Origin of the sequence: Flavonifractor sp. DFI.6.63 (genome assembly GCF_024462255.1) — a bacterium.
Lineage (GTDB): Bacteria > Bacillota > Clostridia > Oscillospirales > Oscillospiraceae > Lawsonibacter_A > Lawsonibacter_A hominis.
Window position 1 is genome coordinate 1 of record NZ_JANGBE010000014.1, and the last position, 55,675, is coordinate 55,675.

Below are 55,675 nucleotides of genomic sequence, written 5' to 3' on the forward strand. Positions count from 1 at the left end.
TCCTCGACCGTGTTCTGCACCACTGTACCGTCGTCAATATCAAGGGCGAGAGCTACCGGCTGAAAGAACGTAAAGAATATATGAAGCAGAAGCAGCACATTGTCAATACCCTCTTTGAGCAGGGACAAGCCTAATTTTTCTACATTCCCTCACCACTGTTTTCCTGCATTTTTTATCCGGCGAAAAACTACAATATTAAATCGGCGTTGACAGGGGTGTAAGGGCGGAAGAACTGGGGTGCCTCGTGGAGGGACAGGCCCAGGCCGTGGCCCAGGGCATAGCCCGCCACATCCAGCCAGTTCTCATATCCCCAGTACTTGGGGGACTGCGGCCAGCCCTTGACGATATCGGCGGTGGAGTTGCCCGCCTTGATCCCCTCCATGCCGTCGTACATCATCTTGCGGCAGTCCTCGTACACCTGCTTTTGGAGCGCGGTTGCCTCGCCGCAGACAAACGTGCGGTAATAGCAGGACTTATAGCCCATATACGAATTGCCGTTGATATCAATGCACACCACGTCGCCGGGGTTGATGGACCGGTCGGTGTAGTCGATGTGCAGAGGATTAGTGCGGGGACCGGAGGAGCAGACAAACTCCTGCACTTCGTCGGCGCCCAGCTCGTAGAGCTTTTTCATGCCAACGCCCACCAGATCGCACTCCCGCACGCCGGGAACCAGGGCCTTTTTGATCTCGTAGAACGCGGCGGTAGCGGAGTTACAGGCCATGCGCATGCAGGCGATCTCGTCCTCGTTCTTGATGACGCGGGCATCAAACATGGCCTCCTCGGCATGCTTGAAGCGAGTGATGCCCTTGCGCTTGAGGGCCTCGGTCATCATCAGCTCAGAGCAGCAGCCGTCAAAGCCGATGACGCCGTTCTTCTGGCCGTGCTCCTCTATGACGGGGACGATCTTGGACATGTGAGTCTCCAGCTCGTCCACGTTGCGGGCCCACTTCAGTCCTCCGGGGGGCGCCCAGATCTTGTCTTTGAGCCATGGCATCTCTTTGCGCAGCTCATAGCAGGAAAAGCTGGTGGTCAAAAAACAGTGAGGATCGCCGTTGATGGGCAGGACCACCATCTGGGCCTGGGGAAAGCGGCAGGGTACCGTGGCGTAGCCGCCGGTGATGTAACGGATGCTGTAGGCATCCCAGGTAATGAGCACGTCGATGCCGTGCTTGGCCATGACCTCCTTGGTGCGCTGGAGACGGTATTCCCGCATCCGCTCGAAGTTGATGCCGGCCAGACGGTCGTATGCCATTCTTCCGTAGGGCATGTTTCGTTCCTCCTTTTTGTCATTCGGCGCCGGCGTTGACGGCCGCCGCCAGGGTGATGCACATATATTTTGTCTCCGCCGAGGATGCACGGGAACTGAGAATGACGGGGACCTTTGTGCCTAAGATGAGTGAGCCTACCGGGATGCGGCAGGTCTGGGTGATGGCCTTGGTGGTCAGGTTGGCCGAGGTGAGTTCCGGAAAGACCAGCAGATCCGCGTCCCCGGCCACATCGCCGCCGAAGCCCTTGACCTTAGCGGCCTCCTTGTTGATCGCCACATCATAGGAGATGGGACCTTCCACCGTACAGCCGGGGATCTGGCCTTCCAGATTCATGCGCTTGAGTTCGGCGGCCTCCACGCTGTCCTGCATACGGGGATTGACGACCTCTACCGAAGCCAGTACGCCCACCTTGATGTTCTCATAGCCCATGGCTGTCATGGTCTGTACCGCGTTCTCGATGATCTGACGCTTCTCATCCAGGGTAGGATGCATACAGATGCCCGCGTCGGTGAAGGCAATGAGCTTATGATAGTGGGGCAGCTCCCGGATGGAGAGCATGGACACCAGGTTTCCGGTACGCAGCTGGTTTTCCCGCTTCAGGATGGCGTGCATGAACTGGGCTGTTTTAATGAGTCCTTTCATGATGCAGTCCGCCTGTCCCGCGTTGACCAGATCCACCGCCCTCTGGGCCGCAGCCTCATGGTTGGGCTCATGGCAGATGGTCACGTCGCTCTTATCATAGTAGTGGTCGGCCAGCAGTTCGGAGATGATCTCCTCATCCCCGATGAGGATGGGTTCGATCAGTCCTTCCCGGCCCGCCCGCAGGACGGCCTCCATCGTGTACTCGTCCTCTGCCGAGACCACTGCGCAGCGGGCCTTCTGCTTGCGCTGCATCGCCCGCTGGGTAAGCTGAGAAAATTTCGTATAAGTCATGGGGCCGCCTCCTGTTCGGATCGTCGTCTTATTTTGAATGCAGGATCTATGCCAAGTTTTTTATGGGAAGCGGTGCGGTTTTTCAGGCCTTCTTGCGCTTTTCCCGCCGCCAGTGATGCCGATCGGCATCACTGGCGTTCACTTTCCGCAACACCGTCCGGTTTGTTTCTGCGTTCAGAGCTTATGATGAAGCTTCAGGATCTCCAGCAGCATCTCGTCCCGGTAGCGGGCCAAAGATTCGTTGGTATTTCCGAGCTGCGCGGGCCGCCTGGCCATGGCCTCCTCCACCCCGGCCTGGGCCATATCCGGCCAGTCCTCGGGGTAAGTCGTCCAGCGGGCCATATCCTCCAGCCAGGACTTTTTGTTCTTGCCCCCGCCCACGTTGGCATACAGGCCCTTGATGCCCTTGGGATTGCCCAGCTGATAGAGCAGGTTCTGTCCCATAATGGCCCAGCGGATGCCAGGCCCGAAGGTAAGGGCCTTGTCCGCGTCCTCCACCGAGCACACGCCCCGTACCACCAGGTCGATGATCTCACGGGCCACCGCCGTCTGGATGCGGTTTGCGATGAAGCCGGGCACCTCCTGATGCAGCACCACCGGCTCCTTGCCCAGCTGGGTATAAAACTGCCGCGCGGTCTCCACCGCCGCTTCGCTGCCTGCGGGACCGACCAGTTCCACCAGGGGGATCAGATGGGGCGGGTTGTAGGGATGGGCGCCGATGCAGCGTTCGGGGTATTGAGACAGCTTTGCGATCTCGCTGATAAGCAGCCCGGAGGTGCTGCTGGCGTAAATGACCCGGTCTCCCGCAAATTCGTCTACCTGTGCCAGCACCGCCTGCTTAATCTCGTACCGCTCAGGCACCGACTCCTGCACCAGCTGCACGCCGCAAAGGGCCTCCTCCATGGAGGTAGTACAGCGGACCCGGTCCAAGGCCTGGCCGGCCGCCTCCCGGGTCATGCACGCTTTCTCCACCAGGAAGGCCAGGTTGTCGGCCACCTTTTGACGTCCGGATGCCAGCTGTTCGTCACTGATATCGTACAGCACCGCCTCGTAGCCCTTCATGACGAAATTGGTGCACCAGCTTGCACCGATGACCCCGGTACCCAGGCATGCGATCCTCTGGATCTCCTGCGTTTTCATAGTCTCACTCCTCCTCTGTTTTGCGGCAGTCCGCCAGGAATGCCTCCAGAGTGTCGTATCCCGGCGGGAGCCAGGTATAGCGGTTGGCCCGCTCCTCGCCCCGGAGCACCCGCGCTCCGCCTTGGGCCAGGGCCAGCATCTCCCGCTCGCCGGGGATGACCACTACCGGCGCCAGAAACTCCACCTGCTCCGTTACCCAGTTGGTAAGTCGTTTGGACCAGGCCAGACCTCCGGTGAGGATAATGCGGTCCAGCCTGCCGCTCTGCACCACTGAAAGTTCCCCAATGCCTTTGGCGATCTGGTAAGCCATATACCAGAACACGTCCCGGGCCTTTTGATCCCCGGCGTCGATCAGCGCCTCCACATCCCGGGCGTCGTTGACGCCGAACCAGGCTACCAGACCGCCCCTGCCCCGCATTTTATTGGCCACCTCCGCCTTGGTATATTGACCGGAATAGCATAGTTCGATCACGTCGGTGACCGGGATGCGTCCCGCTCGCTGGGGGGACATGGGACCTGCATCGTCCAGCAGGGTGTCCACCATCCGTCCGCCGGAATGGAAGGCCATGGTGATGCCGCCTCCCAGATGGGCCACGATGAAGTTGCACTCCTCATAGGCCTTTCCCAGGCTTTTGGCCACTTGGCGGGCCACCATTTTGGAGTTGAGGCAGTGAGAGGTAACGAAGCGGCGGCACTCAGGCAGGCCGGTGTAGTGCATGATCTCGTCGGCGTCGTCTGCCGAGGGCGCGTCATAGAAAATAGCGGGCACACCGCTCTCCCGGGAGAGCTGGTAAGCAATGATGGCCGCCAGGCTGGACACGTGCTGGGAGCGGGGCCGGTAGCGCAGCATGGCGTCCACGTGGGCGTCGATCACGTAGGCTCCGCTGTGTACGCCATGGATGGAGCCGCCCCGGGCCACGATCAGGTCCAGGGTAGACAGATCCAGTTCCGCCCCCCGGATAAAGTCCCGGATGGAGGCCATGCGGATGTCCAGCTGCTGGATCATCCGCGTACAGTCTGCGATGTCCTCCGCCCGGATGACCAACTCCTGCTTGAGCACCTCCGTCTCATCCTCAAAAAGGGCCAGTTTGGTGGAGGTGGAGCCGGGGTTGATGGTCAAAATTCTCTTTTTCTCTGCCATGGGGTCCCTCCTCATGGGTGCTGCTTCCAGGACCAGGCCGGATCCTGAACGATGCATTTTCCGCCGGTAATCTCCAGAACCTGCCCGGTCACGCCCCGGGCCAGGTCTGAGGCCAGAAAGACCATGCCCGCCGCAATCTCGGCGGGCTCGCCCAGACGCTGCATCACGCTGCTGCCACCCAGCACGTTGATATCTTTCAGGTGACGGTTGTTTTGGGTAACCATGTCCGTCCGGATCATGCCGGGTGCCACAGCGTTGACCCGGATGCCCCGGCCGGACAATTCCCGGGCCAGCAGTCTGGTGTACATGCTCACGCCCGCTTTGGTCACGCCGTAGATACTGCGCACGGTGGAGGTAATGCGTCCGCCCAGGGAAGAGGTGTTCAGGATACAGCCTCCCCGCCCCGTCAGATAGGGGATCGCCAAATTGCAGCAGGAGATGACCGCCTTCAGATTCACGTTCACCACCTTGTCCCACTGTTCATCCGGCATAGTGGTAAAGCCGCAGGGGTTGCCCACACCGGCGTTGTTGACCATCACATCCACGCCGCCAAAGCGTTCCTGCACGCGGTCCAACAGCGCGCACATCTGCTCGGAGCAGGTCACGTCGGCCGCAAAGCCGAACTGATTGGGATCGTTCCGGCTGTTTACCTGGTCGATCATGTCCTGTCGGAAGTCGCATACCGTGACCCGGCAGCCCTCGGCCAGGAATGCCTCCGCCGCCGCCTTTCCGATCCCGGAGGTCCCTCCGGTCACCACCACACTCTTTCCCGCAAGCCCGGTATTCATGCTTCCACCTCCCGTACGTCTGTGTTCCCGGCCTCCAGCAGTGTGCCGGTACAATAGGAAGCCGCCTGGGAGGCCAGAAACAGCACCGCCCTAGCCAGGTCAGACACGCCGCCGCCCAGCGCCGCCGCGTTGACCCGGATGCGCCGGCTCGCCAACTCGGAGGCCAGCGTCTTGGTCATAGACTCCACACCTGCGGCACAGACCGCCGCCACCCCCTCCAAAGGGCCCGGCCGGTGCAGGGCGGAATCGGTCAGCAGCACGACGGCGGGGTCCTGTGCGCGCTCCAGGTAAGGCAGCGCCGCTAGGACCGCCTTCCAGTCGGTCCGCAGGGTCTCGGCAAAGGCACAGCTCCACTCCTCCGGCGTTACTTCCGTGAGCGGCTTGCGCACTGGTGCAGAGCGCCCGTTGCATACCATCACGTGGATGGCCCCCATGCGTTCTCCCGCTGCGGCAACAAACGCCGTAAGCGCGTCATCGTCCGTCAGCGGCAGCTTTTCCGTATGGATGCTCAGCGCTTCCTTCCAGGCCAGCGTCTCCAGCTCGCCCAGATGCTCGCCGCAGACGAACACGTCGGCCCCTTCCCTTGCCAGGGCCAGAGCCACCGCCTGTCCCGCCGGGTCGCCTCCTGCCACCACTGCGGTCTTACCATGAAAATCCGCGTTCATATCGTCCACTCCCTTTTACAGTCCCAGAGCGGCCCGGACGGCTGGGCCGTCAAAGGCGGGAATGCCCAGCATCGCGCGGGCCTCGGCAGGCGTCGCAGGCCGGTTGCCGTAGGCCCTTACAGCGGCAACGGCCCGCTCCACCAGCATGTGGTTGGTGGCCAGAATTTTTTTGCCGCTTTCGTCCACACCGAAGACCACATTGTCCTCCATGCCCACCCGGATGTGCCCGCCCAGAGCCAGTGCCGCAAACAGGATGGGCATATGCCCCCTGCCTACGCCGAATGCCGACCAGGTGGACCCGGCGGGGATATGGGTAACCAGATATTGAAGATGTTCCACGGTGGCGCTCATGCCTCCGGGCACACCCAGACAGAACTGGTAGTGGCAGGGTGTAGGCAGATGGCCCTTTTTCACAAAGTGCTCGGTGATGCCCAGCATCCCCGTGTCAAAGATCTCGATTTCCGGCTTGATGCCCCGCTCCATATACAGGTCGCCCAGCTTCTCCAGAAACTGCGGCGTGTTCAAAAAGACGCCGGCAGGCATCCAGTTGAAGGTGCCTGCGTCGTAAGAGCCCATTTCGATCCCGGGCAATTCCCTGTGGTGCGCCATCCGCTCTTCGTCTGTGGCAGGGTGGGCCTTGGAGGCCCCCGAGGAGGTGCAGTTGATGATGATGTCGCAGTCCTCGTGGGCACGGATCCGGCGGATGGTCTCCCGGAAGCGCTCCTGATCCATGGCTCCCAACCCGTCGGGGGCGCGCATATGCAGGTGCACCACGGCGGCCCCCAGCTTCCAGGCGTCATAGGCCTCGTCGGCGATCTGCTGAGGCGTCTCTGGAATTTTGTAGCCCGCAGGGGTAACCGCCCCGGTGAGGGCGGCGGTAATAATGGTCTTTGCCATGCGGTATTCTCCTTTCGCTTGCGTTCTGTCTTTTTCTTGTGCAAAATTCATGCCAACTTATTTTTTTCCGGTGTATTACCCGGATTTCCCCGTCATCCGGCCCGGTACGCCCCTCCGGTTCCCTCCGTCCTTCCGCTCCGGGTGTTCACTTTCAGCATCACCCGTCGCAGATCGGCAACATACCGCCCCCCGTTTCGCCCGTTTTCCCTCCTTCCCGCCCTCTTTTTTTTGGCACGCCGTTTGCATAAGTTCCTTTCGGAAGACTTATCGAACGCTTTGTTTTCCAAAATCTAAGGAGGAATTTTATGTCCAAACAAGCAGTGATCGTAGCATACGGCCGTTCTGCCGTATGCCGTGCCAAGAAAGGGGCCCTGGCCCGCTCTCACCCCATCGACTGGTCGGCTCAGGTGCTCTGCGGCGTTCTGGACCGGGTCCCGGAGCTGGATCCCGGTGAGATCGCCGACGTGATCGTGGGCTGTGCCATGCCGGTACGGGGGCTCAACCTCAACGCGGCCCGTCTCATCACCCAGCGCGCCGGTCTGCCGGACAGCGTATGCGGCCAGACCGTCAACCGCTTCTGCGCCTCCGGGCTCCAGTCCATTGCCACCTGCGCCAACGCCATTACCGCCGGGCAGGAGACGGTCATGGTCGCCGGCGGCGTGGAGGATATGAGCCATACCTTTAAAACCGCCGATCCGGCCGACCGGAATCCCTGGCTGGCGGAACACAACGAGGGGGCCTATATGGGCATGGGCTTCACCGCGGAAAACGTGGCGGCCAAATACGGCATCACCCGCCCCGAAATGGAGCGTCTGGCGCTGGAAAGTCACCGGAAAGCAGCCGCCGCGCAGGACGCCGGCGGATTGAACCGCTCCATTATCCCTGTCACCGTCCCCGGGGCGGAGGGCGGCACGGAGACCGTCACTCTGGACGAGGGGATCCGCCGGAATACCACGCTGGAGGGCCTGGCCTCCCTGAAGCCCTGCTTCCGGGAGGACGGCGCGGTCACCGCCGCCACCTCTTCCCAGACCAGCGACGGCGCGGCTTTCGCCGTTCTCATGAGCGAGGACAAAGCCGCCGCGCTGGGGATCAAGCCCCTGGCCCGGATGCGCTCCTTTGCCACCGGCGGCTGCGATGCCCGCTATATGGGCCTCGGCCCCATCTACGCCGTGCCCAAAGCCCTGGCGCGTGCGGAACTGACCATGGACGACCTGGATGTGATCGAGCTCAACGAGGCCTTCGCCGCCCAGGCCCTGGCCTGTATCCGGGATCTGGCGCTTCCTGTGGAAAAAGTCAATCCCTGGGGCGGTGCCATGGCGTTGGGTCATCCCATGGGCGCCACCGGCATCTTTCTCACTTCCAAAGCGCTGGACTACCTGCGTCTGAACGGCGGGCGCTATGCGCTGGTCACCATGTGCATCGGCGGCGGTATGGGCGCGGCCGCCGTGTTCGAATTGCTGTAAGCCGCAAAGGAGGAAGCTATCATGAGTTATAAGGTTACCCGCCGTTCGGAAGCCGTGGCTTACGAGGCTCCGGGCCATTACGACATGCGTCCCACCCGCCTGCACAATCCCGGCGATGTAAACGATGGCCGCATCACCGTGGGGCTGAGTCATTTTTTGCCCGGCGGCGGCTGCCATTTCGGGTCCAACGCGCTGGAATCCATCTATTATGTTCTTGCGGGCGAAATGGATCTGACGACCGACGACGGCACCACCACCCTGCACGCCGGAGACTCCTTCCACTGTGGGCCCGGCACCCAAAAGGCCATCCAAAACAACGGCCCGGTCAGCTGCCAGATGCTGGTTATTCTGACCCGGCCGGAACAGGCATAACGAAAAGGAGGAAGTTATCATGAATATTTCCGAGCATCTTTTTGATCTCACTGGAAAAAACGCCGTGGTGGTTGGCGGCGCGGGCGGCATCGGCCAGGCCATTGCCCAGGGTCTGGCCGTCTATGGAGCCCGCGTGGCCATTGCCAGCCGCAGGGAAGAAAGTCTGAAACGCGCCCAGCAGGAGATTTTGGAGAGCAGCGGCAAGCAGGTGTGCTACTACACCGTGGACGCGGGAGACGAAGACAGCGTAATCGCCCTGCTGAACGCCGCCCTGGCTGAATTCGGCGAGGTGGATATCCTGGTCAACGCCCAGGGCTTCAATCAGAAATTTCCCGCCACGGAGTTTCCCATGGACGTGTGGGACCAGATGTTCAGCGTCAATGTCCGAAGCTTGATGCTCACCTGCAAGCATTTCGGCGCTCATATGAAGCAAAACGGCAGCGGCAAGATCATCAATCTCTCCTCCGTCCGGGGCGTCCGTGCCTGCGGCGGCGGCAACACCGGCTACGGTGCCACCAAGGGCGCGGTGGATATGATGACACGTATGCTGGCCAAGGAGCTTGGGCCCGAGGTCTGCGTCAACGCCATCGGCCCCACGATCACCTATACCCCCATGATGGTCGGCGTCCTTCCCGCCGACCCGCAGGAGCGGGCAGCCAAGGCGGCCAATATGCCGCTCAAGCGCATCGGCGAACCGGAAGACTGCGCCGGACCCGCCGTATTTCTGGCCTCTGCCGCCTCTGATTTCATGAGCGGGCAGATCCTCTACCCCGACGGCGGCCTGACCGCCATGGGCTGATTGTCCGCCGGTGTCTCTGAGAACCGGAAACAGGGCCCGCTGCAAAGCAGCGGGCCCTGTTTCCATGCTTCTCCGCGCGTCACGCCAACGCGCTCCTTACAACCCAAAACCGGCCGTGCCGCGTGAAACCACGCGGCACGGCCGGTTTTGGCTACAGGCGCTCCGCCTCAATGGTACAGAGGAAATCCGCCACCGCCTGGAGCTCCCGTTCGCTCAGCCGCCCGATCCGCCGGATGGTATCGGCCTGGAGCGCCGCGTCGGCGGCCGGCGGATCGGGACGGCGCCCGGTTCGCACCCATTCCGCCGGGCATCCATACACATGCTCGATCAAAAGCGCCAGCGGCTCCGAGACGGTCTCCTTTCGTCCGCTGGTCAGCAGGTAAACATAATTGGCGCTGATCCCCAAACTGCGGGCAAACTCCGCCTGCTTGAGGCCGCAGGTGTCCAGCAGCCACCGGATGCGGTGCGCCAGCGTCCAGTACTCGTTATCCGGTAGCATCTTTCCTTCCAGCATGGGCCTGCTTCGCCTCCTCCATCATCTGGATGTATACCAGAAGCTCTTTTCGGCTGGTCACGTTGAGCTTCATGTAGATGCGGCGGTTATGGGTCTTGATGGTATTGATGGACAAGCACAGAATCGCCGCGATCTCCCGCGCCGTGTGTCCTTGCAGATACAGATCAAAGACCGCCCGCTCGGCGGCGGAAAGGGTCTGGATATTCTCCACAAAGGTGCGGTAGAGGGCCGACTGTTCCGGCGGAGGGGCATAGGCGGGCACGGCGGTCTCGTCCTGCCGGAAGAGAAATTCCAGCAGGTCGTCGATCTCCGGAATCCTGGTGCGCTGGGCGGTGCGGCCGCCCCCCTCCTTGATCTGCCGGAAGGCCTCCGCCATTGGGCGCAGGTACCGGCGGCTGAGCACGGCCGCTCCCACGTAGCTGCACACCAGCAGCGCCAGCAGTCCCAGTACCAGCACCCGGTTTTGGTCCGTAAGCCGGGCGGCCAGGGCTTCCCCCGGCATCATCAGCGTGAGCATCCACTGCTCTCCGGCATAGGCCGAGTCCTTGGGATAGAGCTCCACCGCCCGGTGCAGCCCTGCGTAGGTCCCGGCACCCGGCTGCTGGTAGGTATGAATCCCGCCCGTGTCCAGCTTTATCTCCAGGGGCTGCTCCGTCATATCCCCGGGGTAGACCGCATAGCTGCCGGCATACAGCGCCCCTTCCGCGGACAGGCGTCCCTCCTCCACCGGGGAAAGCATGCAGAAAAGGTATTCAAACCGGCTGTTGTCCGGGGCGTAAGACAGCTTGAAGAGCATTTGGCTCACTTCAAATCCGCACACCCCCATCACCGTACCGTCGGAAGCCGTCAGCGGGAGCGTGCAGAGCATGACGGACTCGCTGCTGCCGGGTAAGATGACGCTGCGGTTCCAGCGATACAGCCGGGAGACCGGCCGTTCCGGCCGGCTCCGCGCCATCTCAAGGGTCGTTTGATACCAGTCCGCTCCGCTCACGTCGCACTCCATCCGCCATTGAGGCAGGATGTACATGCCGTTTTCCCGCGCGATGGACATGGGACCGATCATATAGCGCAGATTGGCCGCGGTGTTGCTGACGATATTGGGCTCCATATTTTTGAGATAGAGCCCCGCCCGCGACTGCTGCGCATCCGGCAGGTCGGGATTCACCGTGGCGTCCAGTACCAGAAAGACGCCGCTGGCCCGGGTCTTTTCCAGGGCGCCGGTCAGGTGGGGCAGCGTCTCCTCCAACAGGGCGTTCAGCAGCTCCGGCTCCTCCGCCAGCGCCGCGGGTGGCACCTTCTGGGCCGCCAGCCGCCGTTCCAGGGTCTGGCTCAGGGTCTCCGCCAGGTCCACCCCCCGCACGGAGATATCCCCAAATTCCTGGTAGGCCGCCTGGGCACGGTAGGACAGCTCCTGCTCCAGCGTCTGCCGGACCTGCTGCTCCCCCGCGTGGAACGCCCCGGTTCCCATCAGCAGGATCAGTACCCCTGTGACGATGGCGGCGCAGAAGAGCATCAACAGCCCGAACAGGCGCATGCGCATGGAAATGCCGTCCCGTCCCGCGTTGCGGAACGCCCGGAGGTAGAGTCTTCCCGTTTCCAGCAGTCCGCTGCCGGGCATACCGCGCTCCCCCTCTCTCACGTCTGCCTCACCAGGCCGAGCGGAAGGCTTCCAGCCGCCCCGCCGCGGCCTGCCGGTAAGCCTCCTCCTCTGCCGCTCCGCCTTCCAGCAGGGACAGGTACTCCTGCCGCGCCTCGGACGCCGCGGTCTGGAGCTTCTCCGCATAAGCGCTGCTGACGGCGTTGAAGGCGTCGAATACCGGGGGCACGTAAAACCGGTACGCCTCGTATACCGTCATGGCGGCACGCAGCAGCTTCTGGATGTTCACGTTCTCGTTGGCGGCGATCTCCTGTTCCATGCGCTCTTCAAAGGCGGAGCGGGTCACCGGAAGATAGCCGGTGGAGGCTACGAAGCGCATGTTCTGCTCCGGCGCGGTGAACCACTTCAGGAAAACGGCCGCCGCCTGTTCCTTCTCTGGGGTGGAGCGGGCTACCACCAGGCCGTTGCCCCGCTGTATGGCGATCTTCTCCCCGCCCTGAAACGTGGGGAACGGCAGCACGGTATACTCCACCTGCTCGGTGGTATTGTCGGGATAGGTGATCTCTTCCCCGTAAAAGAGAATGCCCGCGGTGGAGCCGGTGGAGCAGACGATCTCCCCGGTCTTGGACAGGTCGGAGGAATAGCCGTCATAGATGGCATAGCCGCCCCTCACCGCAGGCTCAAAGACCGCTTCCCATATCCGGCGGTAGCAGTCGCTGTCCAGCGCCAGGGCCTCCCCCGCGAATAGGGATCCCCCCATCTGTTCCATCCCGACCTGCGCCAGGTTGAACAGGGAGTCCGCGGTATAAAAGCTCTTGCCGTCCTCCGGCGTGTCCGGGGTCAAGCCGTCGGTCCAGTCGTAATAGGCCGTCGAGGCCGCCGCAATGCCCTCGAAAGTGGAAAGGCTGTCCAGACCGATCCCCGTAGCCTCGGAAAAGCGGTCGAACAGGGTCTGATTGACAAAGAGCACCTCGGTGGATTTGGCGAAGGGGAAGACATAGAGCTGTCCGTCGGACAGTCGTCCCTCCTCTACAAAACGGGGCAGGTAGGCGTCCAGCTCCGCCTGGGTGAATTGCCCGTCCAGCGGCGCCAGCAGCTCCCGCTCCTGAAGCAGGGCGGCGGTGGCGGGATAGCAGGTGGCGATATCGGGCATCTCGGGCGCACCCGGGTCTCCGTCGGCGATCATGGTCAGCTTCTCCTGCACCGCCGATGAGCCGGAGATGGAGGTGACGCTGAGAATGATGCCCTTCTCCTTCCCCATGGTACCGTTGAATTCGTCTACCAGGGTGTCCATCGTGGCCTGCATCTGACCGCCAAAATTGTGCCACAGGGTCAACGTCACAGGATGCCTGGGGTTCAGCCCCGTCTCCGCTGTGCAGCCGGAGAGTCCTGCGGCCAGCAGCGCCGCACAGAAGATCGCCCAAATTCGCTTCATACCCGACCTCCCCTAAAAATCACCCGGAAAATCGTCCCGCCGGGCGGCAAAATCACCCCAGGGATGATTACAAACCGTCTCCCATCCTGTACAATCAAATACAGGGATCCCGGACACTCCGCTCTTCGTGTCGGTCCTATTGTACTATCTACATCTAACTAAGTCAAATGTTTTACCGTTTTTTTACCGAACTTCAGGAGGTGAAACGAATGGAACCGGACCGTGTGCGGCGCGAACGGCTGGAGGAGCTCACCCGGGCGATCCGGCAGCTGGACCCGGAGGAGCTGCGCCGGCTGCGGGATTTTGTGGCCGGGCTGGAGGCGGCCCGGCGGAAGGAGGCGGAGGATGACGGCTACTAGCGCCCCCCCGCGCGCCTGCTCTATCTGCGGCTGGAGCTGTCCGGACCTGTCTCCGGCGGAAGCCCGTCTGCGCTTCAACCGCTGCTCCCGCTGCGGCGCCTGGGTGTGCGACGCCCACTTCAACGAGAACCGGGGCCTGTGTGTGCGCTGCGCCCCGCGTATCTGCCGCCACTGCGGCCGTCCCGTCCTCCCAGGCAGTCAATTTTGTACTGTATGCGGCGCACCTCAATTTGAACCGCAGCACCACAGCGGCCCAAACCGCACGGCTGACCCCACTCAAGCGGATCTGTGAAAGGAGCACCCTCATGAAAAAGCGAATGATCTCTCTGCTGCCGGCACTTGCGCTCTTCCTTTCCCTGCTGCCCTGTACGGCGCTGGCGTCCGAGCCGGTCGCCCTGAACGTCACGGTACGCGACTTCAACGAGGACGGCGTACTTTTTGAAGGGACGATCGACTCCAGCTCCGGTCTGGTCCAGACGACCCTGGGCGCGGACAAAAAGCCTGTGTACGAGCTGTCTCTGTGGCAGTCGCTCTACGGCGAAAGCGTCACCCAAAGCGCCCTCAACGCGTTTTTCAACGATACCCCCGGCGTAAACCAGTCCACCCCCAAAACCCTTACCATGAAGCCGGACGGGGAAGGCTATTGGGTCATCGACTCCTCCCTGACCGCCGACGGCGCTCCATCCGACGGGTTTTTCCCCATTGACGGCGCGCTCTTCGGCAACCAGGGCAACGAACACAACTATCACTTCTCCGTAGAGATCCACACCCGTTTCAAATATGTCTCCGGCGCGCGCTTTACGTTCCATGGCGACGATGATGTGTGGGTGTTCTTTAACGACCAGCTGGTGATCGACCTGGGCGGCGTCCACAGCGCCGAGAGCGCCGAGATCGCGCTGGACGAACTGGCGGGAACGCTGGGCATCCGGCCCGGCGATGTGGTGGACTTCGATATGTTTTACATGGAGCGCCACCAGACCGGCTCCAACCTCTACCTGCGGACCAACTTCGAATTTCTGAACCTGGACGCCTCCCAGTGGGCGCTGGCGGAGCTGGCGCAGGCCGACGCGCTGGGCCTCATCCCCGACGTGCTGCGGGGCGCGGATCTGACCGCTCCCATCACCCGGGCGGAATTTGCCGCCGTGGCGGTAAAGACCTACGAGGCCCTCTCCGGCGAGGCCGCCAGCCTCCCCGCCGTCAGCCCCTTCAGCGACTGCAGCCATCCGGAAGTGCTGAAAGCCTACCAGCTGGGCATCACCACCGGTACCGGGGACGGCACCACCTTCTCCCCCCGCGTGCTGCTCAACCGGGAACAGGCGGCCGCCATGCTGACCCGGGTATACCGCGTCTTCTCCGGCAGCGAAGCGCCGGCCTATTCCATGCCGGAGCGCTTCTCCGACGACGCGCAGATCTCGAGCTGGGCCTATGACTCGGTCTATTTTATGGCGGCCCACGGCATCCTCCAGGGAAGCTCCGGCAAATTCATGCCGCGGGCCGTCACCAGCGCCGAGGCGGCGGTGGGCTACGCCCAGGCCACACGGGAGCAGGCGCTGCTCATCGCGGTGCGCATGGTGGAGCAGCTGGGGTAACGCATTGGCTGGGACCGCCAGAGGCGGACGCCCGGCGGCAGGCACTTCAATTCTGAACAGGAGGGGAACCTAATATGGCATTCTTCGACAAACTGGGCGATCTTGCCAAAAACATTGGGGACAAGACCACCGACGCTATCGAGACCGGTAAGCTCAACAGCAAAATCGGCAGCGAAACGGCCGCCGCCGCGGCACAGCTGCAAAAGGTAGGCGAGTTTTACTATGCCAAATTCGCCGCCGGGGAGCAAGTATCCCCTGAGGCGCTGGAATTCTGTCAGGCCGCCGCCGCCCACTATGCCGCCGCCGAAAAGGCACAGGCGGAGATCGACCGCATCCGCGCGGAGAACGACGCGGCCCGAGCGGCCTCTTCCGCTGTGGCGGCTCCCCCACGCTCCGCCGCCGGCCCGGCCTGTACGAGCTGCGGCGCCGTCAACGCCCCTGGCACCCGCTTCTGCGGCTCCTGCGGAGCAAAGCTGCGTTAGAAAGGAGCGTCACGTCATGAGTTTTTTGGGACGCGAGATCCAGCGCGGCATCAGCCGCGGGATCGGCCGCGGCATCGGCCAGGCCCTTGGAAACGCCGTGGAGCAAGCCGTCGCCCCCGCTGCCAACCAGGTGGCCCGGCAGACGGTGGCTCCGGCGGCGAATCAAGCCGCCCAGAGCATCAACCAGACGGTCCAGGAGCTGGACCTGGCTGCAGCCCGGGCGCAGCAGGTCCAGGACCCGCCTGCCGCCGGGCGGGAGACGTCCGCCCCCGCAGCCCCGCCGGGCAGTTCCCTGGGCAGTCTGTTCGCCAACCTGCAGGGGGCGGTCCAGAGCGCCGCCAATGAGGCGTCCAAAAACTGGAAGCTCTGCCCCGCCTGCGGAGAACCCGCCGGAGCGGACAAGACCTTCTGTCCTTCCTGCGGGGCGCTCCTGCCTGAGCAGACGGCAGCCGAACGCGCGCGCTGCCCCGCCTGCGGACTGCAAAATGATGTGGGCACCAAGTTCTGCGCCGGGTGCGGCGCCAAACTGCCGGAGCCGGGCCCTGCGGAGTCCTCCCGCTGCCCCGCGTGCGGAGAATCCGCGGACGCCGACGCCAAATTTTGCCCCAACTGCGGAGAACGCCTGAACACCGCTGTCCCACGCTGCTGTGCCAGCTGTGGGGAAATGCTCCCCGCCAGGGTACGCTTTTGTCCCTCCTGCGGGACTCAGGCTGGCTGATCCCGAATACCGAACAGCGGCCCGTCCTTTTGGACGGGCCGCTGAGCTTGTCTCTCTATTTGTTGCGATTGAAAATCTTGAAGATATCGTCGAAGGGATCCTCGTCCAGCGGCTCAGGGGGCTTGACAGGCGCGCCCTCGGCCCGCTTTTCTCCGGCGCCCTCCGTCTTTTTGTCCCGGGCGGCGGTAAAAGGGGCGTCCGGCATGGAACCGGCTGCCTCTTCAAAGCCGGTCGCGATGACGGTGACCCGGATCTCGTCCTCCAGCGTCTCGTCAAAGGCGGCGCCGAAGATGATGAGCGCGTCGGGGTGGGCGGCCTGCTGCACCAGGTTGGCGGCGGTCTCCACCTCCTCCAGGCCGATATCCATGGAGCCGGTGACATTGACCAGCACGCCCTTGGCGCCGTTGATGGAGGTCTCCAGCAGGGGGCTGGAGATGGCCATCTTGGCGGCCTCCTCCGCCTTGTTCTTTCCGGCGGCCCGGCCCACGCCCATGTGGGCCATACCCGCGTTCTGCATCACGGCGGTCACGTCGGCAAAGTCCAGATTGATAAAGCCGGTGTTCTTGATCAGGTCGGAGATCGACTGCACCGCTTGGCGGAGCACGTCGTCGGCAATCTCAAAGGCGTTGGCAAAGGTGATCTTCTGGTCGGTAGCAAACTTCAGCCGCTCGTTGGGGATGATGACCAAACTGTCCACCCGGGTACGCAGATCTTCAATACCCTTCTCGGCCTGGAGCATGCGGCGGCGGCCCTCAAAGTTGAAGGGCTTGGTCACCACGCCCACGGTAAGGATACCCATCTCCTTGGCGATGTCCGCCACGATGGGAGCCGCGCCGGTGCCGGTGCCGCCGCCCATACCGGCGGTGATAAACACCATATCCGCGTCCTCCAGAGCCTTGGAGACGGCGGAGCGGCTTTCCTCGGCGGACTTGCGGCCCACCTCCGGATCGCTGCCCGCACCCTGGCCGCCGGTGAGCTTTTCTCCGATCTGGATCTTAAAGGTCGCGCTGGAAACGGCAAGCGCCTGCTTGTCCGTGTTCACAGCGATGAAGTCCACGCCCTTGGTGCCGGATTTCACCATCCGGTTGACTACGTTGTTGCCGCCGCCGCCGACACCGATCACCTTGATCGTGACCACATTGTCGGGACCGGTGTCCAGTCCAAACGCCATAACTGCTCCTCCTATGTAAAACGAATTCGTTGTCTCTCTCTGCAAAAAACGACCTATTTTGTGCCGTCCTCCGGCTCCAAAACTATATCTTGTCCTATTTTATCTCTCTTTTGCCTGGAGGTCAATAGTTCCCGGCGTATTTCCGCAAAGTTTTGGAACATACGGGTGCCGAACACCACCACTGCCGCCAGGTACAGGGGAATTCCCAATTTCTGGCCCAGCCAGGTCAGGAAGGCGGCGATGGCCGTGTTGCCCACCGTGCCGGACAAAAACACGTCCAGCTTGAATTCGCCTTTAATGCGGGCGCGGAAGCCGCCCAGGGCGGAATCCAGCGCCGCCAGCAGTCCGGCGGCCACGTACAGGGAATATTGGCTGGGGATGGCCCAGGGAAACAGCACCCCGGCCACCAGCCCCACCAGCAGTCCGATCAGCTCGGGCATGTCATTCCCCCCTCTCCTCCGGCTCCTGCGCGGTCCGGGCGTATTGATATTCGACGGTTCCGTTATACTTGGGGATCAGCAGCAGCTCGCCGGCGGTCACCTTCACGGTGATCCCCCACTGGCTCAGGATGTCCACAACGCCGTTGCGCATGGTCAGTGCATTGTAAAGGGTGTTTGCATCCCCGATGGCCATGATGACATAGGGCGCGGCGTAGCGCCTGCCGTTGACCGTCACCACCGCGCCGGTACAGCGGATCTCGCTGGTGGCCAGGATACGCTCCCCGTTGAGGGAAATGGCCTCCGCCCCGGCGGAGCGCAGCTCGTTGATGACCGACAGCAGGTCGCTGTCATGGATGAGGTAGTCGGCCTCGTCCCCGGTGACGTTGGCGGAGGAGGAATCCTCCAGGACCACCGCCACCCCCGGCCCCTCCAGGTCGGTGAGCCCCGCGGTGATGGACAGCTGCTCCAGCTCGTGGACCAGCGCCGCGCTGCCGCCGGCGGCGGCGGCCTCCTCCCGGTAAACGCCCAGTTCATGCTGGGCCTGGGCCAGCTGTTGTTCCAGACCGTCCTGCTTGTCCAGGGCCTCGTTATAGAGGTTTTGCAGGGTCTCCAGACGGCTGGCGTTGGTAGCGTCGGCGGCGGAATTGAGTTTTACCGAGCGCAGCTGGGCGGCCAGCAGGAAGCCCACCACCGCGCATACTACCACCACAGCCAGCTCGCCCTTGTTTTTCAGCTTCTTCATGTTGGCGTATCTCCTTGCGTATCCAGGCCTGTCTCCGGCGTGGAGGATGGCTCCGGCGTTTCCGCAGCCGTTTCGGAAGCGGGGAGCCACCGCTCGGGCAGCAGGCGGGCCTCCCCCTCCCCATAGGTCAGATCCAGCGTACCGGTGCGGGCCACGCCCCGCTCGTCCATGGTCTCCAGCGCCCGCTTCAGGGCGTAGGTACGGTCGGTAAAATCGTCGTTCATGGGCATGACCACCGTCAGATCCGCTCCGTAACCGAAGCGGATCTCGTTGTCGGAACGCAGGTCGATGAACGCGGTGACGCTGCCCGTCATGCCCCGGGCCTGGATGGCGGAGAGCAGGCTCTTGAGGCTGGCCAGCTTGTCCTGTTGGGACTGATCCACCGCCAGGGGCGTGCCCACCGCGGGCGCCAATGGCGTCAGGCCCAGCACCTCCGCCTTCCCCTGGGCCAGGGAAGCGTCGCCCCGCTCCAGCAGCTTGCACCGCGCGTCCAGCAGCCAATACTCGCCGCCGGCGCAGAGCGCCGCCACCGGGTAGCTCTCGGTCACCTGGATGAGCAGGGTATCGGGCAGCTTGCGATGGATGGACACCTCGTCCACATAGGGCAGCTGCGTATAGATCTGCCGGGAAATCTGGTATTTGTTCAGGGCGAACAGGTTATCCCCCTGTTCCACCCCGGAGGACTGGATCACCTCCGCCTCGGCATACCGGCTGTTGCCGGAGACCACTACCGTATTGACCCGGAAAAACACCACGCAGCCCACCAAAAGAGCGGCGAAGATGAGCAGGGCGGACAGCAGCTTATAGAGGAAGCCGAAGCGTCCCCTGTTCCGCCGCCGTCCATGCCTGTTCCGTCTCGCCGCCATGCTCCCGGTCTCCTGTTCTGTTTCTCTTTTGTGTGTCAGTATATCATAGGAAGGTCAAGAAATCGTTAAGGATTCCTTACAAATCGGTCAAGTCCTGCGGACCGAGGCGCCCAGCAGGCGCAGGTCGCCGGGCAGGTCCTGATAGCCCCGTTCCACGTGGTGGATCCCGGTGACGATGCTCTCTCCCTCCGCGCCCAGCGCGGCCACGACCAGGGCGGCGCCGCCCCGCAGATCGGTGGAGCGTACTTGTGCGGCGTGGAGGCGGGGTACGCCGTAGACCACCGCCACCCGTCCCTCCACCTGGATCTCCGCCCCCATGCGGCAGAGCTCATCCACGTGGCGGTAGCGGCTTTCGAAAATATTCTCCACAAACACGCTGCAGCCCGTGCCCTTGCACAAAGCCGCCATCAGAGGCGCCTGCGCGTCGGTGGGAAAGCCGGGATAGGGGGCCGTGCGCACCGGCCGCACCCCCCGCAGGGGGGCCTGACACCGCAGCAGGATACGCTCCGGCGTGCTGGTCAGGGTACAGCCCGCCTCGGCCAGCACGGCGGTCACGGTAGACAGGTGCCGCCAGTCCACCCCCGTCACCTCCACCGTGCCCCCGGCGGAGGCAGCCGCGGCCAAGTAGGTGGCGGCCACGATCCGGTCGCCCATGACGGCGTATGCGCCGCCGTGCAGGCGCTTTCCGCCCCGTATGGTGATGACCGAGCTGCCCGCGCCGTGCACGTCGGCGCCCATGGCGCAGAGAAACTGCTGCAGGTCCACGATCTCAGGCTCCCGGGCGGCGTTGGTGATGGTGGTATCCCCTTCGGCCGCCACCGCCGCCAGCATGGCGTTTTCCGTGGCCCCCACGCTGGGCAGGGAGAAGACGATATCCGCCCCCCGCAGTCCCCCGGTACAGTGGAGGCCGCCGCCCGCCTCGGCGATCACGGCCCCCAGGGACCGCATGGCCGCCAGATGCAGATCGATGGGCCGCGGCCCCAGCTCGCACCCGCCGGGGGCGCACAGATCGGCCTGGCCCATACGGCCCAGAACGGCTCCCAGGAAGATCACGGAGGAGCGCATTTCCCGCATCAGGTCGTCAGGCACGTCCCAGCCCGTAGGGGCCGAGGCGTCTACGATCACCGCATCCCCCTCCCGCCGGACCGCGCAGCCCAGATGGCGCAGGATGTCCAGGGATGCGGTCACGTCCGACAGGTCCGGGCAGTTTCGCACCACGCACTCCCCCGGCACCAGCAGGCAGGCCGCCAGGATAGGAAGCACGCTGTTTTTTGCCCCATGTATCCTCACGGAGCCGTCCAGGGGGCGTCCGCCCTCCACCAGATAAGCACTCATAGGTTCCATCCTCCGCACAGTTTGGGTTTTCATCAAGCCATACTATGCGCAGGACAGAAGTGGGGTTCATTCCCCCGTTTTCTCCATCAGTGCGCGTAAGGTCTCATAGATCCGCTCCGCCGCGTCGGGTACGGCCATATCCCGCAGGGACCGGCTCATCCTCTCCCGGCGCCCGGGGTCGTCCAGAAGGGTGCGGATCTGCCCGTAGAGCGCCGCGCCGGAGCAGGCGCTCTCCGGCAGGAGCACCGCGCCGCCGGCGCGCTCCAGCACCCTGGCGTTTTTCGTCTGGTGGTCGGCCACCACGTTGGGGGAGGGCACCAGCACCGCCGGTCGGGCAATGGCCGTGATCTCCGCGATGGTGGAGGCGCCCGCCCGGCAGAGCACCAGGTCGGCCGCCGCCATGACCAGCGGCATATCATAGATGTACTCCCGCACATCGATCTGCGGATATCGCTTCCGGTCGATCCCCCGGGTCTTCAGATCCGCCAGCAGGTCCGAATAATTGCGGCCCGCGCCGTGGATGTGGTGGAAGGGCGCGCCGCCGGCGCATTCCCGGGCGATGCACTCCGCCATCTGGCGGTTCATCACCTCCGCGCCCAGACTGCCCCACACCGAGAGCACCAGGGGAGCTTGGTCGGTCAAGCCCAGCTGCTGCCGGGCCTGCTTCCGTGTATAGCGGAAAAAGTCTTCCCGCACCGGCGTGCCGGTGACCGTTACCTTGTCCGGGTCGTCATAGTGGCTCCGGCTCTCCTCAAAGCCCACCATCACTTGATCCACTACCTTGGACAGGGCTTTGGTGGTCAGGCCGGGGACGGCGTTGGACTCGTGAACGGCGGTGGGGATGCCCCGCTTCGCCGCGGCCTTTACTACCGGGAAGGAGGCATAGCCGCCGGTGCCCACCACCAGGTCGGGCTGAAAGCGGTCCAGGATGGCGTCGGCCTGGCGCTTGGAGCGGTTCATGTTCAGCAGGGTCTTCCCATTGTGGACGATGGCGGCCGGATGAAGGGAGCGGCGGAAATTGGTGATGGTCACCGTCTCGATCTCATAGCCCTCCTTGGGTACCAGGCGCGTCTCCATGCCCCCGTCCGCGCCCACGAAAAGCACCCTGCAGCCGGGGTTGCGGGCCTGGAACATCTGCGCCAGCGCCACCGCGGGATTCACGTGTCCGGCCGTCCCGCCGCAGGTAAAGAGGATCTTCATACCATTCCCTCCAACGGTCATATGTCCCAGATCCCTAGCCCTGTTTGGGGGCCGGAATCTGGCGTGAAACGCTTAAGACGATGCCCATCTCCAGCAGTTGGATCATCAGCGCCGTACCCCCGTAGCTGAAAAAGGGCAGGGAGATGCCGGTCACGGGGATCAGATTGGTGACCACGGCAATGTTCAGGAAGACCTGTACCGCCGTCAGGGTCGTGATGCCCACCACCAGCAGGGCGCCGAACCGGTCCCGGGCGTGGACGGCGATCCAGAACCCCCGAAGGATGAGCAGCGCGAACAGGAAGAGCACAATGCAGGCCCCCACGAGCCCCAGTTCCTCGCAGACGATGGCAAAGATGTAGTCGTTTTCCGGCTCGGGGATGTAGAGGAATTTCTGGCGGCTCTTGCCCAGGCCCAGGCCCAGCAGCCCGCCGGAACCGATGGCGTAGAGGGATTGGATGGTCTGATATCCCTTGCCCAGCGGGTCGCTCCAGGGGTCCTGCCACAGCTCGATGCGGCTTGCCATGTAGCTGGTGTTGGTAATGATGAACCACAGCCCCACCACCGCCAGGCCGCCCCCGGCGATGAACCAGTAGAGCTTGACGCCCGCGGCAAAGAGCACCGCCGCGCCGCCGGCCAGGATGAGGATGGTGCCCGACATATGGGGCTCCGCCAGCATGAGGGCCGCCACCACCACCAAAATCAGGATGTAGGGCACCAGCTCCAGCAGGCCGATCTTGTCCAGGAGGGCAAACACGCCGCTGAGGGGATGCCGGGGGGAGAGCCGCCGCTCCTTTTCCGTATTCCGTTTGGACAGGCGGGCGGCAAAGTACATGATGACGCCCAGCTTTGCGATCTCCGAAGGCTGGAAGCTGCCCGCCACCGGGATGCGGATCCAACGCTGCGCGCCCACGGTGCTTCGCCCGTAGCCGAAGGGCAAAACCAGCACCAGCAGGACCACGGAGATGACCAGAAGAAAGACGGACATCCAGCGGAAGGTCTGGTAATTGATCTTGGAGGTCACATACAGGACCGCCAGCCCCGCCACGGCAAACAGCCCCTGGCGCACGAAATAATAGGTGGGGTTATTTTGGGCTACGCTGGAATCGTAATAGGCGGTGGCGTAGGAGGCGGAAAAGACCATGATGACGCCGATGCCGGTCAGCAGGACCACCAGCATCAGGAACGGCAGGTCCATGGGTCCCCGGGCCAGCTGCTCCTCCATCGTCAGGTCTCGTTTCAGCTTTGGCATTGCTCCACCTCCTTCCGCCTCAAGGCGGTCCTTCCGATACGGCGCGTTTTCAGCGGTTCATGACGCCCCAGAAGGACAGCACGCAGGTCACGGCGGTGATCCCTGTGAAGACGCAGAACAGCTTTACCTCGCTCCATCCGCCCATCTCCAGGTGATGGTGCAGCGGAGCCATGCGGAAGATCCGCTTGCCGTGGGAGAGCTTGAAATATCCCACCTGCAGGATATCGGACAGGGTCTCCGCAATGTAGATGACGCCCACCGTGATCAGGATCAGGGGGATATCCAGGGCGAACGCCAGCCCGCACACCGCTCCCCCCAGAAACAGAGAGCCGGTGTCCCCCATAAAGACCTTGGCCGGATAAAAATTATAGATCAGGAAGGCGCACAGCCCTCCAAACAGGGCGGCGGCAAAGACGCCCAGTTCATACCGGGCCCAGAAGCAAGCCGCCGCCGTGAAGAACAGCGCCACAGGCATGGTCACCCCGGCGGCCAAACCGTCGATGCCGTCGGTGATATTCACCGCGTTTACCGTCCCCACCATCACAAACGCCGCAAACACCATGTACAGCGGCCAGGGGATCAAAAAGGTCACGTGGAAAAAGGGGACGTAGAGCGCATTGGACAGGTAGCCGTGGTTGCGCATGAGCACGGTAAACAATATGGCCGCCGCCAGCTGGAGCAGGAACTTCTGGGGGGCGGTCAGGCCGGTGTTCTCATGCTTTTTCACCTTAAAGTAGTCGTCGATATAGCCGATGACGCCGAACACCAGGGCAAACAGGAACACAAAGGCCCCGCCGAAGCGGCCTTGGGCAAAATCCTTCCACCCCAGCAGAAAGACCGCCGTGGCGACGCCGATGATGAACATCAGCCCTCCCATGGTTGGGGTCCCCTGTTTGGACCTGTGCCAGGTGGGCCCGATGTCCTTGATGGACTGGCCCGCCTTCATCCTCCGCAGCGCCGGGATCAGCGCTTTCCCCGTCAGGGCGGCCACCACAAAGGCCACCACAAAGCTGATGACGATCCTCAACATATCTTTTGCACCCTCCAAAGTACCGTTCGGACTCTTTTTTCACAATGGAGCATTGTACCACAACACGCAAGCCGTTTCCACTCGAAATAGTAACAAAAATGCGGCGTTATCCCCGATAGAACGCGGCAACTTCCTCCCGCTCGTCCAGATGCCGCTGCACGCCGTCGATCTCCTGATAGGTCTCGTGCCCCTTTCCGGCCAGCACCACCGTATCCCCCGGCTGGGCCAGACGCAGCGCGTAGCGAATGGCGGCCCGGCGGTCCGGCTCTACGGCGTAGGGCGCGCCGCCCTCCTGCATGCCCTCCAGGATGTCGTCGATGATCGCCTCCGGCTCCTCGGTCCGGGGATTGTCGGAGGTGACCACCACGAAATCGGAGAGCGCGGCGGCGATCGCCCCCATCATGGGCCGTTTGGTGCGGTCCCGGTCGCCGCCGCAGCCGAACAGGCAGATGACCCGCTCCCGGGTAAAATCACGGACCGTGGTCAGGATATTTTCCAGTGCGTCCGGTGTGTGAGCGTAGTCAATGATGACGGTAAACTCAGCGGGAACCGGCACCACTTCGATGCGCCCCTTGACCCCATCCGCCCGCTCCAGGGCGGCGGCGACGCCCGCCAGCGGCAGACCCAGGGCCAGGCCGCAGGCAATGACGCCCAGGGCGTTATAAATGGTAAAGCCGCCGGGTATGGGCAGGCGGATACGCTGGATGCTCCCCACCGCCACCGCCTCGAATTCCACCCGGTCGGGAAAGAGCCTCAGATTCTTGGCGGTCAGATCGGCGTCATCCTTGTTCTCGGAGTAGGTCAGCTTGGGACAGGCCACCGTGGAGGCGAAATAGCGTCCGGCCTCGTCGTCCAGATTCAGCACCGCTGTGTCCGTCTGGCGGAAGAGCCGCCCCTTGGCGTCCCGGTAGGCCTCCATCGTGCCGTGAAAGTCCAGATGATCCCGGGTCAGATTGGTAAAGATGCCGGCTGCAAACCGGATCCCGTCCACCCGGTGGAGCACCATGGCATGGGAGGACGCCTCCATGACCACGTGGGTGCATCCGGCGTCCGCCATCTCCCGCAGCAGCTTCTGCACCTCCCAGGATTCCGGGGTGGTGCGGTGGGCAGGCAGGACCGCCCCGCCGATCATGTTCTGGTTGGTGCCGATGAGCCCCACCTTGGCCCCCAGCACGCCCTCCAGCATCGCCTTGAGCAGATAGGTGGTGGTCGTCTTGCCGTTGGTCCCGGTGACGGCCAGCGCCGTCAGGCGATCGGCCGGGCGGCCGAACCAGTTGGCGGAGACCGCCGCCAACGCCGCCCGCGCATCCGGGACCACGATCCATGGTCCCGCTTCTTCCGGCGCATGCTCGCAGAGCACCGCGGAGGCCCCCAGCGCCAGCGCCTGGGAAATAAATCTGTGTCCGTCGGTCTTGTAGCCCGGCAGCGCCGCAAACAGACAGCCGGGCATCAGTTCTCTGGTGTCGTAGCAAATTCCTGAAATTTCCACTTCCCGGACGGTCTTTTCCGTATATTCCACACCGTCCAATAGCTTTTCAAGCTGCATACGCTCACCTCTCGTTGTCGCAAAGTAGACCATTTCCCTCCGTCCGCCCATCCCCTCGGAGCGCGGAGAGGGCATCGCGCCCCTCGGGCGCGTATCCGGTGGGACCCGGTCCCCCCGGGAAGGCGCGTACCCTGCCGCGCAGCGGCAGAGATTTTCCGCAGAAAGTCGACGCGCCTTAGAATCCCCACCCGGCGCCGCCGCCGGAATTGTCGATAAACTGTACCTCCACGGCGGTACCCCGATCTACCAGGGTGCCCGCCTCGATGGACTGGCTGAGGGCCACGGTGCTGGAGCCGTAGTCCGTGGCGCCGGTGGCCTTCATATAGAGCCCCGCATTCTCCAGCGCCTGCCGGGCGGCCTCCGCGGTCTTGCCCGTCACATTGGGCACCTCCACGGGATCGGTGGGGACGCTCTCACCCAGATAGACCACCACCTGGCTGCCGCCGGGGATGGACGCGCCGGAGGCCGGGATCTGTCCGGTGACGGTATCCCCGCCGCCCACGGTGCGTACGGTCAGGTTGGCGTTTTTCAGACGGCTGGTGGCGTCAGCCAGGTTCAGGCCGGTCAGATTGGGCACCAGCGTGTCCGCCTGAGCGGAATACGTCTTCTCCACGCCCAGATAATCCAGAATATCCTCCAGCAGCTCTCCCGCCATAATGGCCGCCATGTTGCCGCCGCTGATGTACCAGCCGCCGGCGGTATAGTTGCTGCCGGCGGAGACCGGTTTGGGGTTGTCGTAGGCCAAAAGGATAATGACCTGCGGGTCGTCGGCCGGGGCGAAGCCCAGGAAGGAGACGATGGTGTGGTCGTCCTCGCCGGTCTCGGAGGAGCCGGTCTTGCCGCCGATGCGGTAGCCCTCTACCCGGGCGTTCTTGCCGGTGCCGCCGTCCACCACCTTTTCCAGGATGGTGCGGCAGCGCTCGCTGGTCTGCGCGCTGACCACCTGCCGGACCTCCGTGGGGTCGGTATGGCTGATGATGTTCCCATCCGAGTCGGTCACGTCCGAAACCACATAGGGCTGCATCAGGTGCCCGCCGTTGACCACGGCGGAGGCGGCGGTGATCAGCTGGATGGGGGTGACCTTAAAGCGCTGGCCAAACGAGGCGGTGGCCAGAGAGGTCTCGCCGTAGACGCCGGTAAAAAAGTCCCGGTCCCATACCAGGCCGCCCTTGGAGTTGTCGGCCTCGCCCTGCATGTCGATGCCGGTCTTGCCGATCATGCCGAAGTTCTCCAGATAGTCGTAGAACTTCTCCGCGCCCAGCCGCTGGCCGATGGCGATGAAGGCGGGGTTGCAGGAGTTGCCCACCGCGGTGGCCAGGTCCTGGTCCCCGTGCCCCTCCCGCTTGGAGCAGCGGATTTTACGGTCCGCGACCGTCGCCACGCCGGAACAGTAGAAATGGTCGCTCTCGGTGACCACCCCCTCCTCCAGCGCGGCGGCCAGCACCATGGCTTTGAATGTGGAGCCCGGCTCATAGGTGTCCACGATGGCCTTGTTGCGCCACTGCTGGTTCTGCACCTGCCCCAGGGCCTCCAGATAGGCCTGGTCGCTGGAGCCGGGATCGTTTTTCACCTTCTCCAGATACTCCGCCAACACCGGATCGGTCACCGTCCAGGGGCTGTTCAGATCATAGGTTGGGGAGTTGGCCCAGGCCAGAATGGCGCCGGTGTTGGGATCCATGGCGATGGCGAAGCCGCCGTCCCGCACTTCAAAGGTCTCCACGCCCTTGGCCAGGATGCGTTCGCAGTAGGACTGGATGGTGGCGTCGATGGTCAGCTTCAGGTCGTTGCCGTCGGTGGCATCGTAGTATTCCTCAAAACGGTAGAGCATCTCGGTGCCCTTCCCGTTTTTGGCGGTGACCACCCGGCCGGTCTGCCCGGCCAGCTGCTCCTCATAGACGGCCTCCATGCCGTAAGCGCCTTTGCCGTCGCTGTTGTAGTTGACCCAGCCGATGACCTGGGCCGCCAGGGACCCTTTGGGGTAGTACCGCTTCGTGGTAGGCATAACGAAAATGCCGCCGGAAAGGTGATTTTGGGTGATGAACTCCCGTACCGCGTCGCTCTCCTCCTCCTCCACCCGCCATTTGACGATCTCATAAGCGGAATTGACTTTTTCCAGCCGCTTGATGATATCCGCCACGTCCAGATCCAGGATCTCCGACAGGCCCTCCGCGATGAATTGATTGGTCGGCTCCGGGTAGTCCGGAGCCTCCTTCCCTTTTTCCCGGGCCGTCTCCACCGCCTCCTGATAGGCGTCCTGCAGCTTGACGATATCCCGCGGAGAGAGCTGGATATTATACACCGTATAGCTCATGGCAAGCGGCGTGCCCTTGCTGTCATAGATGGTGCCCCGGCTGGCGGAGACGGTGGAATCCCGGGTCTGCTGGTCGATGGCAAGCTGCTCATACTTCTCGTGCTCCACGATCTGGATCTGATAAAGCTTGACGAACAACGGAACAAAAGCGCATACGCCGCAGACCAGCATCAGAAACAGGGTGCGCAGCAGGATCGTCCGGTTGGCCCGCCGGTCAGGCTGCTGAGGTACCATTCTGCTTTTTCTTCTTCTGGGCGCCATCGTGCCTGCCTCCTGTCTTGGTCGGACGTCTTTGGATACCGCAGGAGGGCGTAAGAAAATTCCTTTTCTTACGCCCTCTTCTCTGGAAGGCCGCCGCCGGCAGCCCGTTCTGTATTGTATGGGGGTCTGCAAATCAGTATATGGCTGGTTTTACTGGAAATATTCCACGATCTCTCCGCAGATGGATTTTACGCTCTCAAACGCGCCCCGCAGGCCGGAGAGCGGCTCCTCCCGGTCATAGAAGGTCACGGCGTCCGGCTCGGACAGGTCCACGTAGATGACCTGGCCATTCTGAGGCTTGACCATACTGCCGTCCGCGGTGAGCGACTGCTCGATCTCAGACAGGTCGTAAGACAGCTCATACTGGGCCCGCAGCTTGGCCTCCTCCGACTGGAGGGCGCTCATTTCACTGCGCAGGGAGACGACCTGCTCGGCGATGGTGTTGAGCTGTACGTAGCTCATCAGCAGCAGCACCGCGAACACGCCGACCGCCAGAAAGCCCGCCACCGCAAACAGGGAGACGCTGCCGGCCTGCCGCACCTGCACCCGGGGCCGGGCCACGGCCCGCTCCCGGGGCCGCACCAGCGGGCGGGGCTGGAGAATCTCGGCGCCCTGCTCCAGCTGACGGGCGGCTGAGCCGTCGTAAGACGCGTAGGAGACGCCCTCATAAGTCCGATATCGGTTGCGCCGTTTGGCCGCAGTTGCCATAGCCAGGTCCACTCCAATCTTTCATCCCAAAAGGGGATCTCACAATTTCTCTGCCACCCGCAGCTTGGCGCTGCGGGCTCTCGGGTTTTCCTCCAGCTCACGTGCTCCGGAGACGATGGGCTTTTTGTGCACCAGCCGGACGCTGGGCTTCTTTCCGCACACGCAGACGGGAAAATCCGGCGGGCAGGTACAGCCTTTTGCAAAAGCCGCCAGCGCGTTTTTAACGATACGGTCCTCCAGCGAGTGGAAGGAGATCACCGCCAGGCGCCCGCCGGAAACAAGCCGCGGCACCGCCGCGCCGACCATCCGGTCCACGGCGGCCAGCTCGTCGTTGACGGCGATCCGGACGGCCTGGAACGTCCGCTTGGCGGGGTGCTGCTTTTCCCGCAGGGCGGCGGGCGGCATAGCGCAGCGGATCACATCCACCAGCTCCAGCGTGGTCTCGATCGTCTTTTGGTCCCTGGCCCGGACGATAGCCGCCGCGATGGCGGGGGCATACCGCTCCTCTCCGTACTGGTAGAGGATGCGCCGCAGCTCCTCCTGGGGCCACTCATTCACTACCGTCCGGGCCGTCAGGGTATCGGTCCGATCCATGCGCATGTCCAGCGGCGCGTCCTGCATGTAGGAAAAGCCCCGGGCCGGGTCGTCCAACTGAGGAGAGGACACCCCCAGGTCAAACAGCATGCCGTTCACGCCGCCGATCCCCAGCGTATCCAGGATCTCATCCAGGCGGTCGAAATTGCTGTGGACCAGGGTCACGCGCTCCATCTGCTCCCCCAGCTTGTCCGCCGCGGCGTCCAAGGCCGCCTGGTCCCGGTCCACACAGATGAGCCGCCCGGTGGTGAGCCGCCGGGCGATCTCACGGGAGTGGCCCGCCCGCCCCAGCGTACCGTCCAGATAGATCCCGTCCGGCCGGATGGCCAGCGCGTCGATGCACTCGTCCAGCAGCACCGGGCGGTGGACAAATTCCTGCTCGTTCATATCAGAATCCAAGCGCCTCCATACAGGCCGACATCTTTTCCGGCGTCATCTCTTCCTCCTCCTGGGCCTGCCAGGCATCCGCGCTCCAGATTTCCGCCCGGTCATGGACGCCGATGATCACGGCGTCCTTTTCCAGACCGGCATACCTGCGCAGCTTCTGTGGGATGACGATACGCCCCTGGTTGTCCAGCTCGCACCGGGCGGCGTTGGCAAAGAGGGGGCGCATGGCCTTGGATTGGCTCATGGGCAGTGAGGCAAACTTTTCCGTAAAGCGGTCCCAGGTCGCCTGGGGATAGATGGCCAGGCACGCGTCCACGCCCATGGCCAGGTAGAACACCGCCCCCAGTTCTTCCCGAAGCCTGGCGGGAATGAACAGACGGCCCTTGGCGTCGATGCTGTGCTCATAGGTGCCGGTCACGTGCCCACTCCCCCCACTTTACTTCTCAATTCCGGTTTTTCACTCCACTTTGCCCCACTATCATCTTCAGTATAAAGGCTTGTCCGCGGAATTGCAATAGTTTTTTGCTTCTTTTTTTGCGTCAAAACCCTGCTTTTTTCAATGGAATTTCTTTCTTTTCCGCACCAAAAACATCTGTTCGATTTTGGTTTTGCCGCTCAGCGCTTCTTCCGTTTCCAAATCTGGTATGTATCGTTTTGACTTATACTATATCTTGTAATCCAATTCAAAAAGAAACATCCCTTGCGCTTGTGCGCAAGGGATGTTTCTTTTTGTGACTCTATTCAGTGTCCTTCCGCTTCCGCGTCATAGGGCTGGCGGCTCCCGCCCTGCGCGGCGGCGCCGCTGGCCAGGGCGCGGAACTTGGTGCGGGAGCGCTGCACCTCGCCGTGGGCCTCAGAGAGCGCCTCCTCCACCCGGCGCATCACGTCCTCGCAATACTCGTTGGCTGCACGGCGCAGCTCCCGGCTGCGCTCCTCCGCCGTGCGGATCATCTCATTGCCCTTCTGCTTGGCCTGGGCCATCAGCTCGTCCTGTGCGAGCATCTGCTTGGCCTGGTCCTCCGCCTGCTTGCGGATGAGCTCCGCTTCCCGCTTGGCGGAGGCGATGTACTCCGTCCGGGCGGCAATGAGCTTTTTCGCCTCGGCCAGTTCCATGGGGAACTGGGCCCGGATCTCATCCAGCAGGTCCAGAGCCTTGTCCCGCTCCACGATGCATTTGTCGCTGGAGAGGGGCAGGCTCTTGGCCTCGTCGATCATCTCAAAGAGCATATCCAGCAATTCGTCTACTCCGGTAGCCATCAGCCATCCCTCCTGCTTTTCATTTTTGCGTTTACGTCGTCAATGATCTCCCTGGGCACAAAATCGCTCAGGTCCGCCCCATAGCGGGCCATCTCCTTGACCACGCTGGAGCTTACATAAGTATATTTCGCACTGGAGGGCAGAAACATGGTCTCCAGGCGGGGGTTGAGCTTGCGGTTGATGAGGGCCATCTGGAGCTCGTTTTCATAGTCCGACACGGCCCGCAGGCCCTTCACCAGCGTACAGGCCTTTTTCTGCCGGGCGTACTCGGCCAGCAGCGTAGCCGAGCAGTCCACCTCCACGTTGGGCAGCTTGGCCACCACCCGCCGGATCAGGTCGGCCCGCTCCTCCGGGGTGAACAGGCCGCCGTGCTTATCCGAATTGATGAGCACGCAGACAATGAGCTTGTCAAAGCATACGGCGGCCCGTTTGATGATATTCAGGTGCCCCAGGGTGATGGGGTCAAAGCTGCCTGGATAAATGGCGGTCTTCACACATCCACATCCTCGTGTAGCGCGCCGCGTCTCTTACACGGTGCGGCGGTACAGGGTGATTTTGATCTTGCCGTAGCGGTACTCCCTGCCCTTCTCATAGGGGGCGGTCCCCTCCGGCAGGACGCTTTCCGCTGGACTTTCGCAGACTATTATACCATTTCCGGTGACGATGTCAATCTTGGCGATGGTCTCCAGCGCCTTTTCCAGCAGTCCGGTCCGGTAGGGCGGGTCCAGAAAGACCAGGTCGAAGCGCTCCCGGCAGCCGCTGAGAAAGGCCAGGGAATCCCCCTGGATCACCGTTGCCCGCTCCTCCATCCTGCAATGGGCCAGATTCTCCCGGATCACCGCCACCGCATCCTTCCGCAGGTCCACAAAGGTACAGCGCTCCGCGCCCCGGGACAGCGCCTCGATGCCCAGCTGTCCGGTGCCGCTGAACAGATCCAGCACGGTCCGTCCCTCGATGTCGAACTGGATGATATTGAACATGGATTCCTTTACCTTATCGGTGGTCGGCCGGGTCTCCAGACCGGGCAGCTCTTTCAGCCTCCGGCCTCTGGCCGTGCCGGTAATGACGCGCATGGCGATCTTCCTTTCGATTTTGGTGTCTGCCGGCGCAGCCCCTTCCCGTTTCCCTGGGCCTAATGGGGCAGTTCGCCCGTCCCATCCCAGAAAAAGCGGATGGAAACGGCTTCCGGCACGTTCCGGTAATCCCACTGGTGGTTGGTACGGCGCATGTGGTCGCTGGTCACGTTGAAATAGCGGTGGTTCATCCGGGTCATCCAGCTCGGATCCACCCCGGTGTAGTCCCCCGAAGGATCGTCCCAGGTGGGGTCCACACAATACCATTCCCCTTCCAGGCGCACCATATTCCAGGCATGATCCCCGGTGGAATCGGAGGACGCGCCCACCACGGTGATGCACTCTACCTCCGCCAGGTCCATCAGCAGCTGAAAGGTGGTGGCGTAGCCCAGACAGATGCCGTATCCCCCCGTCAGCATACCGTAGGGATTGGTGTTATCCGCCCGCCCCTGAGGGGTCCGGGCATCGTAGACGGTCTGGTCATATTCCCCCCACGCCACCAGATAATCGTGGAGGGCCAGCTCCCGCTCAAACGCGGTCATGCCGTCGGTGATGCATGATGCGAAGATCTCCCGGCAGCGCTCCAGGACCGCCGCGTCCTTTTCGCTCAGGCCGCTCGCGTCCCCGCCGGTCCAGGCCGCTTGGATGGCCGCGGTGTCGTAAAGGCTCATATCGTGCTCATTGGGCGGGTCAAAGGGGACAAAGCCGCTGATATCCAGGTCCGGGTTGAGGACCGGGACCGGTGTGGCCGTAGGCGCTGCGGTCTGCGCGGGTGACGCCGGGGCGGAGGGCGGGGCGGTACCACCCGCGGCGTGCTGCGGCGCATCCGAAGCTGCCGCGGACGGCGCGGGGGCGTTCTCCGCTTCCCGGGGCGTTTCCGGCTCCGAGGCGCTCTGCGCAGGCTCCTGCGGCACGTCCGCCGGGGCGATCACGGGGACCGCCGCTTCCTCGATGCAGGCGGCAAAGGCGTCCTTGGCCGCCTGCAGATCCTGACAGACCAGCAGGGCCGCATAGCCTCCGCCGGTGACCACCGCGGCGTTTTCCAGCAGGGCGGACTGGGCGGGCGCATAGCCGAAAAAATCTCCCGCCCGCGTCCGGCGGTATGCCTCCAGCGCGGCGCACAGCCCCTCCAGCCCGTCCTCCGCCGCCGGGCAAAGCACCGCGATCTCCCGGGCGTCCACGCCGGAGGCGGCATAGACCGCCGCGTCGCTCCAGCTCCCCTCCTCCAGCCCGTACAGCCCGGTCAGGTAAAACGCCAGGTCCTCCCCGCTCTGCTCCGACAGCCCTCCGGCGTCCGTCTGGCTGTCCAGCACGCTCCGGGCCACCTGGGCGGCGTCCACACCGCTCGCGGGCGCCGCGTCCGTCCCGCCGCCGCAGGCACACAGCAGCGCCAGCAGCGCGATCGTCAATAAGATTTTTGCTCTCATGGCCGCGCCTTTCCGTCTGTCTGAAAATAGTCGTATACCGCCTTCGCGGTATTCTTCGGCACCACGCCCTCCAGCTGTTCGCGGGAGGCCGCCCGGATGTTTTTGACGCTCTTGAAGTGCTTCAGCAGCTGGGCCCGGCGCTTTTCCCCCACGCCGGGGATCTGATCCAGCACGGAGGAGCGCACCCGCCGGGCCTGCTGCTGGCGGTGGAATTCGATGGCGAAGCGGTGCGTCTCCTCCTGGATCTGACCAATGAGGGAAAAGACGGCCTGATTGCCCTGGATGCCGATCTCCCGTCCGTCCGGCGTCACCAGCGCCCGGGTACGGTGCCGGTCGTCCTTCACCATGCCGAAGACCGGGATGGAAAGCCCCAGCGTCTCCAGCACCCGCACCGCCACGCGCGCATGGTTTTCCCCGCCGTCGATCAGCAGCAGGTCGGGCCGGCCGGCAAATTTTTCATCCCCGTCCAAATAGCGCTGGAAGCGCCGCGTCAGCACCTGCTCCATCGCGGCATAGTCGTCGGGTCCGGCCATATCCTTGAGCTTGAACTGCCGGTAGTCCCGCTTAAGGGGCTTGCCGTCGACGTATACCACCATGGAGGCCACGATATCGTCCGCGCCCTGGTTGGAGATGTCGTAGGACTCCATGCGGCGGGGCGCGCCCTCCAGATCCAGCATGCGCCCCAGCAGCTCCAGAAGCTTATTCTGCCGCTCCTCCCGGCTGGTCCAGCGCTCCACCTCTTCCGCGGCGTTTTTGTTGGCCAGGCGGATCAGGTCCATCTTTGCCCCCCGCTGCGGGGTGACCAGGCTCACCCGGCAGCCCGCCTGTTCGGAGAGCATCCGGGTCAGCGGCGCCTCGTCCTCCAGCTCACAGGGCAGCAGGATCTGCCCGGGCAGCCGCCCCCTGGAGCCGTAATACTGCCGTACCAGGGCGGAGACGACGTCCGAGGTGTCCTCCTCCATCGGGGTGTCGATCAGGTCCCAGTCCTTGGCGGCCAGCTCCCCGTCGACGTAGTGGAGCACCACGAAGCAGCTGCGGGTAGCCTCCCCCCGGTGGAATCCCACTACGTCGGTATCCGCCAGGGACGCGGCCACCACCTTCTGCCGCTTGCTCAAAAGTTCGATGGCACGGTAGCGGTCCCGCAGCTCGGCGGCCTTCTCAAAGCGCAGCTCCTCCGCCGCGCGGGCCATCTCCGTCTGGAGCTCCTCGCCCACCTCCTGAAATTTCCCCTCCAGCAGGCGCACGGCCTGATCCATCGCCTCCCGGTAACGTCCCTGGTCCACGCCGGGGCGGCAGTAACCGTCGCACTGGCCCATATGGTAGTTCAGGCAGGGGCGCTCCCTGCCGATGTCCCGCGGGAACTTCTTATGGCAGGAGGGCAGCCGCAGGGCCAGCCGCAGCGCGTCGATGATGCCCTGGGTGGCGCCCCGGCTGCCATACGGCCCAAAATAGCGCGCCCCGTCCTCCGCCGGGCGGTTGGCCAGCGAGAATTTGGGGTAATCCTCTTTCACCGTCAGGCGGATATACGGATAGCCCTTGTCGTCCTTCAGCAGGATGTTGTAGCGGGGCTGGTGGCGCTTGATCAGGGAATTTTCCAGTATCAGCGCCTCAAATTCCGAATCGGCCACGATCACGTCGAAGTGGTCGATCTGGCCGACCATGGCCCGGGTCTTCTCCGTGTGAGAGGCCAGGTTGGCAAAATATTGGCTCACCCGGTTCTTCAGCGCCTTGGCCTTGCCCACATAGATGACCTCGTTCTTGGCGTCCTGCATGATATATACGCCCGGCTTCAGCGGCAGGGCATGGGCTTTTTCTTTCAACTCGTCGAAGGTCATATGATGGCAGGGGCCGATGCCTGCATCGGCCCGGCCCTCCTTTCTGCTGGACTCCGTATGCCCTGCCGCCCCTATGAGGCGGGCAGGGACTCCGGGCTGTTCCCGGGCAGCATGGGGTCGTACATCATGATGGCGTGGTTCTCGATGAGGAAGTCGTCCCCCAGCAGCGTCCCCTCCAGGTCGAAGGTCCGGCGGTATAGGGTATTGTGCCGGGTAAAGCCGCCCCAGTACTCCCCCTGGATATAGTGCTCCTTTTCGTACACCTCATACCGGCGGTCGCAGGGGGCGCCGGCCCGCCACTCCCCCTCCAGGTGGGTTTCAGTGAGGCGGAGGGTGAGCCGCCAGGTGTGCTCGGTGTCGTTGCGCACCATCAGGTCCATGTAGTTATAAAAGCAGGTGGCCCCGCTGCCAAAGGGCTGGGTGCGGCCGGAGTCGGGGAACACGTCGTAGCCGTGCCGCCACCGCTCGGTCACCGTCAGCGGGGTATGGAGGGTCATCCAGTAGAGCAGATTGGTCATCTGGCACAATCCGCCACCGATCCCGGCGGCCACCCGGCCGTTGCGCAGGAGCATCCCCTCCACATAGCCCTTCCGCCGGGTGGGCTTGCCCACCGCCCGCCAGAAGGACAGGGTCTCCCCTGGCGCCAGGGTGAGTCCGTCCAGCCGGGACAGGGCCAGGCGCAGATTGGTCACCTTATTGCGCTGGAGGGCCATCTCCTCCCCCCGCAGCTGCCGCAGCAGCGGGGTGCTGTGCTCCGCCCAGAGACAGGGGCACTCCGCCTCCGGCCGGAGCCTAGCGAAGCGCAGCCCACCGGTATGCCAAAAGGCCCGCCGCCGCAGGCAGAACAGGGTCGCGCCCAGGCGCATGCGCAGATCGCTTCGTCTCTGTGGCTTTGGCGTCACGGATGGTCTCACGGTCCGCACTCCTTCCCCACCTTCAGCAGCGGGACTATCTCAACAAGCCGCAAAACAGATAGACCAGGGCATTGCCAAATCCGTTTGTAATCCCGTGTACGATCATGCTGGTGCCAATGCTTCTGGTCTTCCAGGCAGCGAGGCCAAGGACCAGTGCAGCCAGCGGTACCACAAGAAAGGCGGAGATATTATAGACCCCCACATAGTAGACATGGCCCACCGCGAACAGAAGCGCCTGGAACAGCCAGATCCAATGATCCTTCCAGCCGCACCGCCGCAGTCCTCCCCACAGGAAGCCGCGGAACAGGGGTTCCTCCGCCGCAGCGGCATAGTCCAACTGATAGAGGGCCTCATACAGCAGTCTTCCCGCCGAAGGGAACCTGGACAAATCAAGGGGTTTCTGAACCTGAAAGGACAGCAGAAAGCCGGACACGATTGCCAGCGCTCCGCCGATCAGCACCGCCGCTCCTAGGTAGATCGCCGTCTGTGCCGCACCCCGTTTGGGCAGAACCGGCCGCCAGATCAGCAGCGCAATCAGCAGCACCGACGCAAAAAGGGCCTTGATCCCCTGTCCGGGCAGGGCATAACCCCCGGTTTTGCTCCCAATGAGTATGACAACCGGCGCACCCAGCAGCAGTACCAGAGCCAGACTGTCAATGTGGTACTCCGCCAGCCGCTTCCGCTCCAGAAAAACCAGCAGGGCTGTCAGCAGATAGGTGCCCACTTCAAAGACCACTACGATCCCCGCACCGTAGGCAGGGGCAAGGGCTTTGCCCAGTATGATCCACGGAAACCGCAGAAACAGCAGGCCGCCCACCAAAATCCAGAACAGGTATCTCTCGCGTTTCAAGCTCTTTGTTGCTTCCATACCGCACCCCCATTATCAAAAAAAGCGCCGCATTGCGGCGCTTTTTTCTCTCGCTCGGTGCTTACTCCGAGAAGTTGGAGGAGATCAGCTCGATGAGCGCTTCCACCGCCTCTTTCTCGTCGGGGCCGTCGGCAATGAGGTTGATGGACGTGCCCTTCACAATGCCCAGGGAAAGGACGCCCAGCAGGCTCTTTGCGTTGACTCTGCGCTCGTCCTTCTCCACCCAAATAGAGCTCTTAAACTCGTTGGCCTTCTGGATGAAGAACGTAGCCGGTCTTGCATGCAGGCCGACCTGGTTGTTCACGACTGCCTCTTTCATATACATAGCGTTTCCCCCCAAGATGCGTTAAGCATACTTCACGTATAGAATAGCAAATTTGTCCCAAACCGTCAATGACAAAATGCACAAATTACGCAGTCGAAACTGTTTTTATTGACGGGGAACCAATACAGGCTCTTTACTTCAGCTCCGCAATCGTCACGCCGTCCTCGCCCTCTCCGTAGCGGCCGGGACGGAAGGATTTGACGTAGCGGCTGCGCTTGAGGTGCTCCCGCACGGCCTTTCGCACCGCGCCGGTGCCCTTGCCGTGGATGATGCGCACCTCATTCAGTTTGCCCAGCACCGCGTTGTCCAGGAACAGATCCAGCGCGCCGACGGCCTCGTCGGTCATCATGCCCCGCAGATCCACCTCCGGAGAGGCCCCCAGGGTGCGCAGCTTGTGCTCCGCCCGCTGGATCAGCTTTTGGGCCTGCTTCCGGGTCTCGCCCTCCACGACCCGCACCTCATCCTGCTTGGCCGTGATGTTCAAGATCCCCGCCTGCAGCTGCAGGGAGCCGTCCTTATTCACGGCGAGCACCGCGGCCTGGGTCCCCATCTTCACCAGCTCCACCGTATCTCCAGCCCGGGCCGGACGGGTGGGGGGCGGCGCGGGCTCCTCGGGCCGCCGGCCCAGCTTTCCCTCCGCCTCGTTGAGTCGGCGGCGCAGGGCGGAGCGCTCGTCGTTGACAGCCTGCCAGTCTTCCTCTTTCCGCTGGCGGCGGCGCATTTCGTTGAGCTGCTGAAACACCTGGTCGGCCGTGCCGCGGGCCTCGTCCAGGATGGCGCGGGCCTCCGCCTGGGCCTTTTCCACGGCCCTGGCCCGCTCGGCCTCCAGCTTGGCCCGGTACTCCCGGATGGTCCTGGAGGATTCCTCCATCTCCCGCCGCAGCCGCCGGGCCTCGTCCTTCTCGCGCTCCATCTGCTGGCGCTGTTCGTCCAGCTGTGTGAGCACATCTTCAAAGCGCACGTTCTCCGCATCGACCCGCTGGGCGGCCTTCTGGATGACCTCACGCGGCAGGCCCAGCCGCTCCGAGATGGCAAACGCGTTGGATTTGCCGGGGATCCCGATCAGCAGCCGGTAGGTGGGCTCCAGCGTCTCCACATTGAATTCGCAGGAGGCGTTTTCCACGCCGGGCGTGGTCATGGCGTATACCTTCAGTTCGGCATAGTGGGTGGTGGCGGCCACCAGGGCGCCCAGCGCCCGGGCGCTCTCGATGATGGCGGCAGCCAGCGCCGCGCCTTCGACCGGATCGGTGCCCGCTCCCAGCTCGTCGAAGAGGATCAGGGTCTCGTCGTCCGCCTGCTGCAGGATGCCCACGATATTGACCATATGGGAAGAGAAGGTGGACAGGCTCTGGGCGATGGACTGCTCGTCCCCCACGTCGGCCAGCACCCGCTGAAACACCCGCACCCGGCTGTCGCCGGAGACCGGGATGTGCAGCCCGCACTGGGCCATCAGGACCAAAAGCCCGATGGTCTTGAGGGTCACCGTCTTGCCGCCGGTATTCGGGCCGGTGATCACCAGAGTGTCGAACGTCTCCCCCAGCATCAGGTCGTTTGCCACCGCCTTGTCCGCGTCCAGCAGCGGGTGGCGGGCGCGGTGCAGATAGACGTCCCGTTCCGTGATCTTCGGCTCGCAGGCCCGCATCCGGTAGGACAGTTTGGCGCGGGCAAAAATGCCGTCCAGGAGCAGCAGCAGGTCATAGTCCTGGGCAAGATCCTCCTTGTGAGCGGCGCACTCCGCGGAGAGCTCCGCCAGGATGCGCTCGATCTCCTTTTCCTCCCGCGCCTGGAGCTCCTTCAGCTCGTTATTGGCCTTCACCACGCCCATGGGCTCGATGAAAAAGGTGGAACCGGAGGAGGATACGTCGTGGACCAGGCCGGGCACATCGTTTTTGTGCTCCGATTTCACCGGTACCACAAAGCGGTCGTTGCGCTGGGTGATGATGGCCTCCTGAAGGTATTTGGCCTGATTGGAGGAGAGCAGCCGGTTCAGGATGTCCCGCACCTTGGAGGCGGTGGAACGGATATGCCGCCGGATGGCGGCCAGCTCCGGGCTGGCCGCGTCGGCGATCTCCTCCTCCCCCAGGATGGAGCCGGTGATCTTCTCCTCCAGGAAACGGTTTGCCGTCAGGGAGCGGAACAGGTGGTCGATACAGCTTTTCGCACCCTCGCCGCCCTCGCCGTAGTCCTTTGCGGAGCGCGCCGCGCGCAGCACCGCCGCGATCTCCAACAGCTCCCGGGTATTCAGGCTCCCCCCCATGTCGGCGCGCTGAAGGGAGGCGCGCACCGGCTTGACGCCGGAAAAAGAAGGGGTGCCCCGCACCGTCATCATCGTCACGGCGGCCGTGGTCTCGGCCTGGGCGCGGCGCACGTCGCCGGCGTCGGTCATGGGCCGCAGCGCCAGACAGCGCTGCTTGCCCTCCTCGGTCACCGCCTGGTCCGCCAGCAGCTCCAGCACCCGGGGCAGCTCCAGGGTATGAATGGATTTTTCAAACAAATCGGTCATAGGTGATTCTCCAAACTGACAGGATCGGCGGGCTCACTCCCCCAACAGCGCACACCGCAGGGAGAGGACCGCCCGGCCGCCCACACGGACGCGGACCTTCCCGTCCGTGTCCGTCAGGCGGCTCAAGATCTCCGAGGGCTTGCCCATCGCCTCGCCCTGGAGGAACCGGTTCTCGCCGCCGGGACACACCAGCCCCCGGCGGTACAGGTAATCGGTCAGCGCGCCGTTGGAGGTGCCGGTGGCCGCCTCCTCCGGAATGGCATAAAGGGGGGCAAAGTTGCGGCAGCGGGCGGTCACGCCCGGCGCGTCCCCCAGGCAGAACATGTGCACGCCCACCACGCCGTAGCGCCGGGACAGCGCCGTGACGGTCCGTTCGTCCTGCACGGCCCGCCCCAGGGCCGCCCCGTCCTTCACCGGCAGCAGGATATCCATAAGCCCGGTGCTGACCGCCTGTGCCTCCAGCTGCGCCGGGCGGTCGGCCAGCGTCAGGCCGTACGCGGCATACAGTTCGGCCTGTTCTTCCGCGGAGAAGGTCCTCCCCTGCGCCGGCGGCGCCATGTCCATCCACACGGCGTTTTGCTCCACCCCGATCTCCAGCACGCCGGAGCGGGTGGTCAGCGTGCACGCGCCGGGGCGGACGCCCCCGGTTTCCCGCAGGACGGTGAACGCCGCGATGGTGGCGTGGCCGCACAGGTCCACCTCCTCCGCCGGGGTAAAGTAGCGGATGTGGAAGGAGCGCTCCCCGGTCTGCCGCACGAAGGCGGTCTCCGAGTGCTTGAGTTCCCCCGCCAGAGCCCGCAGGAAGCCTTCCTCCGGGAAGGGCTCCCGCCCCAGCAGGGCCACCCCGGCCTGATTGCCGCAAAAGCGCGTGGCGGTAAAGGCGTCGGCTATGTACAGTTCCACATTACATCCCCGCTTTCAGTTGTTTATAAAAGTCCAGCGTCTGGAAGCCCCGGTCCAGCTGGCCGGTCAAAAAACGCTCGCACACCTCCGCCAGACAGGCGAGAGCCGCCCCGTCCGCCGGAACGGAAAACAGCCGCTTTGGGTCGCCGTAGACGATGTGCCGCATCGCCTCCAGCGTGCCGCCCTCCAGCGGCAGAAAGGGCCCGTCCCCCGCCCCGGCCCGGCAGCGCCCGCAGCAGAGCACCCCTTCGGACAGGCTCAGCTGGGGCTGCTCCGGCGCAGGCACGCCGCAGACGGCGCAGGCGTCCAGCAGCGGTTCATATCCCGCCAAACACATCAGCCTGAGCTCAAAGGCGGCCTTCACCAGCGCCTGCGGCTTGTTCAGCTTGTCCAGCGCGTAGAGGGTGTTCAGGATCAGGGACAACAGCTCCGGATCGCTCCGCCCCTCCTCCGCCACCGCTTCCAGCACCTGCGCACAGTAGGACCCCAGGGCCAGCTTTTCCACGTCGGCTTTCACGCCCCAGAACTGTTGGAGGGATTCCGCCTCGTTGAGGGTATAGTAGTCCCGATACTCGAACAAGGTCATTTCGGAGTACACCAGCAGCTGGGCACAGGCCGCCAAGCGGCTCCCCTTCCTTCGGCAGCCCCGGGCCTTGACGGTGCGTTTGCCGCCCTCGGCGGTAAGCACCGTCAAGATCTTGTCCGCCTCCTTGTAGTTGACCTCCCGGAGCACCAGGCCCTGGGTATTGATGTGCATAACCCTTCCCCCGTTTGCCGAAGCGCGTATCCGGCCGTCGTCTGGGCCGGCCCTATGTAGGCGGGCCCGAACGCCCGCCCGGATCAGGCCGTTTTCACCGTCCGCGCCGCGGCCTCCTCCGCCTTCAGCCGGCAGTAGAGGCTGTACGCCTCAGGCAGGCCGGTCTCCAGGAAAAACCGCCAAAACGCTTGACTGTCCATACCGCAGCCCCCCTTTTCCGTCTGTTAGGTTGGCCCCGGCGGCGGGCTTTATGAGCGGTAAAATTTGATGGCCCGCCCGTCCCATCCGCTTACCGGAACGTCGGCCCCGGCGGTTTCCTGCCGTTTACTCGTCCCGGTAGCCGAAGTTCTTGAGCAAATTCACCTGGTCTCTCCCGTTTGCCCACGGGACGTCCCGTCCCGCGGGGCCCCGATTCTCTCTTCCTCGGGCGGAATGAATCCGCCCTGCGGCAAGGTTTGCTCTGCAAACGCTTGGCGCGCCGGGGCGCGGCCCGCTCACGCGGGCAAGAAAACCGGCTTGGGTCCGCCGGAGCGCGTCACTCGTCCCGGTAGCCGAAGTTCTTGAGCAAATTCACCTGGTCTCTCCAGTTTTCTTTGACCTTCACCCAGGTCTGAAGGAAGACCTTCTCGCCCATGAAGCGCTCGATATCCTCCCGCGCCAGGGTGGAGATCTTTTTCAGCATGGCGCCGCCCTTGCCGATGATGATCCCCTTGTGGCTGTTTTTTTCACAGTAAATGGTGGCGTCCAGGTCGATCATGCCGTCTTCTCTCTGGGAAAATTTCGTCACCTCCACAGCGGTGCCATGGGGGATCTCCTTGTCCAGGCAGAGCAGCAGCTTCTCCCGCACGATCTCGGCGCACACCTGCCGCTCGGGCTGGTCGGTGATCATATCCTCGGGAAAAAGCCGGGGCCCTTCCGGCAGGAAGCGCTCCAACACCTCCAGGAGCTCGTCCACCCCTTCGCCGTCCTTGGCGGAAATGGGCACGATGGCGGCAAACGCATGCGCCTGGGCATAGGTCTGGATCACGGCCAGCAGCTCGTCCTTCTTCACGGTATCAATTTTGTTGACCGCCAGTACGGCGGGCATGTCCAGGGCCTTGATGCGCTGGATGAGCTCCTCCTCCGGCGCGCCGACGTTGGCGATGGGCTCCACCAGCAGCAGCACCGCGTCCACGTCGGCCACGCTTTGGCGCACCACGCCCACCATATACTCTCCCAGCCGGGTGCGGGCCCGGTGCAGCCCCGGCGTATCCAGGAACACGAACTGGCTCTCCCCCCGATTCAGGATCGCGCAGATCCGGTTGCGGGTGGTCTGGGGCTTATTGGTGACGATGGCGATCTTCTCGCCCACCAGGGCGTTGGTCAGGGTGGACTTGCCCACATTGGGCCGGCCCACAATGGCGATCATGCCGGATTTTGTCTTGTCCATAGGTGATCCTCAGCTTTCTTGAGCAATTTTGTACTGCCTGGCCAAGCCTTCTTACCCCTCCGCCGTCTCCCGGGGGATCCCCAGTGCGCCCAGGATAGTCTCCTCCCGGGCGCGCATCCGGCGCTTCTGCTCCCCCTCATCCAGGTGGTCATACCCCAGCAGGTGCAGCACCGAGTGCACCGCCAGATAGGCCGTCTCCCGCCGGGCGCCGTGGCCGTACTCCTCCCCCTGGGCCTTTGCCCGCTCCAGGGAGAGGACCATGTCCCCCAGGGGGACCAGGCCGCTGCCGGGGTCGGCCTCCACATCTTCCAACGCGGGCGGCGTCCCCGGGGCAAGCTCGAACATGGGGAAGGAGAGCACGTCGGTCGGACGGTCTACCCCACGCTGCTGCAAATTGATGGCATGGATGCCGGCGTCGTCGGTAAGCAGCACGTCCACCTCGCAGTCAAACGCCACCCCTTCCGCCTCCAGGACGGCGGGGATGACCCGTTGGAGCAGCGCGGCGTACTCCTCCGCGCCCTCCGTCTCCGATTCGATGATGATCTGATGGTTCATTTCGTCCTCCGCTCCTCGTCCTGCTCGTAGGCCTTGATGATGCGCTGCACGATCACGTGGCGCACCACGTCGGCCTCGCCCAGGCGGCAGATGGCGATGTCCTCCACGTTCTGGAGCACCCGCATGGCCTCTTTGAGGCCCGAGACCTTATCGGCCGGCAGGTCGATCTGGGTGATATCGCCGGTGATGACGATCTTGGAGCCGAAGCCCAGACGGGTGAGGAACATCTTCATCTGCTCCCGGCTGGTGTTCTGCGCCTCGTCCAGGATGATGAAGGAGTCGTCCAGAGTGCGCCCCCGCATATAGGCCAGCGGGGCCACCTCGATGTTGCCGCGCTCCAGATACTTGTTGTAGGTCTCCGCCCCCAGCATGTCGAAGAGCGCGTCGTACAAGGGCCGCAGGTAAGGGTCCACCTTGCTTTGCAGGTCGCCGGGCAGAAAGCCCAGCCGCTCCCCCGCCTCCACCGCCGGGCGGGTGAGAATGATGCGGTTGACCTGCTTTTCCCGAAAGGCGGCCACCGCGGCGGCCACCGCCAGATAGGTCTTGCCGGTCCCCGCCGGCCCCACCCCCAGGGTAACGGTATTCTTTCGGATGGCGTCCACATATCGTTTCTGGCCCAGGGTCTTGGCCTTGATGGGCTTGCCCTTGGCGGTGACGCAGAGCACGTCCTTGGCGATGTCGTTGATATGCTCCTCATTTCCCGCCCGGACCAGGTTGATGATATAGCGCACGTTCTGTTCGGTGATGGTCTCCTTCCGGGCCGCCAGGGACAGCAGCCCCTGGATGGCCTTTACCCCGTAGAGGACGTTTTCCGCCTCTCCGGAGATCTTCAGCTCCGAATCCCGGCTGACTACGCTGACGCCCAGCTCGTGCTCGATGATCTTGATGTTCTCGTCAAAGGACCCGAACAGGTCCACCGCCTGCTCCATGCGCTCCACACTGATGGTCTGTTCTATCATTGGTACGCCTCATTTTCCTGTTATACTTCCGGCTGGGACTCCTGGGCAGCCGTCTCCGGCAGCCCCTGCGCCGGGACGAACCGCCCGATCTCCTCCCGGCATTCCGCCTGGAGGGTCACCCGCAGCATCCCGTCCCGTTCGGCGGCGGAAAACGCCGTGCTCACCGCCTCGCCGTCCCCCAGCGCCGCCCGGAGGGCCAGTTCCAGCCGCTCCTCCAGCAGGGCCTGCGCCGCCGCGCGGTCAATGGGAGCCGGGACGGTCACATATTCCCGCACCGTCTCACGCTTCAGCGTCAGGGGCAACTCCCGGCCGCTGGGCAGAGCCGCCGTCCACGCTCGACTCATTTTATCATACTCCGGGAAGGAAATTCCACTGTTTTGCGAAAAAACCGTCCGCACGCCCAAAAATGTCAGGCTCCAGCAGGTCTCCTCCGAGCCGGTATACTGCTTCACCTGGGCCTCCAGAGGGATCTGGGCCGTCAGCGTACGCCAGGTGCGGGCATATATCCGCCCGGCGGCCCGCACCTGGCTCCAGCCCAGGTCCACGCCGCCGCCGTATTTCGGCCCCGGAAGCTTGACGCTGCCGCTGATGAGCACGTCTCCCGCCGCCACGGTGTCCCCTTCCTGACAGACCGCCTCCCCAGAGAGCACCTCCATGTGGGAGACGATGCCCCCCGACTCGGCCACCACGTCCCCCACAACGCTCCCGTCCTCCGCGGGCGGTTTTTTGACTGCCTCCCGCACCAGCACCTGGGCCCTGGTACCGTGGAGGTTAATGGCCATCCAGGACAGGTCGGGCAGCTGGAGCAGGGCCTCGTGGGCCAGATCCCGCTCATCCAGCCCGGGACCGTATACGCCCACCCGCAGCCCCTGCCGCCGCAGTTCGGAGAGGATCTGGGCGGTGGGCACCGTCTCGTTTCCCTCCACATCGATGATCAGGATGAACCGGGAGAGCACCAGCACTGCGGTCAGGGACAGGCAAAGCCCCACCAGCAGGGCGTACCGCTTCCGGAACCGCTCCAGAAAAAAAGGCACGCCTCCGGTCTTTACCCGGCTGAGCTCACACAGGACCCGTCCGGCCAGCTCCGGGGCGGCGCGGCCGCCCGCGCGGGTCAGGGTAAGGCGCAGCCGGGTGGCTTCCAGCCACTCCACGTCCCAGAAGGCTATACCGTTCTGGGCGCACAGATTCAAAAACCGCTCCGGAAACGCGCCGGAGACCTCCAGGCGGACGCTCCCCCGCAGGCCGTTGATCATCTTGCGCAGCAAGCCGTCCCCTCCCCTCAGGTCAGATCCACGCCATGGATGTCGCCGGTAATGAGCAACTGGCTGGCGTTCATGGAGCGCAGCTCCAGCCCCGTTCCATGCACCTTCACTACCAGCTTGCCGCCGGAGACATGGATCTCGTCGGCGCCATAGGCCAGGATGCCCTTGTGGTTCTCCATGCGCAGCTCCCGGCTTCCGGTGATCTCGATGCGGGGCAGCCCCGCCACTACGTCGCCGGGCAGGTCGAAGACCTCCGCCGTCTTCTCCAGCAGCCCTTCCCGCTTCTTGCCCCGTTCCATCCCATCGCCCTCCCCGTCCCTAATCTCTATGCGGGCGGACGGTCCATCTTGCCTGTCCCCGGCAAATCGGCGGCAACGGCGAGGGCGGGACCCCTGTCCCGCCCTCAGGCTCTCAAAAAAGTGGCTGCGCCGCTTTCTCGAGAAGGATGCAGCCCGTGAGTGCGCTCCCTGTCCGCCAAAGGCGGACAGGGAGCGCACTCACGGGCTGAGCAGTGTTTTCTGCCACGTACGCGCCGCGGCAGAAAACGGATTACGCCCCTTTCGCGCCTGCACCCCAAGGATATTTCCGTGCCTGCTCTGCAGGCTTGGGCACGGGCGCGAAACGCTGCGAGGCTTGTTCGACACGCTGGGCCGGGATATCGCGCTTCAGCCGCCGAGGGCGGGCCTTCCAGTCCATGCTATGCCCGCTCCCGGAGCGTCACACGGACCGTGTCGCCCGGCTTCTTGCCCAGCTTGGCCCGGATCTCCTTCCGCACTCCCACGATGTGCGCCGGCGTGCCCATGCGCACCAGGCTCCCGTCGTAGGGGATCCCGTCAAAGGTGACGTGCACCTTGACCCGTCCTTTCCCAAACACGGCCCGGACATCGTATGGAAACTCCACATAGGCCCCGTCGATCTCCGGCACCTTTTGCAGCACCGCGTCAAATTCATAGACCGTTTCGTCCATACCGCCACTCCCTGACCACCTGCAACAGCCGTTCCCGTTCATTTTCCCCCGGATGCTCCAGAAGATACCGGGCCAGCCGCCGCTGCATGCGGCCGATCTGAGGTCCCTCCAGCCCCAGCCTCTCCAGCTCTCCGCCGGAGAGCGCCAGCTGTTTCACCTGTTCCGCCTCGGGGTGGAGCACGCAGCGGCGCAGGGCGCGCGATACGGGCAGAGCGGTGATGGGAAATCCGGTCGCTGCGCAGAAGGCCCGCCAGCGGGGGCCGGGAGCCGCCTGCGCCGCCCCCAGTCCGGACAGGTCCGGGGCCGTCCGGACCGGATACAGGTGCTCCAGCAGCCCCAGCTCCAGCAGCAGCCCCGCCCGCTCCGGGCGGTCGGAGAGCAAGATCTTTTCCACCTCCGCCTTGACCCGCTCCCCGGACACCCGGGCCGTCCGGCCGGCGTTCCGGCGTATGGCCGCCAGGGTGGCGTCCTCGATCGAAAAATCCAGCTGGGCGGCAAAACGCACCGCCCGCAGCATCCGCAGCGCGTCCTCGGCAAAGCGCCGGTCGGGGTCCCCGACGCAGCGGATCTGGCGGCGGGCCAGGTCCGCCTGCCCGCCGGAGGGATCGATCACCTCCCCCTCCGTCGAGAGCGCCATGGCGTTGACGGTGAAATCCCGGCGGGAGAGATCCTCCGCCAGTCCAACGTCAAAGCGCACCCCGTCCGGACGCCGCCCGTCGGCGTAGCCGCCCTCCCGCCGGAAGGTGGTCACCTCCACCGCCCCGCTCTCCGTCAGGACGGTGACGGTTCCGTGGCGCAGGCCCGTGGGAAGGGTACGGGGAAACAGCGCCATGACCTGCTCCGGCCGGGCGGAGGTGCACACATCGTAATCCCCCGGCGTCCTCCCCAACAGCAGGTCGCGCACGCATCCCCCCACCGGATGGGCCTCGCAGCCCGCGCCCCGCAGGGTATCCAGCAGGGCGGCCACCCCGGCCGGAATGGGCCAGCTCCTCATTTTTTCACCGCCTTTTGGTATCTTTTCCTTGCTATTCGCCTATAATGGTTTATAATATATGATTCGTAACCATTATAAACTTGAAAAGAGGGCGTGTAAACCCTATGGCAGCAACCAGCATTCATGATTTCATCGTTCCCGGCCGCCGGGCCCATCTGGTCGGCATCGGCGGGGTATCCATGTCCCCTCTGGCCGAGGTGCTCAAGGGCATGGGGATGATCATTACCGGCTCCGACCTGCATGAGAGCGCCGCGGTGGCCCATCTGCGCTCTCTGGGCATTCCCGTGACCATCGGCCATTGGGCCAAGAGCGTGGAGGGCGCGGACCTGGTCGTCCGCACCGCCGCCGTACATGACGACAATCCCGAGATCGCCGGGGCCCGCGCCCTGGGTATCCCGATCTTTGAACGCGCCCAGGCCTGGGGCTCCATCATGCGCAGCTACAAAAACGCGCTGTGCATCTCGGGCACCCACGGCAAGACCACCACCACTTCCATGTGCACCCACATCATCATGGCCGCCGGGCTGGACCCCACCGTCATGATCGGCGGCACCCTGCCCCTGCTGGGCGCGGGCCATCGGGTGGGCCGCGGGGACACCATCATCCTGGAGAGCTGCGAATACTGCAACTCCTTCCTCTCCTTTTACCCCACCGTGGCGGTCATTCTGAACATTGAGGCCGACCATCTGGACTTTTTCCGCGATCTGGAGGATGTGGAGCACTCCTTCCGCGCCTTCGCCGACCGGGTCCCCCAGGGCGGCGTGATCGTGGCCAACGCCGACGACGCCAACACCATGCACACGCTGGAAGGAGAAACGCGCGCCGTGCGCACCTTCGGTCTGGAGCACGGAGACGTACATGCCGCCAACCTGGTCTGGGACCAGGGCCTGCCCTGCTTCGACGTGATGTGGCGGGAACAGATCTTTACCCATGTCTCCCTGCGGGTGCCGGGACTGCACAACGTAAAAAACGCCCTGGCCGCCGCCGCCGCCGCCATCGCGCTGGCCGTGCCGCCTCAGGCCGTGGCCGACGGGCTGAACGCTTTCCGGGGCGCAGGCCGGCGCTTCGAACACAAGGGTTCCTACCACGGCGCGGAGGTCTATGACGACTACGCCCACCACCCCGGAGAGCTGCGCGCCCTGCTGGACACCGCCGGGCGTCTGGGCTATGAGCGGATCATCTGCGCCTTCCAGCCCCACACCTACTCCCGCACCAAGGCCCTGTTCGACGACTTCGTGGAGGTGCTCAAGCAGCCCGACCTGACGCTGCTGGCGGAGATCTTTGCCGCCCGGGAGACCAACGAGATCGGCATCTCCTCCAAAGATCTGGCGGCCAGGATCCCGGGCAGCCGGTACTTCGCCACGCTGCCGGAGCTGGCCGAACACTTGAAGGCCCTCGCCCGGCCGGGCGATCTGATCCTCACCGTGGGGGCCGGGGACATCTATACCGTGGGCGAAGAGCTCACAGGCCCGGAGATCTGAAACAAACGCTGTAAAACGGAGGGACCAGCCCGCGGGCTGGTCCCTCTTTTCCTAACCAGGGGGACTGCGCCCCCTCTGGAAGGCGGCGCCGGCCGCCTAGTTCATCTGTTTGCGCCGGGAGAGATTGATGGTGCCGTCCTGCATGTCGCTGACGTTTTCCAGGCTTTTTCCGGTACCGTAGGCCACGCAGGAGATCGCGTCGTCGGCCACATGGGTCTCGATGCCGGTGTGGGACTCGATCAGCTTGTCAAAGCCCCAGACCAGGCTGCCGCCGCCGGTCATGACGATGCCGTTGGTGGAGATATCCGCCACCAGCTCGGGGGGCGTGCGCTCCAGCACGCCGTGGATGGCCTCCAGAATGCGGGTGGAGACCTCCTCGAAGGCCTCGATCATCTCGCTGGAGGATACGGTAAACACCCGGGGCAGCCCGGTCATCAGGCAGCGCCCCTTGATCTCCAGGGTCTGCTCCTCCGGCCGGGGGAACACGCAGCCGATCTGCATCTTCAGCTCCTCGGCGGTGCGCTCACCGATCAGTACATTGTGCTTGCGCCGTATGTACTTCACGATGGCCTCGTCAAACTGGTCGCCGGCGATCTTGATGGAGGTGGACTCCACGATGCCGGACAGGGAGATGACGGCGATGTCGGTGGTGCCGCCGCCGATGTCCACGATCATATGACCATCGGGCTTGGCGATGTCGATGCCCGCGCCGATGGCGGCCGCCACAGGCTCCTCGATGAGGTACACCCGCCGCGCGCCGGCCTGGATGCCCGCGTCAATGACGGCGCGCTCCTCCACCTCGGTGATGCCGGAGGGCACGCAGATGACCACCCGGGGCTTGAACAGGCGGAAGGAGGTCACCTTGCGGATAAACTCCTTGAGCATCCGCTCGGTCATGTCGTAATCGGAGATGACGCCCTCCCGCAGGGGCCGGATGGCGACGATATTGCCGGGGGTACGCCCCAGCATCTGCTGGGCCTCGGCGCCCACCTTGAGCAGCTTGCCCGTATTTTTGTCGATGGCGACCACGGAGGGCTCCCGCAGGACCACGCCCCTGCCCTTCACATAGACCAGGATGGACGCCGTACCCAGGTCGATGCCAATATCCTTACTGAACATACCTGCACCTCGAAGTCTTGAAAGCTTTTGTTTTATTTTATCCCATAATCTCATAGCTAATCCCTTATATTATACAGTTGTACGCGGGGTTTTTCAACGCCATTTTACCGAAAATCCCGAAAAACCTTACCGGGCCCGCGCCAGCGCCGCGCAGAGCACCTCCTTCGCCCCCGCTGAGCGCAGCACTCTGGCGCATTCGGAGAAGGTGGAACCGGTGGTGATGATGTCGTCCACGAGCAGCACCCGTTTGTCCCGCACCAGCTCCGGCTCCACCGCGGCATAGGCGCCCAGCACATTGGCCCGGCGCCGCGCCTCCCCCTCCAGCCGGGACTGCACGGCGGTATCCCGGCCCTTGCGCAGCGTCTCCACCGCCACATCCCCCAGCTCCAGCGCCGCGGCGGCGCAGAGCAGGAAGGCCTGGTCGTAGCCCCGCTCGCGCCGGCGCTCCCGGGACAACGGCACCCAGGAGATCAGGTCATACCGGTCCGCCAGATGGTCGCGGACACACTGGGCCAGCAGCCTGCCGTAAGCCCGGTGGTAAGCCTGCCGCCCCTTGAATTTGTACCGGTGCAGGGAATCCCGCACCGCCCCCTGATACCGCAGGGGCGAGACACACAGGGCAAACCATTCCCCGTCCTGCTCCGCATCCGCCCCCTCCAGCCAGGGCAGCGTCCGCCGGCATTGGGCGCACAGGTCCCGCTCACGCGCGGCCAGCACCCTGCCGCAGAACACGCAGCGGGGCGGGAAGAGGAGGTCCAGCAGCAGCCGCGCCGGGCCGTTCATTTCCCATCCTCCGGCGGGATGGGCCCGTGCTCCTTTTCAAATTCCCGGATACAGCTCTGGATCAGGTAGAGGATCTGTCCGCTCATCGAACGGCCCTCGTAGGCCGCCACGTATTGGATCTTGTCGTGAAGGGCCTTGTCCGTGCGGATACTCAGGTGATTGGTCTTTTCCATATGTTCTGCCTCTCCTCATCCTCAGGTAAGCAAAGCATACCGTCTGCATAAGCTTTTAGTTTATTCTTAGCGCATTTTTACGGCGCAAAATTTGTAGATTTCCCTCGTTTCCAAGACAGCGCCGTACCGGGCGGACGCTTCCTGTCCGCCATAGGCCGCGGCCTGTCCCGAACAGCGGCAAGGCCATGGTTCCAGCCGCTCACGCCGTCCCCCCGGCCAGACGCCAGCGCAGTCCGGAGTAGCGCCGCTGCTGGCGGTCGTTGGCGGTCATGCGCGCCACCACCTCCTCGTCGCCCACGATGATGAGCAGCTCCCGGGCCCGGGTGATGGCGGTGTAGAGCACCCCGCGGGTGAGCAGCATGGGCGCGCCGTCGCAGGCGGCCAGGATCACCGCCCGATACTCGCTGCCCTGGGCCTTGTGGACGGTGATGGCGTAAGCGCTCTCCAGCTCTCCCAGCATGTCGGGGGTATACTCCACCACCCGGCCCTCAAAGTCCACGGTGATGGTCTCGCTGCGGTTATCCACCGTCTCCACCCGTCCGATATCCCCATTGAACACGCCCATGCCCGAGCTCAGGCCGTTTTTCTCCCGCCACATCACGTCGTAATTGTTGCGCACCTGCATGACCCGGTCGCCCTCCCGGAAGATCGACTCCCCGAAACGGCGCTCCGGTTTTCCTTCGCCCGGCGGGTTGACCGCCGCCTGGATGGCACGGTTGAGAGCCGCGGTGCCCGCCTGGCGCCTGCGGGTAGGCGAGAGCACCTGGATCTGCTCCGGCGGGATGCCCATGTTCTTGGGCAGGCGGGTGCGCACCAGCTCCACGATGGTCTCGGCCGCCCGCTGAGGCTCTTTCCGGCGCAGGAAGAAAAAGTCCCCCTTATTGTCCCGCAGATCGGGCAGCTCGCCCCGGTTGACCCCGTGGGCGCTGCGGATGATGGCGCTCTCGGCGGCCTGACGGAAGATCTCGGTCAGGCGCACCATGGGCACCGCCCGGCTGCGGATGAGGTCGGAAAACAGATTGCCCGGTCCCACGCTGGGCAGCTGGTCCGCGTCCCCCACCAGGATCAGCCGGCAGTCGTCCCGCAGGGCGCACAGCAGCGCCCGCATCAGGGTGATATCCACCATAGAGGTCTCGTCCACAATGACCGCGTCCGCTTTCAGGGGGTCCTGTTCGTCGTGGGCGAAGACCAGACGGCCGGAATGGGGGTCATACTGGGTCTCCAGCAGGCGGTGGATGGTGGCCGCCTCCATGCCGCACAGCTCTCCCAGCCGCTTGGCCGCGCGGCCGGTGGGAGCGGCCAGTGCCGTTTCCAGGCCCAGCGCCTCAAAGAGCGCCAGCACGCCCCGCAGGGAGGTGGTCTTTCCGGTCCCGGGGCCGCCGGTGAGCAGCATTACCTGCCGCTGCGCCGCCAGCTCCACGGCCTGACGCTGCTGAGGGGCGTAAACAATGCCCTGCTCGCTCTGGATCTTCCCAATGAGCCGGTCCAGCCCGGGGGGAGGGACCAGCTCGCCCTCCGCCAGGCTGCGGATGCGCCAGGCGACGTACTGCTCGGCCTCGTACAGGTCGCGGAGGTAGACGGCCTGCTCTCCCGCCACCGGCTCCTGGATCGCCTCGCCCCGCTCCAGAAGGGCCTCCAGGCCGTCCTCCAGGGCCTCCTCCTCCACGCCGATGAGCTGCGCGGTGGCCCACAGAAGTTTGCGCCGGGGCAGAAAGGTGTGCCCGTTGTCCAGATTGTGGGTCAGCTCGAACAGGAGCCCCGCCTCAATGCGCTGGGGGTCGTCCCCCTCCATGCCAAGGTCCAGCGCCAGGCTGTCGGCCGTGGCGAACGCCACCCCCAACTCCCCGTCCACCAGCAAGTAGGGATTGGCCCGCACCGCCTCGAGCGCCTGGTCGCCATAGCGGCGGTACAGGGGCATGGCCAGCTGGAGCGGCACGTCGTGCGCGCCCAGAAATTCCAGCAGGCGGCGCATGCCCATCTGAAGCCGGAAGTTCTCCCCCATCGCCAACGCCCGCTTGCGGGTGACGCCATGGATGGCGGTGAGCCGCTCCGGATGCTCCTCCAGAACGGTGAGGGCCTCGGCCCCAAATTCCTCCACCATCCGCCGGGCGGTGGCCGCGCCGATCCCCCGGACCGCGCCGGAGGCGAGATACTCAAAAATGGCCTTCTCTCCGGCGGGCATGCGCCGCTCCACCGTCTCCGCCTTGAACTGCTCTCCATAGGAGGCATGGCGCATCCAGGTCCCCCGGACCGTGATACGCTCGCCGGGGGCCACGCCGGGCAGACAGCCCACCACCGTCACGCCCCCAGACTCCCCCGCGTCCAGCTTGAGCACCGTATAGCCGTTCTCCCGGTTCTGGTAGATCACGGCTTCCACGGTCCCCTCGATGAGATTCCATTCCGCCTCCTGCATGGGCCGCCCTCTCCTTTCCAGGGACTGCGCAAAACGAAGACAGCCCCCACTCAGAAGATTGTAACACCGGAAGGCCGATTTGTCGAACCCCGGAAAAGCGCCGCCCCCACCCGCCTGCGCGGGCCGGCGGGAGCGGCTGCGGCCGGCAGGGCAAAAACCGCAGCAGGCCGGAGCGGCCGCAGATCGTTCCGTGCGCTCCGGACGGGAGCGCACGGCTCCGCGCCGTGCCGGGCAGCGCGATTCACCGGCTCCCTATGTACTCGGACAAACGCTCCATGGGGCAGACCACCAGTCCCCGGTCCCGGGCCAGCAGAGCGCTGGCCGCCGCCCGGCCCGCGGCGTTCAGCCCGCCGTCGGCGATCACAATGGTGAACCGCGCCAGCTCGCCGCCCCGCAGCCACAAAAGCCCCCTCACATCCTGCTCCAGGTTGGCCCCGTCGCCGCTGGCGGGGATCACGGCGTACACGCCGCCGCTCCCCACAGGGCACACCAGCCGGCCGAACAGGACCCAGCCCAGTCCCAGCAGCCCCGCCGCCGCCAGCAGGACCAGCACTACCTCCAAAATGGGATTCAACGCCCTCACCTCCAGACCATTCTATGCCGGAGGGCGCGGCAATGACAGCCGCCGGGCGCTCAGTGGATGGTAGCCACCACCATCCCCGTGGCCAGCGTCATGATGAGCCCGGCGGTGACCACGCCCAAAAAGATGGAGGGCAGCGCACGGCGCAGGGGCATGTCCAGGAAGGCCGCCGCCAGCGCGCCCGTCCAGGCCCCGGTGCCCGGCAGGGGGATGGCCACGAAGACAAACAGCCCCAGATATTTGTATTTGCTCACCTTGCGGCCCTTCAAATGGGCTTTGCGCTCCAGTTTGTCCACCAGGCGGTTGAGCTTGGGGAAACGGCGGCGCAGCCACAGAAAGATCCGGCGGATATAGACGATGATGAACGGCACGGGGATCAGATTGCCCACCACCGCGGCGCACAGGGCCGCCCAGGGGGGCAGGCCCAGCGCCGTGCCGAAGGGGACGCCGCCCCGCAGTTCGATCACCGGGATCATGGAGACCAGCAGGGTAAAGACCATCTCCCCCAGCCGGCTGTCCGTCAGCCATTGCAGCAGATTCACGCAGAACACCTCTCAGACGTGCTGGCACCGGCTTGCGCACCATACCCGTAAGGCTATGGCGCGGCCGCCGCGCGGATAAGCCGCACCGCGGTTTGCTCAGCGGAGTTTATTGTATCATAAGTCCGGCCCGGATAACATTAAGTTTTTGTGAAAAACCCCGCTCAACCTTCCGCCTGCAGAAAAAGTCCTGCAGCGTCTCGCCGTTTCTGCGGCGCAAGAAAGTGGAGGCCGTTTCTGCGGCGGCGTATACGCTGCAGAAACGGCCTCCCGGCAGGACGGCAAAAGCCGCTTTGCCGAACGTCCAACTTCCTCTTGTCCCCGCCTGCGCCCAGTGATATAATATTTCGACTTCATTTGAGAAAAGGGGCTGGCCGCTATGACCTATCAAGAAGAATTCATTACCTTTATGGTGCGCTCCGGCGTGCTCACCTTTGGGGACTTCACCACCAAATCCGGGCGCAGTACCCCCTACTTTATCAACACCGGCAACTACAGGACCGGCGCCCAGGCCGCCAAGCTGGGGGACTACTACGCCGCCTGTATCCAGCAGAAC

General features: G+C 64.1%; 58 protein-coding genes (1 of these 58 cut by a window edge). 11 read left to right on the plus strand and 47 right to left on the minus strand.

Going from position 1 to position 55,675, the window contains the following annotated elements; genetic code table 11:
* The coding region (locus NE547_RS09035) for an ATP-binding protein (protein ID WP_256175590.1) at positions 1-134 on the plus strand (134 nt) is incomplete at its 5' end.
* Positions 135-187: 53 nt separating this feature from the next.
* Here NE547_RS09035 and NE547_RS09040 read toward each other — a convergent pair.
* The 7 genes from NE547_RS09040 to NE547_RS09070 all read right to left on the minus strand — a co-directional run bounded on the left by NE547_RS09040 (position 188) and on the right by NE547_RS09070 (position 6,835).
* Positions 188-1,270, minus strand: coding sequence for a Xaa-Pro peptidase family protein (locus tag NE547_RS09040; RefSeq protein WP_256175524.1), 1,083 nt, complete (start codon positions 1,268-1,270; stop codon positions 188-190).
* Between the two features lie 19 nt (positions 1,271-1,289).
* Entirely contained in the window at positions 1,290-2,204 is a 915-nt protein-coding gene (locus tag NE547_RS09045) for a phosphate acyltransferase (protein ID WP_186906268.1), read from the minus strand.
* 174 nt (positions 2,205-2,378) lie between these two features.
* Positions 2,379-3,344 (minus strand): 3-hydroxyacyl-CoA dehydrogenase family protein, encoded by a 966-nt coding sequence (locus tag NE547_RS09050; RefSeq protein WP_256175526.1) that lies wholly within the window; start codon positions 3,342-3,344, stop codon positions 2,379-2,381.
* A gap of 4 nt (positions 3,345-3,348) precedes the next feature.
* Positions 3,349-4,485, minus strand: a complete 1,137-nt coding sequence (gene buk, locus NE547_RS09055; RefSeq protein ID WP_256175528.1) for a butyrate kinase — start codon at positions 4,483-4,485, stop codon at positions 3,349-3,351.
* Positions 4,486-4,496: 11 nt separating this feature from the next.
* Positions 4,497-5,273: an SDR family NAD(P)-dependent oxidoreductase gene (locus NE547_RS09060; RefSeq protein ID WP_186906271.1), complete on the minus strand. Its 777-nt coding sequence runs from the start codon at positions 5,271-5,273 to the stop codon at positions 4,497-4,499.
* Positions 5,270-5,938, minus strand: a complete 669-nt coding sequence (locus NE547_RS09065) for an SDR family NAD(P)-dependent oxidoreductase (RefSeq protein ID WP_256175530.1) — start codon at positions 5,936-5,938, stop codon at positions 5,270-5,272. The genes NE547_RS09060 and NE547_RS09065 overlap by 4 nt, the downstream gene beginning before the upstream one ends.
* 15 nt (positions 5,939-5,953) lie before the next feature.
* Entirely contained in the window at positions 5,954-6,835 is an 882-nt protein-coding gene (locus NE547_RS09070) for a 3-keto-5-aminohexanoate cleavage protein (RefSeq protein WP_186906273.1), read from the minus strand.
* A gap of 305 nt (positions 6,836-7,140) precedes the next feature.
* Here NE547_RS09070 and NE547_RS09075 point away from each other — a divergent pair, with 305 nt between their 5' ends.
* Genes NE547_RS09075 through NE547_RS09085 form a run of 3 tightly spaced genes read left to right on the plus strand, consistent with a single transcriptional unit; the run spans position 7,141 to position 9,469 of the window.
* Complete coding sequence (locus NE547_RS09075; protein WP_256175532.1) at positions 7,141-8,298, plus strand: thiolase family protein; 1,158 nt, start codon at positions 7,141-7,143, stop codon at positions 8,296-8,298.
* Positions 8,299-8,319: 21 nt separating this feature from the next.
* The gene (locus tag NE547_RS09080; RefSeq protein WP_186906275.1) at positions 8,320-8,670 is read left to right on the plus strand and encodes a cupin domain-containing protein; all 351 of its coding nucleotides are present in this window, start codon (positions 8,320-8,322) and stop codon (positions 8,668-8,670) included.
* Between the two features lie 19 nt (positions 8,671-8,689).
* Positions 8,690-9,469, plus strand: coding sequence for an SDR family NAD(P)-dependent oxidoreductase (locus tag NE547_RS09085; RefSeq protein ID WP_186906276.1), 780 nt, complete (start codon positions 8,690-8,692; stop codon positions 9,467-9,469).
* A 151-nt stretch (positions 9,470-9,620) separates the two neighbouring features.
* Here the strand turns inward: NE547_RS09085 and NE547_RS09090 are convergent, their stop codons facing one another.
* Genes NE547_RS09090 through NE547_RS09100 form a run of 3 tightly spaced genes read right to left on the minus strand, consistent with a single transcriptional unit; the run spans position 9,621 to position 13,015 of the window.
* Entirely contained in the window at positions 9,621-9,983 is a 363-nt protein-coding gene (locus NE547_RS09090) for a helix-turn-helix transcriptional regulator (protein WP_256175534.1), read from the minus strand.
* A complete protein-coding gene (locus tag NE547_RS09095; RefSeq protein WP_256175535.1) occupies positions 9,955-11,601 on the minus strand; it encodes a LuxR family transcriptional regulator in 1,647 nt (548 codons plus the stop codon). Before NE547_RS09095 ends, NE547_RS09090 begins: the two co-directional genes overlap by 29 nt.
* Before the next feature lie 28 nt (positions 11,602-11,629).
* Entirely contained in the window at positions 11,630-13,015 is a 1,386-nt protein-coding gene (locus NE547_RS09100; protein ID WP_256175537.1) for an extracellular solute-binding protein, read from the minus strand.
* 209 nt (positions 13,016-13,224) lie between these two features.
* Between NE547_RS09100 and NE547_RS09105 the strand changes: the two genes are divergently transcribed.
* The 5 genes from NE547_RS09105 to NE547_RS09125 all read left to right on the plus strand — a co-directional run bounded on the left by NE547_RS09105 (position 13,225) and on the right by NE547_RS09125 (position 16,163).
* On the plus strand, positions 13,225-13,374 hold the full coding sequence (locus tag NE547_RS09105) for a hypothetical protein (RefSeq protein ID WP_186906280.1): 150 nt from the start codon (positions 13,225-13,227) through the stop codon (positions 13,372-13,374).
* Positions 13,361-13,666, plus strand: coding sequence for a zinc-ribbon domain-containing protein (locus NE547_RS09110; protein ID WP_186906281.1), 306 nt, complete (start codon positions 13,361-13,363; stop codon positions 13,664-13,666). The genes NE547_RS09105 and NE547_RS09110 overlap by 14 nt, the downstream gene beginning before the upstream one ends.
* Positions 13,667-13,679: 13 nt before the next feature.
* Complete coding sequence (locus NE547_RS09115) at positions 13,680-14,963, plus strand: fibro-slime domain-containing protein (RefSeq protein WP_256175539.1); 1,284 nt, start codon at positions 13,680-13,682, stop codon at positions 14,961-14,963.
* 74 nt (positions 14,964-15,037) lie between these two features.
* A complete protein-coding gene (locus NE547_RS09120; RefSeq protein ID WP_186906283.1) occupies positions 15,038-15,445 on the plus strand; it encodes a zinc-ribbon domain-containing protein in 408 nt (135 codons plus the stop codon).
* A gap of 16 nt (positions 15,446-15,461) precedes the next feature.
* Positions 15,462-16,163 carry a zinc ribbon domain-containing protein gene (locus tag NE547_RS09125; RefSeq protein WP_256175540.1) on the plus strand — a complete coding sequence of 234 codons (702 nt, stop codon included), beginning with the start codon at positions 15,462-15,464 and terminating at the stop codon, positions 16,161-16,163.
* A 55-nt stretch (positions 16,164-16,218) separates the two neighbouring features.
* On the opposite strand, the gene ftsZ is transcribed toward NE547_RS09125, so the two are convergent.
* The 31 genes from ftsZ to NE547_RS09280 form a co-directional block, all read right to left on the minus strand.
* Positions 16,219-17,334, minus strand: a complete 1,116-nt coding sequence (gene ftsZ / locus NE547_RS09130) for a cell division protein FtsZ (protein WP_186906285.1) — start codon at positions 17,332-17,334, stop codon at positions 16,219-16,221.
* A gap of 53 nt (positions 17,335-17,387) precedes the next feature.
* Positions 17,388-17,774, minus strand: coding sequence for a small basic family protein (locus NE547_RS09135; RefSeq protein ID WP_186906286.1), 387 nt, complete (start codon positions 17,772-17,774; stop codon positions 17,388-17,390).
* Between the two features lies 1 nt (position 17,775).
* The gene (locus NE547_RS09140) at positions 17,776-18,516 is read right to left on the minus strand and encodes a DUF881 domain-containing protein (RefSeq protein WP_256175542.1); all 741 of its coding nucleotides are present in this window, start codon (positions 18,514-18,516) and stop codon (positions 17,776-17,778) included.
* Positions 18,513-19,382, minus strand: coding sequence for a cell division protein FtsQ/DivIB (locus NE547_RS09145; RefSeq protein WP_186906288.1), 870 nt, complete (start codon positions 19,380-19,382; stop codon positions 18,513-18,515). Before NE547_RS09145 ends, NE547_RS09140 begins: the two co-directional genes overlap by 4 nt.
* Positions 19,383-19,469: 87 nt before the next feature.
* Positions 19,470-20,717, minus strand: a complete 1,248-nt coding sequence (gene murA, locus NE547_RS09150; protein WP_186906289.1) for a UDP-N-acetylglucosamine 1-carboxyvinyltransferase — start codon at positions 20,715-20,717, stop codon at positions 19,470-19,472.
* A 66-nt stretch (positions 20,718-20,783) separates the two neighbouring features.
* On the minus strand, positions 20,784-21,917 hold the full coding sequence (gene murG, locus NE547_RS09155) for an undecaprenyldiphospho-muramoylpentapeptide beta-N-acetylglucosaminyltransferase (protein ID WP_256175544.1): 1,134 nt from the start codon (positions 21,915-21,917) through the stop codon (positions 20,784-20,786).
* A gap of 34 nt (positions 21,918-21,951) precedes the next feature.
* Positions 21,952-23,166 (minus strand): putative lipid II flippase FtsW, encoded by a 1,215-nt coding sequence (gene ftsW, locus NE547_RS09160; RefSeq protein WP_352408748.1) that lies wholly within the window; start codon positions 23,164-23,166, stop codon positions 21,952-21,954.
* Positions 23,167-23,215: 49 nt separating this feature from the next.
* Positions 23,216-24,196: a phospho-N-acetylmuramoyl-pentapeptide-transferase gene (gene mraY, locus NE547_RS09165; protein WP_256175545.1), complete on the minus strand. Its 981-nt coding sequence runs from the start codon at positions 24,194-24,196 to the stop codon at positions 23,216-23,218.
* A 106-nt stretch (positions 24,197-24,302) separates the two neighbouring features.
* Positions 24,303-25,742 (minus strand): UDP-N-acetylmuramoyl-L-alanyl-D-glutamate--2,6-diaminopimelate ligase, encoded by a 1,440-nt coding sequence (locus tag NE547_RS09170; protein WP_256175547.1) that lies wholly within the window; start codon positions 25,740-25,742, stop codon positions 24,303-24,305.
* 175 nt (positions 25,743-25,917) lie between these two features.
* Complete coding sequence (locus NE547_RS09175; RefSeq protein ID WP_256175549.1) at positions 25,918-28,314, minus strand: penicillin-binding transpeptidase domain-containing protein; 2,397 nt, start codon at positions 28,312-28,314, stop codon at positions 25,918-25,920.
* A 150-nt stretch (positions 28,315-28,464) separates the two neighbouring features.
* Positions 28,465-29,022 (minus strand): hypothetical protein, encoded by a 558-nt coding sequence (locus NE547_RS09180; RefSeq protein ID WP_256175550.1) that lies wholly within the window; start codon positions 29,020-29,022, stop codon positions 28,465-28,467.
* Positions 29,023-29,061: 39 nt separating this feature from the next.
* Positions 29,062-30,003, minus strand: coding sequence for a 16S rRNA (cytosine(1402)-N(4))-methyltransferase RsmH (gene rsmH / locus NE547_RS09185; RefSeq protein ID WP_186906295.1), 942 nt, complete (start codon positions 30,001-30,003; stop codon positions 29,062-29,064).
* A 1-nt stretch (position 30,004) separates the two neighbouring features.
* The gene (gene mraZ / locus NE547_RS09190) at positions 30,005-30,421 is read right to left on the minus strand and encodes a division/cell wall cluster transcriptional repressor MraZ (protein WP_256175552.1); all 417 of its coding nucleotides are present in this window, start codon (positions 30,419-30,421) and stop codon (positions 30,005-30,007) included.
* 323 nt (positions 30,422-30,744) lie between these two features.
* Positions 30,745-31,260 (minus strand): hypothetical protein, encoded by a 516-nt coding sequence (locus NE547_RS09195; RefSeq protein WP_186906297.1) that lies wholly within the window; start codon positions 31,258-31,260, stop codon positions 30,745-30,747.
* Positions 31,260-31,754: a pantetheine-phosphate adenylyltransferase gene (coaD, locus tag NE547_RS09200; protein ID WP_186906298.1), complete on the minus strand. Its 495-nt coding sequence runs from the start codon at positions 31,752-31,754 to the stop codon at positions 31,260-31,262. Before coaD ends, NE547_RS09195 begins: the two co-directional genes overlap by 1 nt.
* 33 nt (positions 31,755-31,787) lie before the next feature.
* Positions 31,788-32,333 (minus strand): 16S rRNA (guanine(966)-N(2))-methyltransferase RsmD, encoded by a 546-nt coding sequence (gene rsmD / locus NE547_RS09205; protein ID WP_186906299.1) that lies wholly within the window; start codon positions 32,331-32,333, stop codon positions 31,788-31,790.
* Positions 32,334-32,392: 59 nt separating this feature from the next.
* Positions 32,393-33,760 carry a DUF4358 domain-containing protein gene (locus NE547_RS09210; protein ID WP_186906300.1) on the minus strand — a complete coding sequence of 456 codons (1,368 nt, stop codon included), beginning with the start codon at positions 33,758-33,760 and terminating at the stop codon, positions 32,393-32,395.
* Positions 33,757-35,595, minus strand: coding sequence for an excinuclease ABC subunit UvrC (uvrC, locus tag NE547_RS09215; protein WP_186906301.1), 1,839 nt, complete (start codon positions 35,593-35,595; stop codon positions 33,757-33,759). Before uvrC ends, NE547_RS09210 begins: the two co-directional genes overlap by 4 nt.
* Before the next feature lie 71 nt (positions 35,596-35,666).
* A complete protein-coding gene (locus tag NE547_RS09220; RefSeq protein ID WP_305148489.1) occupies positions 35,667-36,461 on the minus strand; it encodes a VanW family protein in 795 nt (264 codons plus the stop codon).
* Between the two features lie 82 nt (positions 36,462-36,543).
* Positions 36,544-37,377: a CPBP family intramembrane glutamic endopeptidase gene (locus tag NE547_RS09225; protein ID WP_256175556.1), complete on the minus strand. Its 834-nt coding sequence runs from the start codon at positions 37,375-37,377 to the stop codon at positions 36,544-36,546.
* A gap of 61 nt (positions 37,378-37,438) precedes the next feature.
* Positions 37,439-37,702 carry an HPr family phosphocarrier protein gene (locus NE547_RS09230; RefSeq protein ID WP_007495691.1) on the minus strand — a complete coding sequence of 88 codons (264 nt, stop codon included), beginning with the start codon at positions 37,700-37,702 and terminating at the stop codon, positions 37,439-37,441.
* 133 nt (positions 37,703-37,835) lie between these two features.
* Positions 37,836-40,205 (minus strand): endonuclease MutS2, encoded by a 2,370-nt coding sequence (locus tag NE547_RS09235; protein WP_256175560.1) that lies wholly within the window; start codon positions 40,203-40,205, stop codon positions 37,836-37,838.
* A 33-nt stretch (positions 40,206-40,238) separates the two neighbouring features.
* Positions 40,239-41,108, minus strand: coding sequence for a PhzF family phenazine biosynthesis protein (locus NE547_RS09240; RefSeq protein ID WP_186906304.1), 870 nt, complete (start codon positions 41,106-41,108; stop codon positions 40,239-40,241).
* 1 nt (position 41,109) lies between these two features.
* Positions 41,110-41,865, minus strand: a complete 756-nt coding sequence (recO, locus tag NE547_RS09245; protein WP_186906305.1) for a DNA repair protein RecO — start codon at positions 41,863-41,865, stop codon at positions 41,110-41,112.
* Between the two features lie 535 nt (positions 41,866-42,400).
* Entirely contained in the window at positions 42,401-43,294 is an 894-nt protein-coding gene (gene era / locus NE547_RS09250; RefSeq protein ID WP_186906306.1) for a GTPase Era, read from the minus strand.
* A 51-nt stretch (positions 43,295-43,345) separates the two neighbouring features.
* Positions 43,346-43,849, minus strand: coding sequence for an rRNA maturation RNase YbeY (ybeY, locus tag NE547_RS09255; RefSeq protein ID WP_186906307.1), 504 nt, complete (start codon positions 43,847-43,849; stop codon positions 43,346-43,348).
* Entirely contained in the window at positions 43,846-44,808 is a 963-nt protein-coding gene (locus NE547_RS09260; protein WP_186906308.1) for a PhoH family protein, read from the minus strand. The genes ybeY and NE547_RS09260 overlap by 4 nt, the downstream gene beginning before the upstream one ends.
* Before the next feature lie 20 nt (positions 44,809-44,828).
* Entirely contained in the window at positions 44,829-46,073 is a 1,245-nt protein-coding gene (locus tag NE547_RS09265; protein ID WP_256175563.1) for a sporulation protein YqfD, read from the minus strand.
* 14 nt (positions 46,074-46,087) lie between these two features.
* Entirely contained in the window at positions 46,088-46,369 is a 282-nt protein-coding gene (locus NE547_RS09270; RefSeq protein WP_186906310.1) for a YabP/YqfC family sporulation protein, read from the minus strand.
* A gap of 398 nt (positions 46,370-46,767) precedes the next feature.
* Positions 46,768-47,037 carry a DUF1905 domain-containing protein gene (locus NE547_RS09275; RefSeq protein ID WP_186906311.1) on the minus strand — a complete coding sequence of 90 codons (270 nt, stop codon included), beginning with the start codon at positions 47,035-47,037 and terminating at the stop codon, positions 46,768-46,770.
* Positions 47,018-48,031, minus strand: coding sequence for a tRNA nucleotidyltransferase (locus NE547_RS09280; protein WP_256175565.1), 1,014 nt, complete (start codon positions 48,029-48,031; stop codon positions 47,018-47,020). Before NE547_RS09280 ends, NE547_RS09275 begins: the two co-directional genes overlap by 20 nt.
* Before the next feature lie 104 nt (positions 48,032-48,135).
* Here NE547_RS09280 and murC point away from each other — a divergent pair, with 104 nt between their 5' ends.
* Positions 48,136-49,512, plus strand: a complete 1,377-nt coding sequence (gene murC, locus NE547_RS09285; RefSeq protein WP_186906313.1) for a UDP-N-acetylmuramate--L-alanine ligase — start codon at positions 48,136-48,138, stop codon at positions 49,510-49,512.
* A 96-nt stretch (positions 49,513-49,608) separates the two neighbouring features.
* Here the strand turns inward: murC and NE547_RS09290 are convergent, their stop codons facing one another.
* The 6 genes from NE547_RS09290 to NE547_RS09315 all read right to left on the minus strand — a co-directional run bounded on the left by NE547_RS09290 (position 49,609) and on the right by NE547_RS09315 (position 55,122).
* Positions 49,609-50,631 carry a rod shape-determining protein gene (locus tag NE547_RS09290; RefSeq protein ID WP_186906314.1) on the minus strand — a complete coding sequence of 341 codons (1,023 nt, stop codon included), beginning with the start codon at positions 50,629-50,631 and terminating at the stop codon, positions 49,609-49,611.
* Between the two features lie 126 nt (positions 50,632-50,757).
* Positions 50,758-51,414, minus strand: a complete 657-nt coding sequence (locus tag NE547_RS09295; protein ID WP_186906315.1) for a ComF family protein — start codon at positions 51,412-51,414, stop codon at positions 50,758-50,760.
* Positions 51,411-51,587, minus strand: a complete 177-nt coding sequence (locus NE547_RS09300) for a hypothetical protein (protein WP_186906316.1) — start codon at positions 51,585-51,587, stop codon at positions 51,411-51,413. The genes NE547_RS09295 and NE547_RS09300 overlap by 4 nt, the downstream gene beginning before the upstream one ends.
* Positions 51,588-51,786: 199 nt before the next feature.
* Entirely contained in the window at positions 51,787-54,000 is a 2,214-nt protein-coding gene (locus NE547_RS09305; protein ID WP_256175568.1) for an ATP-dependent RecD-like DNA helicase, read from the minus strand.
* 241 nt (positions 54,001-54,241) lie between these two features.
* Positions 54,242-54,574 carry a hypothetical protein gene (locus NE547_RS09310; protein WP_256175570.1) on the minus strand — a complete coding sequence of 111 codons (333 nt, stop codon included), beginning with the start codon at positions 54,572-54,574 and terminating at the stop codon, positions 54,242-54,244.
* A gap of 59 nt (positions 54,575-54,633) precedes the next feature.
* A complete protein-coding gene (locus tag NE547_RS09315) occupies positions 54,634-55,122 on the minus strand; it encodes a COG2426 family protein (protein WP_369807580.1) in 489 nt (162 codons plus the stop codon).
* A gap of 376 nt (positions 55,123-55,498) precedes the next feature.
* On the opposite strand from NE547_RS09315, the gene pyrE reads away from it, so the two are divergent.
* Positions 55,499-55,675 carry the beginning of an orotate phosphoribosyltransferase gene (pyrE, locus tag NE547_RS09320; RefSeq protein WP_256175572.1) on the plus strand. It continues 498 nt past the right edge of the window, so 177 of the gene's 675 nt are visible here — the first part of the coding sequence; its start codon is at positions 55,499-55,501; its stop codon lies beyond the right edge, outside the window.

Bases quoted from the DNA above. Each gene is read 5' to 3' on its own strand.
- NE547_RS09100 (WP_256175537.1), bottom strand. From the start codon at position 13,015: ATGAAGCGAATTTGGGCGATCTTCTGTGCGGCGCTGCTGGCCGCAGGA.
- NE547_RS09260 (WP_186906308.1), bottom strand. From the start codon at position 44,808: ATGATAGAACAGACCATCAGTGTGGAGCGCATGGAGCAGGCGGTGGAC.
- NE547_RS09180 (WP_256175550.1), bottom strand. From the start codon at position 29,022: ATGGCAACTGCGGCCAAACGGCGCAACCGATATCGGACTTATGAGGGC.
- NE547_RS09060 (WP_186906271.1), bottom strand. From the start codon at position 5,273: ATGAATACCGGGCTTGCGGGAAAGAGTGTGGTGGTGACCGGAGGGACC.
- NE547_RS09220 (WP_305148489.1), bottom strand. From the start codon at position 36,461: ATGCGCCTGGGCGCGACCCTGTTCTGCCTGCGGCGGCGGGCCTTTTGG.
- buk (WP_256175528.1), bottom strand. From the start codon at position 4,485: ATGGCAGAGAAAAAGAGAATTTTGACCATCAACCCCGGCTCCACCTCC.
- mraY (WP_256175545.1), bottom strand. From the start codon at position 24,196: ATGTTGAGGATCGTCATCAGCTTTGTGGTGGCCTTTGTGGTGGCCGCC.
- NE547_RS09120 (WP_186906283.1), top strand. From the start codon at position 15,038: ATGGCATTCTTCGACAAACTGGGCGATCTTGCCAAAAACATTGGGGAC.
- ybeY (WP_186906307.1), bottom strand. From the start codon at position 43,849: ATGAACCATCAGATCATCATCGAATCGGAGACGGAGGGCGCGGAGGAG.
- NE547_RS09095 (WP_256175535.1), bottom strand. From the start codon at position 11,601: ATGCCCGGCAGCGGACTGCTGGAAACGGGAAGACTCTACCTCCGGGCG.
- NE547_RS09045 (WP_186906268.1), bottom strand. From the start codon at position 2,204: ATGACTTATACGAAATTTTCTCAGCTTACCCAGCGGGCGATGCAGCGC.
- NE547_RS09305 (WP_256175568.1), bottom strand. From the start codon at position 54,000: ATGCAGGAGGCGGAATGGAATCTCATCGAGGGGACCGTGGAAGCCGTG.
- uvrC (WP_186906301.1), bottom strand. From the start codon at position 35,595: ATGACCTTCGACGAGTTGAAAGAAAAAGCCCATGCCCTGCCGCTGAAG.
- NE547_RS09270 (WP_186906310.1), bottom strand. From the start codon at position 46,369: ATGGAACGGGGCAAGAAGCGGGAAGGGCTGCTGGAGAAGACGGCGGAG.
- NE547_RS09115 (WP_256175539.1), top strand. From the start codon at position 13,680: ATGAAAAAGCGAATGATCTCTCTGCTGCCGGCACTTGCGCTCTTCCTT.
- NE547_RS09135 (WP_186906286.1), bottom strand. From the start codon at position 17,774: ATGCCCGAGCTGATCGGACTGCTGGTGGGGCTGGTGGCCGGGGTGCTG.
- NE547_RS09210 (WP_186906300.1), bottom strand. From the start codon at position 33,760: ATGAGAGCAAAAATCTTATTGACGATCGCGCTGCTGGCGCTGCTGTGT.
- NE547_RS09145 (WP_186906288.1), bottom strand. From the start codon at position 19,382: ATGGCGGCGAGACGGAACAGGCATGGACGGCGGCGGAACAGGGGACGC.
- NE547_RS09275 (WP_186906311.1), bottom strand. From the start codon at position 47,037: ATGGACGAAACGGTCTATGAATTTGACGCGGTGCTGCAAAAGGTGCCG.
- NE547_RS09140 (WP_256175542.1), bottom strand. From the start codon at position 18,516: ATGAAGAAGCTGAAAAACAAGGGCGAGCTGGCTGTGGTGGTAGTATGC.
- NE547_RS09300 (WP_186906316.1), bottom strand. From the start codon at position 51,587: ATGGAAAAGACCAATCACCTGAGTATCCGCACGGACAAGGCCCTTCAC.
- NE547_RS09195 (WP_186906297.1), bottom strand. From the start codon at position 31,260: ATGGCTACCGGAGTAGACGAATTGCTGGATATGCTCTTTGAGATGATC.
- murC (WP_186906313.1), top strand. From the start codon at position 48,136: ATGGCAGCAACCAGCATTCATGATTTCATCGTTCCCGGCCGCCGGGCC.
- NE547_RS09070 (WP_186906273.1), bottom strand. From the start codon at position 6,835: ATGGCAAAGACCATTATTACCGCCGCCCTCACCGGGGCGGTTACCCCT.
- NE547_RS09050 (WP_256175526.1), bottom strand. From the start codon at position 3,344: ATGAAAACGCAGGAGATCCAGAGGATCGCATGCCTGGGTACCGGGGTC.
- NE547_RS09280 (WP_256175565.1), bottom strand. From the start codon at position 48,031: ATGAGGAGCTGGCCCATTCCGGCCGGGGTGGCCGCCCTGCTGGATACC.
- NE547_RS09235 (WP_256175560.1), bottom strand. From the start codon at position 40,205: ATGACCGATTTGTTTGAAAAATCCATTCATACCCTGGAGCTGCCCCGG.
- murG (WP_256175544.1), bottom strand. From the start codon at position 21,917: ATGAAGATCCTCTTTACCTGCGGCGGGACGGCCGGACACGTGAATCCC.
- NE547_RS09065 (WP_256175530.1), bottom strand. From the start codon at position 5,938: ATGAACGCGGATTTTCATGGTAAGACCGCAGTGGTGGCAGGAGGCGAC.
- NE547_RS09225 (WP_256175556.1), bottom strand. From the start codon at position 37,377: ATGGAAGCAACAAAGAGCTTGAAACGCGAGAGATACCTGTTCTGGATT.
- NE547_RS09090 (WP_256175534.1), bottom strand. From the start codon at position 9,983: ATGCTGGAAGGAAAGATGCTACCGGATAACGAGTACTGGACGCTGGCG.
- NE547_RS09110 (WP_186906281.1), top strand. From the start codon at position 13,361: ATGACGGCTACTAGCGCCCCCCCGCGCGCCTGCTCTATCTGCGGCTGG.
- NE547_RS09085 (WP_186906276.1), top strand. From the start codon at position 8,690: ATGAATATTTCCGAGCATCTTTTTGATCTCACTGGAAAAAACGCCGTG.
- NE547_RS09295 (WP_186906315.1), bottom strand. From the start codon at position 51,414: ATGAACGGCCCGGCGCGGCTGCTGCTGGACCTCCTCTTCCCGCCCCGC.
- NE547_RS09125 (WP_256175540.1), top strand. From the start codon at position 15,462: ATGAGTTTTTTGGGACGCGAGATCCAGCGCGGCATCAGCCGCGGGATC.
- NE547_RS09230 (WP_007495691.1), bottom strand. From the start codon at position 37,702: ATGTATATGAAAGAGGCAGTCGTGAACAACCAGGTCGGCCTGCATGCA.
- NE547_RS09175 (WP_256175549.1), bottom strand. From the start codon at position 28,314: ATGGCGCCCAGAAGAAGAAAAAGCAGAATGGTACCTCAGCAGCCTGAC.
- rsmH (WP_186906295.1), bottom strand. From the start codon at position 30,003: ATGAACGAGCAGGAATTTGTCCACCGCCCGGTGCTGCTGGACGAGTGC.
- ftsZ (WP_186906285.1), bottom strand. From the start codon at position 17,334: ATGGCGTTTGGACTGGACACCGGTCCCGACAATGTGGTCACGATCAAG.
- ftsW (WP_352408748.1), bottom strand. From the start codon at position 23,166: ATGCCAAAGCTGAAACGAGACCTGACGATGGAGGAGCAGCTGGCCCGG.
- NE547_RS09170 (WP_256175547.1), bottom strand. From the start codon at position 25,742: ATGCAGCTTGAAAAGCTATTGGACGGTGTGGAATATACGGAAAAGACC.
- NE547_RS09080 (WP_186906275.1), top strand. From the start codon at position 8,320: ATGAGTTATAAGGTTACCCGCCGTTCGGAAGCCGTGGCTTACGAGGCT.
- murA (WP_186906289.1), bottom strand. From the start codon at position 20,717: ATGAGTGCTTATCTGGTGGAGGGCGGACGCCCCCTGGACGGCTCCGTG.
- recO (WP_186906305.1), bottom strand. From the start codon at position 41,865: ATGCACATCAATACCCAGGGCCTGGTGCTCCGGGAGGTCAACTACAAG.
- NE547_RS09105 (WP_186906280.1), top strand. From the start codon at position 13,225: ATGGAACCGGACCGTGTGCGGCGCGAACGGCTGGAGGAGCTCACCCGG.
- rsmD (WP_186906299.1), bottom strand. From the start codon at position 32,333: ATGCGCGTCATTACCGGCACGGCCAGAGGCCGGAGGCTGAAAGAGCTG.
- NE547_RS09290 (WP_186906314.1), bottom strand. From the start codon at position 50,631: ATGTTCAGTAAGGATATTGGCATCGACCTGGGTACGGCGTCCATCCTG.
- NE547_RS09075 (WP_256175532.1), top strand. From the start codon at position 7,141: ATGTCCAAACAAGCAGTGATCGTAGCATACGGCCGTTCTGCCGTATGC.
- era (WP_186906306.1), bottom strand. From the start codon at position 43,294: ATGGACAAGACAAAATCCGGCATGATCGCCATTGTGGGCCGGCCCAAT.
- NE547_RS09040 (WP_256175524.1), bottom strand. From the start codon at position 1,270: ATGCCCTACGGAAGAATGGCATACGACCGTCTGGCCGGCATCAACTTC.